Origin of the sequence: Pseudoalteromonas sp. MMG013 (genome assembly GCF_018100885.1) — a bacterium.
GTDB classification, from domain to species: Bacteria; Pseudomonadota; Gammaproteobacteria; order Enterobacterales; family Alteromonadaceae; genus Pseudoalteromonas; species Pseudoalteromonas aurantia.
Genome location: NZ_JAGJEE010000042.1, coordinates 1 through 43,334, shown reverse-complemented (window position 1 = coordinate 43,334; position 43,334 = coordinate 1). Strand labels below are relative to the sequence as shown.

39 protein-coding genes are annotated in these 43,334 nt (G+C 43.3%); 37 read left to right on the top strand and 2 right to left on the bottom strand.

Annotated features, from left to right (window positions below; all coding sequences use genetic code 11):
* Positions 1 to 211: 211 nt before the first annotated feature.
* Positions 212 to 574: a PilZ domain-containing protein gene (locus J8L98_RS22675; RefSeq protein WP_192507019.1), complete on the bottom strand. Its 363-nt coding sequence runs from the start codon at positions 572 to 574 to the stop codon at positions 212 to 214.
* A 96-nt stretch (positions 575 to 670) separates the two neighbouring features.
* Positions 671 to 2,335: an energy-dependent translational throttle protein EttA gene (ettA, locus tag J8L98_RS22670; protein ID WP_210998339.1), complete on the bottom strand. Its 1,665-nt coding sequence runs from the start codon at positions 2,333 to 2,335 to the stop codon at positions 671 to 673.
* 585 nt (positions 2,336 to 2,920) lie between these two features.
* Here ettA and J8L98_RS22665 point away from each other — a divergent pair.
* The 37 genes from J8L98_RS22665 (at position 2,921) to J8L98_RS22485 (ending at position 43,110) form a co-directional block, all read left to right on the top strand.
* Positions 2,921 to 3,178, top strand: coding sequence for a helix-turn-helix transcriptional regulator (locus tag J8L98_RS22665; RefSeq protein WP_192508520.1), 258 nt, complete (start codon positions 2,921 to 2,923; stop codon positions 3,176 to 3,178).
* A complete protein-coding gene (locus tag J8L98_RS22660) occupies positions 3,153 to 3,512 on the top strand; it encodes a hypothetical protein (RefSeq protein WP_225738302.1) in 360 nt (119 codons plus the stop codon). Before J8L98_RS22665 ends, J8L98_RS22660 begins: the two co-directional genes overlap by 26 nt.
* 22 nt (positions 3,513 to 3,534) lie before the next feature.
* On the top strand, positions 3,535 to 3,951 hold the full coding sequence (locus J8L98_RS22655; RefSeq protein ID WP_210998338.1) for a glycoside hydrolase family protein: 417 nt from the start codon (positions 3,535 to 3,537) through the stop codon (positions 3,949 to 3,951).
* Positions 3,951 to 4,349 (top strand): 3TM-type holin, encoded by a 399-nt coding sequence (locus J8L98_RS22650; RefSeq protein ID WP_210998337.1) that lies wholly within the window; start codon positions 3,951 to 3,953, stop codon positions 4,347 to 4,349. The genes J8L98_RS22655 and J8L98_RS22650 overlap by 1 nt, the downstream gene beginning before the upstream one ends.
* Positions 4,346 to 4,594: a hypothetical protein gene (locus tag J8L98_RS22645; protein ID WP_192507023.1), complete on the top strand. Its 249-nt coding sequence runs from the start codon at positions 4,346 to 4,348 to the stop codon at positions 4,592 to 4,594. Before J8L98_RS22650 ends, J8L98_RS22645 begins: the two co-directional genes overlap by 4 nt.
* Positions 4,595 to 4,678: 84 nt before the next feature.
* The gene (locus J8L98_RS22640; RefSeq protein ID WP_210998336.1) at positions 4,679 to 5,503 is read left to right on the top strand and encodes a baseplate J/gp47 family protein; all 825 of its coding nucleotides are present in this window, start codon (positions 4,679 to 4,681) and stop codon (positions 5,501 to 5,503) included.
* 9 nt (positions 5,504 to 5,512) lie between these two features.
* The gene (locus J8L98_RS22635; RefSeq protein WP_210998335.1) at positions 5,513 to 6,427 is read left to right on the top strand and encodes a phage tail protein I; all 915 of its coding nucleotides are present in this window, start codon (positions 5,513 to 5,515) and stop codon (positions 6,425 to 6,427) included.
* A gap of 221 nt (positions 6,428 to 6,648) precedes the next feature.
* Complete coding sequence (locus tag J8L98_RS22630) at positions 6,649 to 7,176, top strand: phage tail protein (protein WP_010367839.1); 528 nt, start codon at positions 6,649 to 6,651, stop codon at positions 7,174 to 7,176.
* A gap of 12 nt (positions 7,177 to 7,188) precedes the next feature.
* Positions 7,189 to 7,974 (top strand): phage tail protein, encoded by a 786-nt coding sequence (locus tag J8L98_RS22625; protein WP_210998334.1) that lies wholly within the window; start codon positions 7,189 to 7,191, stop codon positions 7,972 to 7,974.
* A gap of 63 nt (positions 7,975 to 8,037) precedes the next feature.
* The gene (locus J8L98_RS22620) at positions 8,038 to 8,349 is read left to right on the top strand and encodes a hypothetical protein (RefSeq protein ID WP_210998333.1); all 312 of its coding nucleotides are present in this window, start codon (positions 8,038 to 8,040) and stop codon (positions 8,347 to 8,349) included.
* 418 nt (positions 8,350 to 8,767) lie between these two features.
* Positions 8,768 to 9,649, top strand: coding sequence for a hypothetical protein (locus J8L98_RS22615; RefSeq protein ID WP_210998332.1), 882 nt, complete (start codon positions 8,768 to 8,770; stop codon positions 9,647 to 9,649).
* Positions 9,650 to 9,651: 2 nt separating this feature from the next.
* Entirely contained in the window at positions 9,652 to 9,951 is a 300-nt protein-coding gene (locus J8L98_RS22610; protein ID WP_210998331.1) for a hypothetical protein, read from the top strand.
* Positions 9,952 to 10,085: 134 nt separating this feature from the next.
* Positions 10,086 to 10,853 carry a hypothetical protein gene (locus J8L98_RS22605; RefSeq protein WP_192507031.1) on the top strand — a complete coding sequence of 256 codons (768 nt, stop codon included), beginning with the start codon at positions 10,086 to 10,088 and terminating at the stop codon, positions 10,851 to 10,853.
* Between the two features lie 12 nt (positions 10,854 to 10,865).
* Positions 10,866 to 11,324 (top strand): hypothetical protein, encoded by a 459-nt coding sequence (locus J8L98_RS22600; protein WP_210998330.1) that lies wholly within the window; start codon positions 10,866 to 10,868, stop codon positions 11,322 to 11,324.
* A gap of 164 nt (positions 11,325 to 11,488) precedes the next feature.
* Positions 11,489 to 12,508, top strand: coding sequence for a baseplate J/gp47 family protein (locus J8L98_RS22595; RefSeq protein WP_210998329.1), 1,020 nt, complete (start codon positions 11,489 to 11,491; stop codon positions 12,506 to 12,508).
* Positions 12,501 to 13,418, top strand: a complete 918-nt coding sequence (locus tag J8L98_RS22590; RefSeq protein WP_210998328.1) for a phage tail protein I — start codon at positions 12,501 to 12,503, stop codon at positions 13,416 to 13,418. Before J8L98_RS22595 ends, J8L98_RS22590 begins: the two co-directional genes overlap by 8 nt.
* The gene (locus J8L98_RS22585) at positions 13,415 to 13,954 is read left to right on the top strand and encodes a phage tail protein (protein ID WP_210998327.1); all 540 of its coding nucleotides are present in this window, start codon (positions 13,415 to 13,417) and stop codon (positions 13,952 to 13,954) included. The genes J8L98_RS22590 and J8L98_RS22585 overlap by 4 nt, the downstream gene beginning before the upstream one ends.
* Positions 13,954 to 16,947, top strand: coding sequence for a hypothetical protein (locus J8L98_RS22580; protein ID WP_210998326.1), 2,994 nt, complete (start codon positions 13,954 to 13,956; stop codon positions 16,945 to 16,947). The genes J8L98_RS22585 and J8L98_RS22580 overlap by 1 nt, the downstream gene beginning before the upstream one ends.
* Positions 16,948 to 16,956: 9 nt before the next feature.
* Positions 16,957 to 17,784, top strand: coding sequence for a hypothetical protein (locus J8L98_RS22575; RefSeq protein ID WP_210998325.1), 828 nt, complete (start codon positions 16,957 to 16,959; stop codon positions 17,782 to 17,784).
* Between the two features lie 543 nt (positions 17,785 to 18,327).
* On the top strand, positions 18,328 to 19,095 hold the full coding sequence (locus J8L98_RS22570; RefSeq protein ID WP_210998324.1) for a hypothetical protein: 768 nt from the start codon (positions 18,328 to 18,330) through the stop codon (positions 19,093 to 19,095).
* Positions 19,096 to 19,166: 71 nt separating this feature from the next.
* Positions 19,167 to 20,072, top strand: coding sequence for a baseplate J/gp47 family protein (locus tag J8L98_RS22565; RefSeq protein WP_210998323.1), 906 nt, complete (start codon positions 19,167 to 19,169; stop codon positions 20,070 to 20,072).
* Positions 20,069 to 20,683 carry a phage tail protein I gene (locus J8L98_RS22560; protein WP_210998322.1) on the top strand — a complete coding sequence of 205 codons (615 nt, stop codon included), beginning with the start codon at positions 20,069 to 20,071 and terminating at the stop codon, positions 20,681 to 20,683. Before J8L98_RS22565 ends, J8L98_RS22560 begins: the two co-directional genes overlap by 4 nt.
* Before the next feature lie 12 nt (positions 20,684 to 20,695).
* Complete coding sequence (locus J8L98_RS22555; RefSeq protein ID WP_210998321.1) at positions 20,696 to 24,352, top strand: phage tail protein; 3,657 nt, start codon at positions 20,696 to 20,698, stop codon at positions 24,350 to 24,352.
* Entirely contained in the window at positions 24,352 to 24,753 is a 402-nt protein-coding gene (locus tag J8L98_RS22550; protein WP_210998320.1) for a hypothetical protein, read from the top strand. Before J8L98_RS22555 ends, J8L98_RS22550 begins: the two co-directional genes overlap by 1 nt.
* On the top strand, positions 24,754 to 25,233 hold the full coding sequence (locus tag J8L98_RS22545) for a hypothetical protein (protein WP_210998319.1): 480 nt from the start codon (positions 24,754 to 24,756) through the stop codon (positions 25,231 to 25,233). It abuts the gene before it with no gap.
* A 347-nt stretch (positions 25,234 to 25,580) separates the two neighbouring features.
* A complete protein-coding gene (locus tag J8L98_RS22540; protein ID WP_210998318.1) occupies positions 25,581 to 26,417 on the top strand; it encodes a baseplate J/gp47 family protein in 837 nt (278 codons plus the stop codon).
* A 7-nt stretch (positions 26,418 to 26,424) separates the two neighbouring features.
* Complete coding sequence (locus tag J8L98_RS22535) at positions 26,425 to 27,438, top strand: phage tail protein (RefSeq protein ID WP_210998317.1); 1,014 nt, start codon at positions 26,425 to 26,427, stop codon at positions 27,436 to 27,438.
* Between the two features lie 291 nt (positions 27,439 to 27,729).
* On the top strand, positions 27,730 to 31,092 hold the full coding sequence (locus J8L98_RS22530) for a hypothetical protein (protein ID WP_210998316.1): 3,363 nt from the start codon (positions 27,730 to 27,732) through the stop codon (positions 31,090 to 31,092).
* Between the two features lie 690 nt (positions 31,093 to 31,782).
* Positions 31,783 to 32,331, top strand: a complete 549-nt coding sequence (locus J8L98_RS22525) for a phage tail protein (RefSeq protein WP_210998315.1) — start codon at positions 31,783 to 31,785, stop codon at positions 32,329 to 32,331.
* Positions 32,332 to 32,686: 355 nt separating this feature from the next.
* Positions 32,687 to 35,926, top strand: a complete 3,240-nt coding sequence (locus J8L98_RS22520; RefSeq protein WP_210998314.1) for a hypothetical protein — start codon at positions 32,687 to 32,689, stop codon at positions 35,924 to 35,926.
* Positions 35,927 to 35,989: 63 nt separating this feature from the next.
* Positions 35,990 to 36,895, top strand: coding sequence for a DUF4376 domain-containing protein (locus J8L98_RS22515; protein WP_210998313.1), 906 nt, complete (start codon positions 35,990 to 35,992; stop codon positions 36,893 to 36,895).
* 229 nt (positions 36,896 to 37,124) lie between these two features.
* On the top strand, positions 37,125 to 37,607 hold the full coding sequence (locus tag J8L98_RS22510) for a hypothetical protein (protein WP_210998312.1): 483 nt from the start codon (positions 37,125 to 37,127) through the stop codon (positions 37,605 to 37,607).
* A 9-nt stretch (positions 37,608 to 37,616) separates the two neighbouring features.
* Positions 37,617 to 39,665 (top strand): DUF4815 domain-containing protein, encoded by a 2,049-nt coding sequence (locus J8L98_RS22505; RefSeq protein ID WP_210998311.1) that lies wholly within the window; start codon positions 37,617 to 37,619, stop codon positions 39,663 to 39,665.
* Positions 39,662 to 40,855: a hypothetical protein gene (locus tag J8L98_RS22500; protein ID WP_210998310.1), complete on the top strand. Its 1,194-nt coding sequence runs from the start codon at positions 39,662 to 39,664 to the stop codon at positions 40,853 to 40,855. The genes J8L98_RS22505 and J8L98_RS22500 overlap by 4 nt, the downstream gene beginning before the upstream one ends.
* A gap of 8 nt (positions 40,856 to 40,863) precedes the next feature.
* On the top strand, positions 40,864 to 41,181 hold the full coding sequence (locus J8L98_RS22495) for a hypothetical protein (protein ID WP_210998309.1): 318 nt from the start codon (positions 40,864 to 40,866) through the stop codon (positions 41,179 to 41,181).
* Between the two features lie 9 nt (positions 41,182 to 41,190).
* Complete coding sequence (locus J8L98_RS22490; protein ID WP_210998308.1) at positions 41,191 to 42,672, top strand: hypothetical protein; 1,482 nt, start codon at positions 41,191 to 41,193, stop codon at positions 42,670 to 42,672.
* Positions 42,673 to 42,681: 9 nt separating this feature from the next.
* Positions 42,682 to 43,110, top strand: a complete 429-nt coding sequence (locus tag J8L98_RS22485) for a hypothetical protein (protein WP_210998307.1) — start codon at positions 42,682 to 42,684, stop codon at positions 43,108 to 43,110.
* Positions 43,111 to 43,334: the final 224 nt, after the last annotated feature.

Genomic DNA, 43,334 nt, shown 5'->3' with positions numbered 1-43,334 from the left:
TAAATTGTGTCAACGTGTGTGTCAACTCTCAAGGCTAACAACATGAATATACGTCAAAGACTACATTTGGCTTTAGGAAGAGGTAGGTGGTCAATTCGAATTAGGGGTAATAGCTAAAACCAAGTACTTTATATTTTTTATGATCTAGCAAATTAGCTTTAATTTATGGGTATCAAAGCTAATATTCAGCGTCGTTAAGCAATAAAGTTCGTTACTTTTCCCAAGCTAACTGCTCAAGCTCTCTGTGTAAAATATCGTCGTCTCCAACATTTAATTCAATAAGTCGTTTTAGATGCGTGACACTCTCAATGTCTATTTGACAACAATGCAGGCCTAAATGTGCTTCTTCAATATGACCAATTTCAACTTCCATTGAAATGGCAATATCGCTTTCTGGTAGGTTGAATTTAAGGCTTGCAGGTTCATTCTTTAAAGAAACATACCCAATAGGAAGGGTAATGAGCGCACCATTCAAAGAGAGATCTAGCACTTTACAGGTATAGTCGCCGCTTGCTGTCATTAACGTGGCGGTATTTGAAAATAATACCCGAGTAAATCGTCTACGCTCTTCCATTTGTTACTCTCTTATACAGTTTTAATAATCATAGTTGCTAAAGTGAGCCAATTCCAATTTAAAAGCCCCAATTCTAGGGGCTTTTATCTGACCGACTTAGCCAATTTTTTTATATTTAATACGTTTTGGTTCAGCAGCTGCTGCACCATAGGTTTTTTTCAACCATTCTTCATATTCAGTATAGTTACCATCAAAGAAGTTTACTTGACCTTCATCACGGTAATCTAAAATATGTGTTGCAATGCGGTCAAGGAACCAACGGTCGTGCGAAATACACATGACGCAGCCTGGGAACTCTAATATTGCATTTTCTAAGGCCCGCAGGGTTTCTACGTCTAGGTCATTGGTAGGTTCATCCAATAAGATGACGTTTGCACCTGCTTTTAATAGTTTAGCTAAATGTAAACGGTTACGCTCACCACCAGAGAGTTCTTTTACAAACTTTTGTTGGTCATTGCCTTTAAAGTTAAAGCGACCTACATAAGCTCGGCTTGGGAACTCAAAGTTACCAATTTTGAGTATGTCTTGCCCGTCAGAGATTTCTTGGAAAACAGTATTGTTGCCATCCATATCATCTCGGAACTGCTCAACGGTTGCCAGTTCAACGGTGTCGCCAAGGTCAATGTTACCAGCTGATGGTTGTTCTTGGCCGCTTAGCATTCTGAATAGGGTTGATTTACCTGCACCATTGGCACCAATGATCCCGACAATAGCACCTTTAGGTACACTAAAGCTTAAATCATCAATGAGCACGCGGTCGCCGAAGCTCTTTGTTAGGTTATTTACTTCGATGACTTTGTCACCAAGGCGTGGCCCAGGTGGGATGAACAGCTCATTCGTTTCATTACGTTTTTGATAATCGGATTGCTGCATTTCAGTAAATTGGGCCATACGAGCTTTTGATTTAGCTTGACGACCTTTCGGGTTTGAACGAACCCATTCAAGCTCTTTTTCGATCGATTTTTGGCGTGCTTGTTCCGATTTTTCTTCTTGCTTTAAACGTGCATCTTTTTGTTCTAGCCAAGATGAGTAATTACCTTCCCATGGAATACCATGGCCTCGGTCTAACTCTAAAATCCAACCCGCAACGTTATCTAAGAAATAACGGTCGTGCGTGATAGCCACAACGGTTCCTTCATAATCATGTAAGAAGCGTTCTAACCAAGCAACAGATTCTGCATCAAGGTGGTTAGTTGGTTCATCGAGTAACAGCATGTCAGGTTTTTCTAGCAGTAGGCGACAAATCGCGACTCGACGACGCTCTCCCCCTGATAGATGTTCTATTTTTGCATCCCACTCAGGTAAACGCAGTGCATCAGCCGCGCGTTCTAGCACATTATCAATATTATGACCGTCATGGGCCTGAATAATCGCTTCTAACTGACCTTGCTCTTTAGCAAGTGCATCGAAGTCAGCACCATCCATTGCATATTCAGCATACACTTCATCAAGACGCGACAGTGCACTTTTTACTTCGCTCACGGCTTCTTCAACCGTTTCACGCACTGTTTTACTCTCATCGAGTTGAGGCTCTTGTGGTAAGTAACCTATTTTTGTACCGGGTTGTGGGCGTGCTTCACCCTCAAAACTGGTGTCTAGACCAGCCATAATACGCAACAGTGTTGATTTACCTGCACCATTTAAACCAAGTACCCCGATTTTTGCGCCAGGGAAGAAGCATAACGAAATGTCTTTTAAGATTGTACGTTTAGGCGGCACTACTTTGCTCACCCGTGACATTGTATAAATATATTGAGCCATGAGAATCCAAACTTTGTATTGGTGCTCTTATTTTAGAGAAAGGAGGGCGTTGGAGCAATGATTTAGGAGGAACTTATACTTTTATATTAGAGTCTTAACAAGAATACATTATTTAACAAAAGTGCATATATTGTTTACTAAATCAACGGAGTAAACAAAGTGTATATTATCCTGTTGTTTTTACTTAAGTAATTAATATTAGGTCATAAATGACCTGTTTTAGAACCAGAATATCGGTAATATTAACGTATCTTGAAAAAACATGTTGTCAGGTTTTGTAAACAGTACTGGTTGTTTGGTGTGTATTTGAAGTTACGACTCAGTTCGAGCCCATATAGAAATTACTCATATTTTGTAGCATTTCATTATCCACATTGTAAATAACATACTTTAGTTACGATTACGTTGCACATTCGTCGTTATTTCTGCTTTAGCCAAATGGAATATGGTTACGTAATAGAAGTGCAGCATTCCTTTCAGCATGACTATAAAAATATAAGCAAGTGACTTCAGATTGAAGTAAGTGACCTTAGTTACAGGCTTGCTAGATGTGAAATTAAAAGGATAGTAATGAATCAATCAGCCATGAATAGAGAACGTTTATCAGTGAAGCGCACGCCCAAGGGAGGAGTGATATTACGCTATGCACGACGGTTGAGAGGCTATACACAGGCAGAGTCTGCTGCAACTTATGGTATTGAAGAACGAACATTAAGGCGTTGGGAAAATCGTGAGTTTGACCCAAAGTGGAATGATGTGATTAGTCTAGTAGAAGATGTATATCTGTTAAACATTTTAGAAGTAATTGGAAAAATCAATGATGACAACGAACATAACGATTAAGCAAGTTCGAGCTGCACTTAAAAAGTGGGCTAACTTTTGGGTTAAAAGGGAGATGGGGCGTGGTTTTAAGTCTCAGTCTATTTCTGATAGAACCGGTCAGCCCACAGGCGGGTTTTCTGCAAGTGAAGCAATGAGTGTACCAGATGAGATTGAGTTGATTACGTCATTAATCTCACAATTGCGACCTGAATGTATCAAGGCGATTAGAGCGCGTTACATGATGCCTGGGACAATGACTGAAACGTCTAAATTACTTGGCTTTGATTCGAAGCGTTCCGCAGAGTTTTGGTTAGTTAAAGCTGAGCGAAGTCTCATGCTTGAGTTGTCAAATTGAGTAAAAAAAGAGGGGGACGAATATGTCATTGATGATCACCGTGGAGCAAATAAAAAAACATGAGGGGTATAAACAATATCCTTATTACTGTACAGGGGGAAAGTTAACAATTGGTTATGGCCGTAATTTGGAGGACAACGGGATTGATGAGGAAGAAGCAGAGCAATTGCTAGCAAAAGATATACGTGAAGCAAAAGCAGGTGTAAAGCGCCGTATAGATGTCAGTCGTTGTAATGAAGCTCGCCAAGCTGTATTGGTTAATATGGCGTTTAACCTAGGCGTTACAGGGTTAATGGGCTTTAAGAAGATGATTGCCAACTTAGAGCAAGGTAATTATGAGCAAGCAGCGCTTGAAATGTTGCACAGCCGATGGGCAAATCAAGTACCTGGTCGTGCCAATGAGCTCGCGAAACAAATGCTAAGTGGAGAATGGCAGTAATGGGAATCTTATCAACCCTATTTAGCCCTGTAATTAAAGACCCAATTGAAACCGTAGGGACAATTTTAGATGAATTGTTTACGAGTGAAGAGGAGGTACTGAAGCAACATATTTTGAAAGCACGCTTGATTGAACAGTCTGCACAAGTACAGGCGAAAATAAGTGAGTTAAGTGCATCGCATCGAAGTGTATTTGTTGCAGGAGCTAGACCATTTTTACTTTGGGTGTGTGGGTTTGGTTTTTTATTCTCATTTGTAATTAATCCAATATTACAATGGCTTTGGCCTGAAATAGGGGCACCAGAATTACCTTTGGAAGTCATGCTTGAGCTAACATTAGGTATGTTAGGGTTGGCAGGGCTGAGAACAATTGAAAAAATTAACGGAGTTGCTAAGTGAGTCAACCGGAGCAGTGGCAAATGAAAAAGGAGCTCAATTTAGCCCATATAATTACAACGGTGACATTATTGGTTTCAGGGATTTTATATTTGAGTGATTTAGATAAGCGGATCACGACGAATACCCAAGAGCTGTCACATTTAAAACAAATCAGAAATGAAGATCAAAAGCGTATTGAAAAACGCTTAGATTCCATAGATAAAAAGCTTGATACTTTATTGAGTAGTAAAGCCAGAGTTAACTAAACGCCGTTTCGGGATCCCGTGACGCCCCCCTTCAGCCAATTATACACTATGGTGCACAGCCATGTGTTATGAGGAGCAGCACATTTGAATAATGCAATTGAATTATCACGTTTGGCAGTCCCAGACGTGATTGAACCCCTAAAATACGACGACATTTATCAACAAATGGAAAATGCGTTAACAGCGTCTTTTCCACATTACGCGGTACTTGCGTCAGACCCTGCGATTAAGTTGTTAGATATCGCTGCAAGTCGCGAGCTGTTGTTGAGACAGCGAATAAATGACGCGGCGCGCTCTGTTATGGTTGCGTATGCCAAAGGTGAAGACTTAAATCATTTGGGTGTGCTATTTGGTGTGAAACGGGGCGATGCAGAAAGCGACGAACGGTATCGGGCACGGATCCCATTGTCACTTGAAAGCCACAGTATGGCGGGCACGATGGGGGCGTATGAGTATCAAGCGTTAGCAGCATCGCATCATGTGAAAGATGTGTATGTTACCTCCAGTGCTCCAGGTATTGTGGATGTGTATGTATTGCCAGAAAAAAATGCCAACCCTGATTCTGTCTTGCATGTGGTCAGTGAGCATTTGAACGATGAAGATATTAGACCACTTACGGATCTGGTTAAAGTACATATGGTTACACCTAAAAAGTATGAGGTCAGCGCACAAATTTATTTTCATGATGGTGCAGATCGAAGTGCGGTGAGTGCAAAAATCGACACGGCAATAGCAGAGTTTACTTTACAACATTATAAATTAGGTCAAGAAGTGCCTCATTCAGGACTTATTGATGCATTGCATCAAGCCGGTGTGAGAAAGGTGAAGCTATTGTCTCCACAAGATGACATCAGTTGTGAAGTCAATCAGGCGGCTATTGCTAGCTTACCAAATCTTACATTTGCATAAGGTGACGCTATGAAAAATGACAATAACACAGATGAGGCCAATGACTTCCAATCTCTGCTACCAATGAATGGCAGTGCGCTTGAGCAGTCTATTGAACAAGCATCGAGCTTTTTACCGAATAAGCCTATACCGGAATATGTGGCAAAGCATTGGGATCCTAAAACGTGTCCTGAAACGTTACTACCTTGGTTGGCATGGAGCTTATCTGTTGATGAATGGGACGAACAATGGCCAACAGAAACCAAAAGGGCATTAATTCAAGAGTCTGTCACCATACATAAGCATAAAGGCACCGTTGGCTCGGTAAAACGGGCACTTGCTTCATTAGGTCTGAAAGTGGATTTCTTTGAATGGTTTGAGGACGTGGATGATGTCTTTTTAGCACCCCATCACAGTGGCAAACCTAATACATTTACTTTTATCGCTTGGGCCAATGAAACACCTTATACCAGTCAGCAAGTAGTATTAAGTCAGGCGCTTTACGACTCCATTTATCGGGTTACAAATCATACCAAACCACAAAGAGCACATTTTAACTTTTTGGTTGGAGCAAAACTTGACTTAGGTGTGACTGTTGCAACCACATCGAGTGGGTTACAAGTTGGACGTATAAACTATGACACGGTGCCGGTGAAAGCCGCCCCCACAGAAATGACAGCGGGCCTCACGGTCGTGAATAAACACCGCTATGGGCTTAAACGTCATTATGGCAAAACCCAAGCTGTATCGGGTGAATTATCCGCCGCATTGGGCGCAGGGTTGCATTTGCATAATCAACGCCACAGTGTTGGCCGATTTTATATGAGTAGCGACCAAAAATTACCAGCAGGCTGCTATTACTTACAGTCTTCTTTAGCCGCTGCATTTCATTTTAGTAACCGACGCTTCAGCGTAGGTCGCTTTTACCTTCATTCATCTCAATAGAGAGGGTGTGCGTTTACTTAGTTAAGTGACGTTACATGAAGTAATGCAGCAAATTGGCAACAATACAGGTAATCAAACACTAAGTAACCCTACATAACACTCTATTGTTTCTTATATCAGGCAGCCTTTGATAAGAGATGATAGCAAATGCACTACAGGCTAAAGCTGGCGTCGCTTATACAAGGCTGTTTGATATCAAATCAACCTAAGGAGTATGTGCAGTGAGCACAATCTTACGGCCAACAATCACAACTGCGGGTTTAGAGGCAGTTTTTAATTCTGAAAAGAATGGCTTTCAAGCCAAAATTAACAAAATAGGGCTCGGTACTGGTAATTATACGCCTCATCAAAGTCGCTCGGCATTAGGTGCAGAGGTACATCGTATTTCTGTGGCAAGTGGCGAAGACAAGGGCAATGCACAAATTCACATGAGTGTGATTGATGACACCAATCATAACTTTTGGGTCAACGAAGTGGGCTTTTATTTAGAAGACGGCACTTTGTTTGCTGTTTATTCAGATCCTGATAAACCTATTGCTTATAAGTCATCAGAAGTTGACTTGCTGCTAGCGTTTGATCTTGTACTAACGGGCGTGCCAGCAGATTCAATTACTGTGATTGATCAAGGTGTTAATTTAAATATTTTAATTGCACCGGAGCTGGCCAAGTTAGGTGCAGCACAAATTGGCAACATGTACCGTCATATCAAACAAAAGTTTGAGCTGATGGACGCAGGCGTTTTGAAATAATAGGAGCAAACAATGGCATTAGAACAAGATATCGCAAACTTGGTTGAATCAACTAATCAACTCACGTCAGTAATTGACAATAAAGCAAAAACCATCGATGCAAAAATGGCACAGCTTGACAGCCGCGTCGCAGCCAAAGAAGCGCAAGTTGAGCAATTTATTCAAGATGCAACGCCAGAACCAAGGTATGTTCAAACGATTAAAATTGGCGGGTCTAAAGATTATTTATATCCGGTTTGGTGGGCTTTTCCAGATAATAGTTTTGGCACTGGAAAGTTAACTATTCATCGTAACTATGCATGGAATGGTAGTGTAACAGAAAGGCCACTACATGCTAATCAACCACATCAAGCTGCGTTACTTTTAGAGCTTGAAGGTAATGCAACGAGTTGGAGTGGTGATGCTAATTACATGAACATAAAGCGCTTTAGTGAGCGTTATTCGAATGTAGCAAGTCATGTAAGTTATGCAATGTACTGTAATGCTGAGAAAGTAAATCCAGATAAACCAATATATAGTGGAAGCACTGATGGAGGTTTTGGTGCCTGGTATCGGTCGGGTTCTGGTTTGTATTTACGTGGTGGCGGCTTGACGTATCGGATCACGAAAAACTGGGCTGGGGATGTCAGTTATCATGACGGTAGCGATAATTTACGTCGAGTGCTGCGAGAAGTAGAACTTGACGCTTGGTCAGTGCGCTGGTTTGCTGAGCCATTACCTTTTAGTGAGTTGCAAGCCCCCATTGCCAATACCATTCCTTATGTGAATCACCCTTATACGCCTACAGCTGCTCAATAAGCATCTGACGTTACAGTCGGTGTTAATGCAGAAAGCACAAAGTAAGAAAATGAAGGATTAATAATGATTTTAGAGAAACTCACGGTAGCAGGAAACGATATGGTCAATGTCCCTGCTGAAGAAAAAACCTTGCTTGATTTAGGTGTTGCGCAAGCGGATGTTGCAGGGCTTATTGCACAGGCAAAGCAAGCGCAATTAGAGGCTCAGTGCCAACATGCACGCAGCTTTGCTTATCAGGCGCAATCAGACGGCCTAGCGTTTGACTACCTTGCCGCTCAAGCGGAGTTTGGCGAACAAAGTGCCCAAGCAGAAGCGGCTAAAGTAACATGGCTTACGGCGCGTAAATCAATAAAGGCGCATTATCCAAAACCTTAAAGTTTAAACTTTTTAACGAGTACTAGGGGCTGTTGAACTTGCGGTTCTATTTTTGTTCTCAATGAGCGCGTTTTTATCGCGGCGCTTAATGTGTGGTTTAGTAGTCTAAGCGAATATTAAGCAACAAAGAGAAAAGGGCACTCAAAAGAACCGGTAGGCAGCGCTTGATTGGTTTTTCTACTATGTTATCGGCTGACTCACATGGAATAACCATGCTACGCAGCCTCTGCCTTGTATAAAAGCCAATCAAACTGCTGCAAAATTGAATCTGAAAGACCAACAGCCCCTAACTAAACCCACTTTTTGGTGGGTTTTTTTATGCTCATTTACTCGAGCCATACGTAGTCGTATTACATACATTGTTTATTTAACAATAAGTGAATACAGGTTGGCTCATTATTATTATGGAGAAAATAGAATGGCATTAGAACAAGACATTGCTGATCTCATAAAATCAGCCAACCAACTCACAGACACCGTTGACGGTAAAGTGCAAGACATTACCGCGCATTTAAACCAAAAAAAGCAAGAGATTGACACCAAACTCACTGCTAAAGAGCAAGCTGTAGACGCAAAAATTGCCAGCTTTCAAAAAGCACTGCCGCTTGGCCCAAACATGTTGTCAGACACCAAGCATTTTGCACACATCAACGCAGGCCAACCAGAAGGTACGGCAGTTGACGTATTACAATCACATGCCGCCCCATGGAGCTGTTTTTATTATCAAGGCACAGAAGGGGTAAGTACGGTAACTAAACTCAACACAAGCATGTTGGCCCAGCATGGGCTTGTGCCAAATGATGATTTTAAGGCGCGGGCTTTAGGAGACTATCGCTCAGAATCAAATACGTATTATGGCACTGATTTCAAAGTGGTGGTATTTGATGTAGAAATCACCAAAGGCAGAGAAACCGATGCAAATAATGGTCTCTTATTCGTTATTAACCAAGGTTGCCCCACTTTTACTGGATGGGGACGTGGTGAGTTTTTAACCCAAGCCAGCTGTTGGGTAAATGTACTTGAAGTAAGTGGTAATATGAAGTTTTATCCTTCTTCAAATCGCTCGGCATCAATTAGAGTCGACAGTTCTGATCTGAACAAAGGCTGGCAGTATAAGCACGCAACAAGAGCTGGTTGGGGTGGATGCCATCAACCTATATTTTCAGGCCTTGGTAAAATGAAAGTGGCGATTGCATTGCCGTATATAGGGATGGGCGATCATGGCGATAACATGATCTGGGCTGATAGCGTTGGCCACCCGTATTCTCACGTTGGTCCAACTGTTGTTGAAGGAGCATAACCATGGCGCTATTAAAACAAATCTCTACGCAAACTAATTTTGCAGGTGGTATTAAAGACCTAGTCCATGGCGCGCACATTGCTGAAGAAGCCGGCGTTGCTGCTGATGATTTTGAAGTGATTTTCAATACCGATGAAGTACAAACGCTACGAAGAAAAAGCTACAGCGCACAAAGCGATTATTTGTTCTTTGATTACATGGCTGCCGTCGCTGAATTTGGCGACTCGTCGGCACAAGCAAGCACAGCAAAAACGGCTTGGTTAGCACAGCGCGAAGCGGTTAAAACACAATTTCCAAAATAACTGACTTATAAAACCAACCCGTTTTATAAGCGACTTTAACGGATCAAACACAATCAACTTTTTATTGCATACATAGCCCGCTTTTGCGGGCTTTTTTGTATGCGCTTTTTTTAAAATGTATGGAGAAAATACACATGGCGTTAGAACAAGATATTGCCAAACTTATAGAGGCCTCAAATGACCTCACCACCATTGTGGATAACAAAATTCAAGACATAGATAACAAAGTGCTGTCAGCTAAAAGCACCGTTGATGGCTATATTAATCAAGTGAATAACTATATTGATTCAACCCGAGGCAAGCAGTCTCATTTTCGTTTAACTAAAAACCAAGCTTTACTACCAAACAGTGATAGTACATTCCCGCTTAATTGGAGCGGGGGATTTGTTAAAAGTGCTAAAGTTGTTGAGACTGTCGTTACAGGCTCTTTGCCAGAACAACGATCCGCTCTTGCTCGTGAGTTTCTTCAAGCGATTAACTCAGATCGACAGCATTTCGCTGGGAGCTTTAAGATATGGGAGTTTGAGTACTACCCAAATCGCCGAGGTGAAAATCAAGGGCAAGCAGCATATTTAATGTATCAGTATAGTAGACGAACCACTGTATCTACGGCTGCTGCCATAGTTAAACATATTAAAGGAGTGGTGCCTAATGGTTACTGGTGTCAAGGTCTTGAGGCCAATCAACCAGCAAAATTATGTGGTCAACTGCTAAGTCATTCTGGGCGTAATAGTTACACCCATTGTCACCCATATGTAAATGGCATGGGAAAACCTGAAACAGAAACAGGCATTATTCAAGTTGCATTGCCAGCAGTGGTAACTGGAGATGTCGATTTAACCAATAAGGAATGGGGGCAGTTTGCATATTTAGGTGATGCTGACCAACCTGCGTATAATTAAGGAGAGAATATAATGGCTAAATTAAAAGTAAATAATCAGATAGTAGATCAATTTTATGACTTCGGTACACCGCCTGACGCAACCATGCAACTAGTGCATGAACAGTTCGGGGAAAGCGCAACCTATGTTGTTGAACTGACTGAACTTGAAGAAATAGCTCTATCAAAAGCAACTAAACGGGCAGACATCACAGCACACGTGGCTGATACAGACTCATTGCTTGGTACAACCTCAGACACCACGCACTTACTCCTTAACGAACTCAGTGGTTTTATTAATAAGCTTAACAAAGCCACCACATTGGCAGAAGTGCGCGCATCAGCCACGTCATTACAATCAGCAATTGGCCACATTGAGGCAGACGTGGCTGCTGGGTCATTAACGTTCCCGTATCAAAGCAAAGGTCAGCAAAGCGTAATGGATGAAATATCAGCGCGCGCCACTGCGGTTAACCAAGTGCTTAGTAAGTAAACCTCAGCAATACCATATTGGTGATAATGGCCGCGTTATCACGTTGCCCGTAAGGCCACCACAAGTAGGTGTTACGGGCAAGGTGTTTGGCCACTAACAATACGATATAGCGAGTGTTTAGTTTAACGAATTCTTAGTTTTACAAATTATGAGTTTTACAAATTATGAGTTTAACGAATTTTAGCGCCATCGAACTCAACCAACTCCCCACGCCAAGCCTTGTAGAGTCTCTTAGCTTTGACGCCATAAGCAGTGCGATCCTCGCAGATTACAAAACCCGCTTTCCAGATGCGCAGCTAAATTTTGCCAGCGATCCAGTAGTAAAACTCATTGAGTGTTTTGCTTATCGAGAGTTATTAGTAAGAGCACGCATCAATGAAGGGGCCGAAGCGGTTTTATTGGCAAAAGCCACCCGCACTGAGCTGGACTATTTAGGGCAACGATTTGGTGTAAAAAGGGCGGTAAGAGCAGGGGGTGATCAGGCAAATAACGTCAATAGTGTCGCGAGTGATGATCCAAATGCGTTTGAAAGCGATGAACGTTTTCGTACCCGTATTAAACTGGCATTAGAAGGGTTTAGCACCGCAGGACCGGTTGGGGCGTATGCGTTTCATAGTTATAAGGCGTCTTCACACATTAAAGATGTGTTTATTGAAGCGCCAGAGTTTGTGATGCAAGCGCCTCCTTCAACCATGGCTGAGCAATTACCCAGCGGGACTATGCTGCTAAAAAACACCTATAGTGCCGATTTAATTACGCCCATGCCCGGTGATGTTGCCATTACATTATTATCTGATGAAGGGAATGGCACGCCATCAAGTGCTGTTTTACAGGCAGTTGAGCAACATTTAAATCAAGATGATATTCGCCCACTCACAGACAGGGTAAATTTGCTAAAACCCCACATCTTCGATTTTGAAGTCAAAGCAAAACTGCATTTATACCCGGGTTTAAATGCCGATGAAATATGCGCTGAGTCACAAGCGGCATGCCAAGCGTGGCTCAATACTCATCACAAGCTTGGTCACGATATTTCACTCTCGGGGTTATATGCTGTGTTGCATAGCGCAGGGGTGCAGCGAGTGGAATTAGTTAGGCCCACAGCCGATATTGTGGTTGCACAAAATCAAGCGGCATATTGCACGCAACTAACGGTTTCTGTAGAGGCGCACCGCAATGTCTAATAGCGATGAACGTCCAGCCAAGTTAACGCTTGCTAATAGCTCATTGCTTGAGTCGTCATTGCTTGAAGCCAGCGCACGCCTTGAAGACATACCTGTTCAGTTAAAGCATCTTTGGGACCCCAATAATTGCCCTGCACATTTTTTACCTTGGCTTGCTCATGGTTTAAGTGTTGACGCATGGGACAGTGCGTGGCCTGAGCATATTCAGCGTCAAGTGATCGCAGCCAGCGTACCAAATCACCGTATTAAAGGAACGGTCGGGGCGCTAAAGCAATCCCTCAATGCACTCGATGCAGACTTAGAACTACAAGAATGGTGGCAAATCGGTGGCCCACCGCACAGCGCCCGAGTATTGGCTTTGGCTAAAAACAACTTAGATGAACAGGGCGCAAGCTTTATCACCCCTAAGTTGCAAGCACAACTGTGGCAGGCAATTGCTGCTAACAAACCTTGTAGAACGCAAATTGACTTTCATATTGGCAATATTCAGCAAAATAACGTGTACTTGGCGGCCGCAGGGCAAAGCACCACGCTAAAAACCAATCACCTCGCGCAAAGTGTTGATGGCGAGTTTGATACCAGTGATGTCACGTTACAAAGCGTTGCCAGCACTTATGAAATAGGCACTGGGCGGTTAGCGCAAAATGCCGATGACCAATTCGACTTAAGTCATATCACAGTACAAGGTGCAGCCAGTAACTATGAAATAGGCACTGAGCAGTTACAGCAAAATGCAGATGAACAATTCGATTTAAGTCATATTACAGTACAAAGTGCAGCCAGCAATTATGCAATAGGCATGGAGCAGTTGCAGCAACATGCTGATGGGGATTTTGCGCTTTGCCAAACTTATGTTGCTAACACCACACACACCACCACATTTCAAACTTCATACATGGAAATTCTATGAATACTTATCAACCTATAATTACGCAAGCTGGCTTAAATAAAGCGGTGAATGCGAAGGAAAAGGGCTTGAGCGTACACCTCAGCCATATCGCGATTGGCGATAGGGGGTACACGCCAAACAAAAACGACACGGCTTTGAGAAATGAAAAGGCCATAGTAGAGACGGGTGACGCCACCGACTACAAAAACGGTCAGTTTCGCGTGTCGGGTAAATTCACCAGCGACACCAACTATGCAGTACGAGAGGTCGGCTTTTTCTTATCAGACGGCACCTTATTTGCCCTTTGGTCACATCCTGAAAATGTCCTTTTTTACCTCACGCCCATGGCAACGGTTGTGCAGGGGTTTGACTTATTACTCAGTGCCGCGCCACACGACGCCATTACCGTCACCCACAATGGCGACTTAAAAATGTATTACGACGACGTGTTTATGCAAATGACCCAAGTACAAACTGAAATGCTGACTGCACAAACGCAAACCAACACCAATATCGTCAATCTTTATCAACAATTAGCCGAAAAAGGACTTTTATAATGAGCACCATCGAGTCACAAATTCAAAAACTCAATGACACAAATGCAGAATTAGCCCGAGTAAATAACGAGCTAACGAATACAGTGCGCACTCATACGAGTAAAATTAATAATGAGGTTGAGGCCGCAAAAAATACCATGTCAGCAGCCACAGCCAGCGCGATCAGCGAAGTAAAGGCCGATGCCAACGCAGTAAATGCTGAAATTAAAGCGCGCATGGACGACGCGGTAGTCCCTTGGCTGCCAGCAATGACTAAAGTACAGTTTGATGCATTACGCGCTGATCGAAAGCAAAAATATGCGGGGAGCGGGTTTGTTGAGTGGGGGAAACATCGCAATGGCTGGGAAAATATAAATGAAGGTATGTCCATTGAGGTTACGGGCTCAAATCGTATTAACTTAGGTTCGGGGCTTCATGCAAACACGAATGCTATTGGCCAGAGCAGCTTAAAAGCCCCTCGTGTTGTTATGGATGGTGTAAATATTGAATTAGATAGTGTCGGTGTTAATGCGAGTATTTCATATCAAGCTAACTTAGTTCTCTTACCGCCCGCCCCAGACGGCACTAAAACCTACGACTCGGCCACAGGCACAGTAACTCAACACACCAACGCCGAGGTTGCATTCACCTCTGAAACGGCCACGAATAAAGTCATTACCTCTCGCAAAGATTTAGTGTTTCTAGAGTCATGGCATGAAAGAATCTCAGATAAAGACATCGTTTACCCCTTGGGTAACGTGCAATACGGTGTAAGCAGCTATGAAGGTATAGCACTATCCAATAACTTGGTTGCACAGGGCTATTCAGCCTTTGGCGAGTGGGATGAGAACACCAAGGGTTATGGTGTTAGGTGGTCGTCATTAACTGACGTACAAAAAGCGATGTTTTTAAGTGAGCTAGAGAATAATATTTATTATGACCCGCAAGCTAAAGGGTATATTCAAGTGCGTTACAGAATACGGGTTGTTGAGGGGAAAAGTAATGACTGGGATGAAAGAACCATTAATGGCGCTTCGGCGTCGGGAGCGATTTTTGGTCTCAACTATGGATTAAACGTGAACCGGATTGCGGTTAGAGGGCAAAGCGTAAGTCGTATAGATTGGGCCGTAGACGGTAATAACTTTTTTCATAACCAAACTTGGATACATTCTACTACGAATTTGGAGGTTGGTTATGATCGAACACTTTGGCGCCAGCGTTCGGCTGGTGCCGGTGTTGCATTTAATAATAGCGCGCGAGCCGTACCCATTGCCCTTATTCAGCGCATGAACCAAGGTGCTTATCACCCAAGTTACAATCCTATGGGTTGTGCTTCTTTAGAAGAACGTGGATATGGATTTTTGAAATGGTATAGAAATGAAAGGCTGCCAGAAGGGTTCGTGGCTAGCACCTCCGATTGTTTTAATAAAGACGATGGAATGTTCAATACCATTGTCGGAATTACTGGTAGTATCTCTGGTGGTACCGGTAGATCTGGTCGTTCAGATCAATACGAATACTACGATGCCATCTACGCGGGTCAAGTTGAAGACCTGCGTTTAAACGCCAACAAGCTTGATGTAAATAAACTACGCGAAGACACCATGCGCAAAGCGGTGGCAGGCACTTTGCGTGGTGCAGGGAAAGTACCGTTTACTAAAATGGGAAAAGGTAACTGCTTTGATTCAGCTATCACAATATATATATATAAAGCAGCGCATTTATCAGAAGAAAATACGTTAATTGATGGAACATTCTTTGGCGCAAATAGTTATTTATCCAGCCTTAAAAATGGGCAAAAGTTTAAGGGGGCGCCTGTTGCCATTAAGTTTTTATCCGCAGGTAATACTAACCTGACCACATACGCAGGTGGAACAGCTTTAAACCAATGGTTATTCATTGATGATTTTTCAATCGAAAGTAACAATCAATTAATAGCGTTAACCAACCCTAAAACACAGAATGTAAACTGGTTTAGTGAAGGTAGAGGCGCGACTATTGAAGCCGAATTGCTTTACCCAACAGAGCAGCAGGGTGCTGAATTCGATTCACTCCCTTGGGTAGATATTATTGGTCACCCAGAACGTATTGCGACCACTTTTCCAAATGGAGTTGTTGGGCAGTGGGTACCAAAACTACCAGATAACTCATCCGGTTACCCGTTAAATAGAAAAATGACCAATGCCGTTCTAAATGCAAGTTATAGCAGAGATTTAGGTGCTACATGGACAAATACAAATGTTGGACATAATGCTTTGTTGAATACCAGTTCAGGCAGCTGGAACCCAGAAGTTGTGACTTTATTAACCTATGAGAGCCAAGCCAATTTTACTGAGTTGGCAACTAGCTCAAATATTGTGGATAGTTGTGTCGGTGATATATTTGTTTCTCTGAGTGCGAGTACAAATCAAGGGAATAGATTGCATCCAAGCTTAACCAATAAAATTGGTAAGTCAGGCGTATCAGACCCAACTTTTAAATCGTACTCTGTAGCATCTAGCCAAGTGATGAATGATAAGCTGTTATATGAGCCTAAACATCAATTAATGGATGTGGCAAAGCCAGCAAATAACTCACCTGCTGTGAAAGCACTCCCTACCATTACTGAAAAAAATGGCTTGTATTACCTACAATTACACGGCGCTGAATTAAAACACCATACACCCACGTTTACTGACGTAAACCCAAGTTCAAATACCACATATACTGAAGGGAACTTTTATCGTCTAACAAATTATGGTGCTAAAGGTTATTACGTGTGTGAAGTAACGAAGACATTTGTGCTTTATACCAATACAGACTACATCCAAATGGAGAACGGAGACATAACTCATGGGCCGACAAATCAAGTTGTATTGCGTAAATTAAATACCGCAGATGGCGGCAGTTGGGGCGACGACCAAACTATCCCCATCGTTAACGGTGAAGATGTAAAAACTGATCTCAACGGCAACACGGTTAAAGTATTCTGCCACCATACGCAAATCCCACTTGGCATCGCCCATAACGACTAAGGAAAGACCATGACTCAAGCACAAATAAATGAACAAACAAATCAACAAGCAGGCACTCAATCAAGTGCTCAGTCAAGCACTGAACTTGAAGCGCTGGTAGCTGGCACTCCAGAGCATATGACGGCAGTTCATGCCGTAGAAGTGGCTGTAGCAGAAACGGCTCATGAAGTGACAGTCCATGAAATAACGTATCAAGATGTGCAAACTAAAATGGCATTGCGTCATCCGCGATCGCAAATTAATGCGCTATTACAACAAGCCATTGCGCAAGAGCAGGCCAATTATGACGCTGCACACGCGCAGTGGCTGGTGGATGTAGCGCAAACACAAGCATCGATTGATGCGGCAGTGGCATATAATGCAACTAACCCGGATGAACCGCAGGTCGTGCCTGAGCTGCCAAGTGAGCCAACAATTGATTTGGCGCTGCGCCGAGCATGTTATAAGCAAAGTTTTGTTGACGTTGATTTAGCACTCACCACTGAAGCAGAGCCCGCCAAAGTAGTGTTTGATGATGAGGCATTGATTGCCTATCACCACCCCGCAACCGAGGCGCACAGCGCTGAACATATTGGACAAGTCAAACGCGCGCGTTTTAAAGCGCAGCGCGCCATTGACGTTGCGGCCATTACCGTTGAAGTTGAAGGGCTGGTATTTGATGGCGATGAAATAGCGCAAACCCGTATGGCCCGCGCTGCGGTTGTCATGGATGACACCGAAAGCGTTTCTTGGGTATTGGCTGACAATAGCCAAACCAGAGTCAAGAAAGCGCAACTGGTCGCTGCATGCAAAGCTGCTGGCCTTGAACAAACTAGGTTGTGGATCAATGATCTGTAATACTCAAGATTAGTTAACCTCAGGTTAATTACAATCACTCTAGCCACTTATATTGAGTAAGCGCTTTATAAGTGGCTAATATCGCTTTAATCTTTTTTGTTTTTAAGTACGTGCGCATATCGAACCCTTATTATGGTTATTTATTGTGAACACTTAATATTATTTAAGGTTGCCTTTACTATTATTGATATTAGGTCAATATTGACCGTTTCCATTCCCATATTCTTGCTATTATTCCCTTATATTTGAAATACCTGTCAATTATTAACTCTTCACATTCAGTGCATTCACATGGTCATTTCTTGCCTGTAGGGTCATTACTTTTAATGGCATTTATCAGCATTTTTTTATTTAAACTCAGGTTTGGGTAAGGGTTCTGGAATAGAAAATGTTTTGAAAACAACGCCGAGAGTGAGAAAAATAGCTTTATTGGGCAAATTCGCTTATTCAGAGCTGAGGTTATTTAATCTTACTACTTTATTTGCAAGCACTTACGTAAATGATGCTGCGTATTTCTATCTAACTCATACTAGAGGAGCCTTTATGGTTCATGCTTTAAAAACGCGACAGTCATCACTTATGAAACTGCCATTCACATTAATTAATACCGGGTTATGCCAAGCATCAAAAAGTAAAATTTATCTCGATAGTGTGGTATTACCTAAGCAGATAAACCCCTTAGCTGACAATAAATTATTTTATCAGCGTGATAAGTATCTCTCTCTTGGAGAGGGGGCACAATTTTCAAGTCAAACTATTTGGATTAAATTTTTAAATGTGGGTAAGAACCCAGAACAAAGTACAGTGAATATCGAGTCTTTTTCGGGTGGTCATGTGTTAAATACTTGGGTGCGTGTAACACATTGTGAAATCACTGATGGCGGGCAAAGTATTGTGCTTGTAAACCCCAATACCGGATCCCATGCGTGGTTTAGTACAGGTAATGCCAATAATGTAGAAGCTCAAATTGTTGTCGCAACCGAATTTGACACGGATGAATTCGACGCAATGCCTTATATAGACATTATCGGCGACATTCATGATGTAGTCAGGGTTTTTCCAAAAGGGGTGATGGGGCAGTGGAATCCGTATTATGTGCCAAAGAGTGTGCCAATGCGATTTAAACTGAACCAGCAAGCGGGTGAAGGTGGGCCAAACTTTTGTGCCTATTTGGCTAATGATGAATGGCAAACCGTGACAGGTGCGATGAACTTAGCAGTCTCAACGAGTACGATCAGTAATGAGTCAACGTCAGTACCTCTGAGTTCAGGCAGTATTGCTTTGTATTTTTATGACGCGCTATCTCAATAGTGAGGGTGTGTCGTGCGTGTTCATTTCATCAATATCTTTATTTATTTTCAAACCCTTATTAAGAATAGTTTATGCCAACATCTCAACTTCTGGATTTATCTAAGTTACCCGCCCCAGCAGTGCTTGAACAGCTTGATGCGGAGCAATTACTCAGTACGTTGAAAAACATGCTGATCACCAATAACCCTGAACTAGCCAGTACGTTAGCGTTAGAGTCAGATCCATTAACGCAATTATTAAATGCGTATGCCTATCAAAGTTCCTTATTACGAGCACGGGTCAATGATGCCGCTAAATCGACTTTGTTAGCCAGTGCAATGGGTTCTGATTTAGATCATATTGCCACGCGTTATAGCGTGACTCGCTTGGCAGGGGAGAGCGATGAGCGATTACGTCAGCGTATTTTAAAAGCCTTTCACAGTCTCAATACGGCCGGTACCCAAGAAAGTTATGAGTACCATACGCTCAGCGCAGATGCACGAGTCAAAGACGTGTTCGTGACCAGCCCCAGTCCGTCACACATTGTGATCACTATTTTAAGTAATGAAACCCCAAAAGGGTTGCCTTCAAACGATTTAATGAACAAGTTAGAAACCACGTTTGGCTTAAAAGCGGGAGATCAAAACTCAGTGTCGGATGTGCTCAGTGCTCAAAAGATTCGACCAATTGGTGACCGAGTACAATTATTAAGTGCCAAAACGCGCACATTTAACTTACAGGCAAAAATTAAACTAGAGCTGGGCCCAGGCCACGCGCAAGTTGAGCAACAAGTGCGCAATAAGGTGGCTGGATATTTAAGTGAACGCGCGGGGTTAGGTAAACATATTAAACGTTCTGCACTGTTTGCTGTGCTGCACCAAGCAGGCGTTGAGGAGGTTGAACTGCTGAGCCCTATTGATAATATTTTGGTGCAAAATGATGAAGTAGCGTTGTGCGACAACGTGCTAGCAGGGCTTGAGTTTGAGGTGCTTATATGAGCACTGAAATAAACCATATAGACAATGGTGAGTTAACCTCCTTAACATGCGCCCATACTCAAGAGGGGGAATTTAAACCGCTTCACCATGGTAGTGTGCTACAAGCTCAATTACAAAAGCTGATCGATACTGAGTTTAAAGCCCTTGCCAAAGGAGCGAATACGGTGTCAAGTCTGTGGTTACCCGACACTTGCCCACTAGAACACCTACCGTGGCTAGCATGGAGCCAAGGTGTAAAAGAGTGGGATGAAAGCTGGCCTGAAGCTATTAAACGTCAAGTGGTTGCCGATAGCTATCTGCAGCATCAGTATTTAGGGACGCGTTATGCTATCACTAACGCACTGGCGCACTTTGATATGGGGGCACAAATAAGTGAGTGGTTTGAGCACCACCCCATGTCTGAACCGGGTACTTTTCGGGTTGACGTGTATGTGTCGCACCGTGGCATAGACTTACCACTTATAAAAGAAACCCGTAAGCTCATTGACCGCGCCAAGCGTAAATCGGTTGACTATAACTTGCATATGAACTTGCAAGCTAAACCCGTGGTTGAACTTAACAGCATTCATTGTAGCTCCTCAATGACCACCATTTATCCTTATACTCATTAAAGAATACACCTTATGTCAAATTCTCAATATTGGACCATACTCACGCGCGCTGGCCGTGAGAAAGTATTGGCGGCCATTGCCAATAAACACACTGTAAAAATCAGTGAATTTGCGGTTGGGGACGGCCAGATAAGCCATACCTCAAATGACTTAATTAATCGTCAATATCGTAGTCATACCAGCGCTTTAAAACAATTAACGCACAACAATGCCTTAATAGAAGTGGTTGGGATAGTCCCTGCCACAGAGGGCGGGTTTTATGTACGTGAAGCGGCATTTTATACCGATGATGGTGAGGCATTCGCCATCATTAATTACCCTGAAACGTATAAACCGGCAGCAGCAGATAACGCCGCCGCAGAGCTCGGCATAAAAGCAGTGATTGATGTGATCAATGCCCAAGTGGTGAGTGAAAAAATAGATCCCTCGATGATTTATGCCACCAAAGAGTGGGTGAGTGACCAAGTTGACCACAGCGAACTCAGTGTATTGACTCAAGTCGGCAAAAATTGGACCTTTGATAATGGCACCAGTACCACGGTGAACATTAATGCGGATAGTACGGGTATGGCAACACTTAATGTGTGTTCGCTGGATGGGGTGGAAAATGAGCAGACAACAGGCCGTGTTTATGTGGGGCAATCACTGCGTCACGGTGGTGGTATTGAATACAATGGTGACAATAACCCCGTAACAACGGGAGCTGGTGCTGATCATATTAGTTTTTTTAGAAGCGATGGTAGCGGGTTGCACTGGACAGCAAGAAACTATGTTCACAGCAACGACTGGGAATTTCGCGGCGCGGTTAAATCGCCTAATTTTATTGAAGGTGGTACAAGCTTAAAAGATAAATACCACGGTAAAAGCGACAAGCTTGCACGATTTGAAAGTTCATTGATTGATGCAACTGTCCATGACTTTAAAATTCGCAGCAAACGTGCTTTGGTAGGGTTTGAAGACAGGTTAGTCATTAATTACGATTCAGACTGGTCACGCGTTGATGCAGGTGGCACGTGGCGTTTTAGTGGCAACATTGAGCGCAATTCTCACAATAGCGGCTACCTTGTTGGTTCGCACAACAATATTGGCCCAAATGAGCGTAAAACCAACCCCATCTACACCATTGGTAGTAACTATCAGCCCAGTGAAACGGAACTAAATAATATGTATGGCATTGGATATACTCATGCCAATGCGAGTTTTGTACCTTATGAAGGTGGCTGGGGCATGTATGTTGCTGCCAATGGTGTGGCAAATATATTTCTGGATGCATCTCATGGGCGAGTTCATACCAAAAGTGATGTACTTGAAGCTGGCACAAAACTCAGTGATAAATACCTTGGCAAGGCTGCTAAAGCAGTAGATTCAAGCAAACTCAATGGCGCGGTTGACGCTGCTGAGCCAACAGGCAATACCGTTGCGAAAAGAAATGCAACTGGGGATTTACAAGCACGCTTACTCAGAGCAACTTACCCAAACCAAACGACAATGAGCGGTGCCATTGCATTTAGGGTCAATAACCATGCTGATAATTACACCCGTTATTGCTCAAACCCTACTGCCATAGCAGACTGGTTAAAAAGCCCGCTGGATAGCCATTATCTTGGCAAAACCGCCAAAGCGGTAGATACAGCTAAACTCGAAGGCAAAACCAAAGCACAGGTCCTTAGCGAAGCGAGAAACGGACTTGCTCAAGTAAACACCTCACCATTGTTTAAAAATGCCACCTTTGACAATGGCACCAGTACTACGGTGACTATTAGTGCCGATAGCGCAGGCTTGGCAGCGCTTAATGTGTGTTCAGGAACGAATGACGGTGCTCAAGCCACAGGTCGTGTATATGTGGGGCAATCGTTAAATCATGGTGGTGGCATTGAATATAACGGTGACAATAACCCCGTAACAACGGGGGCAGGTGTTGACTATGTTACGTTATTTAGAAAAAGTGAAGGTCAATTACATTGGACGGCTAGAAATCTGCATTCAAACAACGATTGGGAGTTTCGGGGTGCGGTTAAATCGCCTAATTTTATTGAAGGTGGTACGAGCTTAAAAGATAAATACCACGGGAAAAGCGACAAGCTCGCGCGATTTGAAAGCTCTGTAATTGATACGAGCGGTCCGCATGATTTAACCATTCGAGGCAAACGTGCGCTGGTTGGCTTTGATGATAAGTTAGTTGTAAATTACGCAAACGACTGGCAAAGCGCAGAGGCCCACGGTAATTGGTTATTTACAGGTCATGTAGAAGTCAAAGGCGACTTGAAAATGTCGGGTTCAGACAGCTACATATGGACGCCGAATACTGAAAATGGCTACACAGGTATTTATGATGCGTTCAATAATAAAGTTGCACTCAAATACACCAACGGCCAACGCTTTGACTATGGCGCTGACATTACCATTACTAAAAACAACCCGTGGTTAACACTTGATAGCGCAAGCTCTGGTAGTGATACAAATGAGCAAGCAGCGGGTATTTCTGTCGGTGAAAGCGGGAGAGATACTAACGGCGCATCATTACACCTAAGCTACATTGGGAATGGTTACAGCTATATCGGCATGGGTAATTTAGGCCCAGACAACGTTGCTAATAACTGGGCCATGAAAATGCACTACCAAAACTCATGGGTGATGTTTCGCAGCGCAGTGTTAATAGGAGATGGCAATACCAACTTATCAAAAGGGGCTGGGAATTCACTAAAGATTAAAAACAATCACGGGTATGTTGATATTGGATCTGAAAATACAGGACATTGTCATTACTCAACAGATAGACCAAGTCATTATTTTAATCGAAAGTTACAGGTCAATGGTGAAATCTACGCGGGTTCAAACTACAACAAGCGCGTATATCACGAAGGGCACACACCCAGCGCCAGCGATGTAGGCGCGTTTCAGCGTCACTATGGCCGAACGCCCACAGTAGTTAAAGACAACTTTACAACAATCGCAAAAATTGAGGGGTACGGACTTTCTTCAAGTATTAACTTGCAGCTAAAAGGCACATCAGGCGGTACCGTTGTTAATGTCAATGCAACTATATTAGTGAATCATCATCAAGATATCGTCATTGACTCATTGAGCGGTGGGTACACTGCGATTCAGTTGAAATTGATCAGCAACGGCAACGAAAAATACTTAATACAAGCCAAGTTACTCAGCGGTAATCCACTGTATTTACATTGCGATATTTTATCGTACACCAACGATGGTGTGAGCATTGGTAATTATGACACCGCGGATTACACCGTTGAGCATACGCACACGGTTAAATTATTTGGCCGTAATTTAAGCTCTAGCGGCGCAACGGGCATGCAAATTAATGGTCATGATGTGGCACATGTGGGTAACATTGCTGAGCAATCAGAACGCAGAATAGTTAAATCTAGCGGCATACTTACAGTAAACAGCAAAAATCACTTAATCGCGACCGCCACTTTTGTATTGCCAGATGTGAGTAATTTAGAGGAGGGCACCACGGTTGTTGCATCAAAAGCCATGGCAGTGTCACCAACCATTCAAACCCACGGTGTACAAAACGGGAATACAGAGCATATCGCCATGATGCGCGGCACCATCATGCTCACAGATACCAGCGTGTTATTCGATAGACATTGCACGCTGACATTTATTTTAAATTCAGAAAAGAATTGGGAGATGCAATAGTGAGTACACAAGTAAGCTCGTTATCATCGTCGAGTGATTTTAGTCCGACTGAGCTATCGGGTAATAAATTCGGTGGTTTACCATTCACAATTACGCCGCCAGCGGGTAAGCGGGTAAAGCTCACTAAGCTATTACCTGATAGCAAAAATAGCAGTCTAAGTGATGTTGCAATCTTTATAGATGACAAACAAATATCGCCGTACGCCACTTTATCGGTGAATGGAGGGTTTGATGCATTTTATGTAGATATTGGCTATTACAAATTTATCAACAATCAATCTAATGGTGACCAATTAACTGTGTACACAAGTATCATCGGGAAAACTGATGAAAGTATCAGTATCAAACAAAAAATCGGCCATACATTATCATTGGAATTTGCGTGGGAAATAGGTGATTAAATGGAAGTTTATAGAGATAACAATTGGATAAAAGCAACACCAGCTCACAACGAGCGTGTTAGAGAGCGAGTAAGCTCGGGTGCGTTAGTTGAATATACTTACATCGACAGAAGCATTAGTAGCGAGCTAGTTATTCAACTATCAAACACCACCGTCACCAGCCCCAACGCCAAACTCATCGGCAATATTTGGTGGCTACCCAAAGACGAGTCGTTCACCATAACCGCGAACGCCACTGGCTTGCCAGATGGAGGCTTAATGGTGATGGTTGAGCGGGTGATAAATGCCACGCAACCTGTCGATGACATACGCTTTGTGGCGAATATCAAAGACGGCATTGTGACAATGCAAGGCAAGTTTGAGCAATCAGGCAATTACATCATCACCGCAAAGCGTTTAAACGCGGGGCTTGAGCGTATAGAAGCCCCGTTTAGATTGGCATTTGAACCGTTAGAGTTTGATGCGTACGTATCAGCGTAGTAATGAGTAGATAACACCGCTTATTTGATTTTTATCATTGGCGTTTAAATACGCTTATATTAGGGGCTGTTGATCTTTCAGGTTCATTTTTACAGTAGTTTGATTGGATTGTATACAAGGTAGAGGCTGCGTAGCATGGTTATTCCATGTGAGTCAGCCGATAACACAGTAGAAAAGCCAATCAAGTGCTGCCTACCGGTTCTTTTGAGCATCCCTTTCTCTTTGTTGCTTAATATTCGCTTAGATCACTAGGCCACATATTAAGCGCCGCGATAAAAGCATGCTCAAAGAGAACAAAAATAGAACAGCAAAGATCAACAGCCCCTAGTGTTTTACAAGGGGGTGGCATGACCACACATATTGATTTACAAACCCTGCCTGAACCAAACATCATTGAACCACTTTCTTATCAAGACATTTTAACCGAGCGTAAGCAACGTTTTATTGAATATGCACCGGCATACTCTGATGCCCTTGAACTTGAAAGTGATCCAATTAATGTGTGGTTACAGGTAGAAAGTTACCGTGAGGCGCTGCTACGCCAGCGCATAAACGACGCTGCAGCGTCGAACTTATTGGCCAAAGCAAGCCATGCGGATTTACAACATTTAGGGGCGTTTTATGGTGTATTGCGTCTTAACGAGGAGTCAGATGATGACTATCGATTGCGTATACGCGATAACACCATAGCATCAAGTACCGCAGGCAGTGACGTGCACTACCGTAAACATGCACTCAACGCTGCACCAACGGCCATTCTTGATGTGTCGGTTCAGAGCTTAAAAGATGGCTTAGTCACAATTACGGTGTTGGTTAAAAAAGAGCACGATGTTGATGAAGTGGTTGCCAAAGCTGCGAGTGCGGTGACCGCCAGTGATGTAAAAATGCTCACGGATACGGTAGATGTGAATAAAGCTGAGCTGATATACATTGATGTGGTGGCGGATGTTTATTTGCAAGAAAACACCTCTGAACGGGTATTTAATGAACTGCAAGCGTCACTTGCCAGTGCGTGGGAAGAAGAAGCGCGTTTGGGGTGGGATTTAACGCCCAGCTGGTTAAGCGCACAGCTGCACAAAAAAGGCGTGCGAGATGTGGTGCTGCGCCAACCTGAAAAATTACAAAGTATTGATAAAACCCAGTGTGCTGTGATGGGTACTGTCACATTAAAACTCTGTCAGTGAGGGGCCTATGCAAGTTACGAATGTTACGCATGTGAAGCAAACATCGCCGCCAGCTAATGAGAGTGAGTTACAACCGCAAGCATTGCTACCCCCGAATCACAGCCAATTACAACAACAAGCGTTATTAAGTCAGCAGCATGCGCCCTATAATGATGCTATTTCACAATTAACCAATTTAAAAGCTCAGCCAAATGATGCGTTGCTGATGTGGTTGGTGTGGGAATATGGCCTTGAAGCGATTTTGCCATATAGTACAAATTTACGGCAAACCTTAAAAGATGGCCTTGCGTGGCAACGCATTCGGGGCACACCGAAAAGTTTAGAATTGGCGCTCAGCTGGCTTAACTTACCAGCTGTGCACATTGAAAATACCGCACCAGGCAGGCATCATTACACCTATCAGCTTGATTTAGGTGAGCTGCCTAAGGGGCGCACCAGCAATGTGACTAAATTGGCACAATTATCAGCGCCAGTCAGTGCCAAGCTCACTCGGCTATACCATGGTTATGACATACGCAATCAAACCTTATCAGGAGAGCGATCGGGCTTTGGCCATATTCTATCAGACTATTCAGGTGTGCCTGTTTTTGAGCATGGTAAAATGCTGTGCAAAGCCAGTTTTGGCAACCGCAGTAGCCAACTGATCGACAGCTCAGTACAGCAGCTACATTTTGGCCATCATCGCACCCGCATTAAAACCAGTGAACAGCTCGATATTGTACAGCCATGGCGTTATTACCTAAGCGGTAATGTCCCATCGCGTTTACCAAATCAGCTGCTTCGTCACCGCACCACCAGCCAACAAAAAATACTGGCTCAACGTGGCTGGGTTGGCACATGGCAAGGCGGTTGGGGGGGCGATTTACATGGCACAGTAAATGGCAGCCAAGGCCAATTATGTAAAGCGGTGATTGCGCATAGCCAAATACGCACCGTACAACCCCTTTACTTTGCCGGTGCTAATACGGGCCGCATGAACTTTGGTACGCTGAATATGACGTCAAAAGTACCAAATTCCTAGTACTCATACCTAAAGTACTCATATCTATAACTCTTTTATCTCCAGTACTTTTATTTCTAGTATTTAATGCACTGAAATGCAGATGATTTGGGTTTAAGAGCATACCGAAACCTGAGCACCACCAATCAATTCGTGTTTTGTATTTAGCACAAAACACGCTTTCCATTTTGATACCAATTGCATTAAATAGTGGCGTTAATGGGTCAGTTGGCCCGCTAGCATAATCACTATTTTAATCAGATTGGTATAACACTCCCTTGCGGATAAGCATGACCTTCAAAGGACCTTCCCATGACAATCGAAAACGGATTAACCCAGTTACAAGTTGATGTCGCAGAGCTGACAGACGAAAGTGTGAAATTAGCCAACAGTGTAACACGCAGTTTAGCCACAATAGATGCCGTAAAAGGCGATATTCAAAACACCCATAATTTTGTTGATAGTAACTATCAAGCTTTGAACGATTGGCAGACCAAACACGGTACTGTCACGTTTAAAAACCTACAAGGCCAAAATAAACAGGTTAATACGCTGTCAAAATTGATTTTAGACAGTGAAAAAATCAACCCCAACCCTCATGTGATGAGCAAAGCCCAGTTTGACGCCTTGCGCGAGCTGCGTAAACAGCAATATGCAGGCAGTGGTTTTGTGGAGTGGGGGAAGCATTGGGCAGGTAGTGGAGCCGACGGTACAGTAAATGAAGGTCTTTGGCCGTATTTTAAAGAAATGCGCTGGGGTCGTCGTAATAATGTATCTGATGCAGGATCATCACATGCAGCATTCCCTATCGCTGTCATTGATGGTGTATCACATAATATTAAAGGTACAGCGCTCAACGCGACTGAAGCTGCTAATAATATACAAATACAATTCCCACCAGCCCCAAACGGCACTAAAACTTACGACTCAGCTACAGGTGTTGTAACCAAACATGCAAGTGCTGCTGAGGCTTTTGAAGGGGAAGTTGGAAATGGGGATTTCCGGCTTGGTGACGATGGTAAATGGCGAGGTACTGGACCTAACTGGACAATAGAAAATGGTGTAGCAACTAAAACCAGTACGTTAAATACTTCAATATTTCAAGAGAATAAAGTAACAGCAGGTGTGACATATCGCGTAGAAGTTGTTATTGATACGTTAGTTGGTACTTTACTCCTTTCATTGGGTGACGCAGGATTAACCAGTGTAGATGCTAAAATGGGCTTTAACTCCTTTGAGTTGACGGCAGGAAGTGACCATACAGATTTCTTTGTGTCTAACGGTGATAGTTCAGGTTTAGTTATTAGTTCAGTTTCTATTATGCCAGTAACAGAATCAGTCATCACCTCACGCAAAGACCTAGTGTTCCTTGAATCATGGCATGAGACAGTCTCTGAGAAAGACCTATTCGTGCCACTGGGTAATGTGCAATATGGCGCGGCGTCATTTGGTAATGGTATGGCGCTGAATAAACTTACCGATTATGATATTGCACAAGGCTATTGTGCATTTGGGGAGTGGGATACCGTCACGCAAGGGTATGGCCGTAGATGGTCAGAGATGTCTGAAGCACGTAAAAAAGAGATGATAGACAACCCAGAGAATAACATTTATTTTGATTCAGAAGTCGGTGAGCTGATCCAGGTTAGATATCGAATAAGGGTTGTTGAAGGTTTGGGTGATGATTGGGGAGATGTATCTCTAATTGGAAGTTCGGCAATTAACTATAGCAATCGAAGATTTGTAGCTCCTCAAGGGAAGTCTACATTGAGCGATGATTTTAGGGGGTTAGTAAATCCACTCTTTTACCAGAATCTGAATACTAATATAGCTTCCGCCTCTCAGATCGGACAGTTGCAGACAAACAGTGATAGATCCTTATCTGAAACTGGGTTTACCACTGCAATCCCAATCGCTCTAGTCCAACGCTTAAATCAAGGCGCTTATCACCCAACTTATAATCCTATGGGTTGTAAAACTTGGGCTGCAGTTGGGGTAAGTCTTAATCTTAAATGGCACTCTAACGGTGCTGTCGGTTTAATTAACTCTACAGCTCATTGTTTTGAAACAGAAAACCTAGGAACGAGACCAACACCTACAGCACGTTCAGGCTATATTGGTGCAGAAGATGCTGACTCAGGTCGTTCAGACCAATATAAATATTACGATGCTATCTACGCAGGACAGGTTGAAGATTTGCGTTTGAACGCCAATAAGCACGATGTGAATCAGTTACGTGAAGAGACCATGCGTAAAGCTGTAGCTGGGACTTTACGAGGTAAAGGAAAAGTGCCTTTTACGGTTGTTACAGACATGGGGGCCCATGCATCTGTCGAGTATTATGCGAATAATGCAACTCGGATACAATTTACCGAAAATACAGTAAAATATACGGCTAAATCTAATAGAATTACGAGAAATCAAACCACAGATACCCCTTATTTTGGCTACTTAGTAGGTAAAACCTCAGGGTTAATATACCCAGTAAGTGAGGCACAGAAAAATGAATCGGGTCTTGATAGAATTTATATTCCTAATTATGATTATCGAACGGAGGCTGCGACTGAAAGTTCGGGGTGGTATCTCGTACAAGGGGCCTACCATAACTACGATACGAAGGATTTTCATGGTTTACATGATTTGCCTACGTTACCTGCTGAATTTGATTCACTCCCTTGGGTAGATATTATCGGAGACCCTGAAAGAATCGCTGCTACATTCCCTGATGGGGTTGTTGGGCAATGGATCCCTCAGATTCCTGATGGTTCCCAATTAGAGTTAAATCTCAATAGAAAGTCAGAAGGCTCTATTACTTCAACCCTATATACTGATAATGATGCTTTAAGCTGGACATCAATTTCTACCTCAGTTAACGGAATTACAAATACTATTACAGGTACTAAACCGTCAACACGGGTTGAACTTCATACATACGAATCACCTTCAAATTTCACTGTATCCTCAAGTAGCACAGCTGTAGTTGGCGATGTGGGCGATGTATATGCTAGCCAAGCACATCAAGTAAAGTACGGGAATAGGTTACAACTATCTCTAATGGGTAAAGTAGGTAAGCGTAGTGGTGGTGCTTATTTACAAGAATTTGTATCTATAACTAAGTATTCTAAATACGCTCCTGATGGTGATTTAGGGTGGACTTCTGTCATTGGAGATGATCCGCTACATGCACCATTAAGTTTAGATACACCAAACGACAACTCACCTGCAGTTAAAGCACTCTCAACCGTCACTGAGAAAGACGGACTACTGTATTTGCAGCTACATGGTGCTGAATTGAAACATACACCTCGCACCATAGCTGACATGACTGTAATTAATGCGGGTTCTCCTACAGGATCTATTACAAAAGGTCATGTTTACTTGTTTCAGGGGTTTGATAATGCACTAGTAAACAGGCCGATGGTAGCATTAGTTGATCACGCAGGAACCACTTGGAACTCCAGCTCTTACAATGGTTATACCTTGAATGATGTAGGTGAAGTTATGACTAATACCGGCACTAAGTTCACTTTAATTCGTTCATTTGATAGCCATTGGGGCGACGACCAAGTCATTCCTATCGTTAATGGTGAAAATGTTAAAACCGACCTGAACGGCAATACGGTGAAGGTGTTTTGTCACCATACGCAAATACCACAGGGAATTGCCAGTAACTAAGCAAGTTAGCCTGATTGGAGTCAGGCAGTTGTATTAAATAATGCTACTGATATGACTCACTTACATGAAAAGCAAAACCAGCGATATTACGCTTTGAGTGATTGCAGGTCATTTATTGTTAGCTTATACGAGGTTATTTATTGGGCGGCACAGCTGGCCCGTTTTTCCAAGTATTTGAGAGTTAACGTGTATTACTGCCACCTCTCACATGTGAGATGTAAAATGGCGAGGGCAAAGTTGTCCGTTATTCTTTTTAAGAAGGGGGTATAGTAGCGGTATTGTGAACACAGTTTCAGCACTGAGGTGTATTTAAGTGAATACAAAAACGTGCGTTCATTGTGATTTTGCAACATCGCTACTTAACCTCAGGTTTGGATAAGGGTTTTGGAATCGGAAATATTTTGAAAACAAACTTACGTACATTCCAATGATGATATTTTGTTCAATATCAAGGCGCTTTTATGCAGTAATAGCGCCCTATTACAAATGAAAGCAACGCCGAGAGTGAGAAAAATAGCTTTATTGGGCAAATTCGCTTATCCAGAGCTGAGGTTACTTACTATCATTTTATTGTGTATTTTATATCAACTAAGCTGCAACAGGCGCTCAGTACGCTATCGCGCGCTTGGAAAAACCGAGTGTGGTTGGCGCGATAAAATACATTTCATCCCCTTTTTTATGGAGAAAACCATGACTACATCGACAACGTATTCGGCGGTAGTTTGGACTAAACAAGGGCTCGCTAAACTGATGTCGGCGTCACAGCAAGGATTGAATTTAACAATCACGCATGTGTCGGCGGGCAGCGAAGCGTATACGCCCAGTGATACCCAAACTACATTACGTCAACAACAACAAATCGTGCCTATTGGAGGCGCAGAAAAGCTCGATAACAACCAACTACGGTTTAGCGCCTTATTTGACGGCGAGAAAACGTATGATGTAAAAGAAATCGGCATTTGGTCAGAAGGGACCTTAGCAGCCGTGTACAGTATTGCTAATCAGCAACTCAATCATAAAGCAGCCAATGCAGCCTGGGTAGAAATGTTTACCCTCGATGTGTCGACGCTGCCATCAAACAACATCAGTTTTGAAGTAGGTGTGAATAACGCCAATATTTTTATGGCAAAAGAACTCGCCAGTTTGACTCACGCACAGTTATTGCAAGGTAAAAACCTCATACAGCAAGCACATAGCAATATGCTATTAGAAGAGCGCTTGCGTAAAGCAGGTTTATAGGGCTTTCATAGGGCTAGTAATAGAACCTATCGCTAAGTAGCGATCAGCAGGGTGTTATTTACATGATGTCGGTAAATCAGCATTAACATTTAATACCGAACATCTAATACTTAGCACTTAATACCTAGTATTGACTACCGACACAATAACACGGTAATGGCATCGACTTATGTGCCGCGCAGCAATGAACCGCGCAGCAAGTAAGTCGCATAATAAACAGCGCACAATGCCATTTGCGAGAGACAAACCCCTTAGCATCATAGGTAGCCTATAGGCTATTTAGACTAAGTGGGGCCTGTTATGAAGCACCCTTTAAATGGTTTGTACATAACAGGTTTTGAACGAGGAACTTTTTATGACTTTAGAACAAACACTCACAGATGTTGCTTTAGAAGCAGCAAAACATGCCGACTCAGCCAACAAGCTGATTGATGATGTGAAAAACGGCATCGACACCATTAATGTGGTATCACAAAATCACAGTGTGATGGACGACTGGCGAACCAAAACCGGCAAAGTCGCCTTTAAAGATATCGCGGGTAACAGCCATGAGGTTGACACGCTCGCAAGCATCATCGCCGATGCCGAAAAAATAAACCCCAACCCCCATGTGATGACCAAAGCGCAATTTGATGCGTTGCGTGAACTACGCAAAAAGCAGTATGCAGGCAGCGGCTTTGTAGAGTGGGGGAAACAGTATAATTCAACATCATTTCCACCTATAAATGAGGGTTTATGGCAGTTCGCAACTATACCAAATCGTTTGTTTATGGGAGAAGGGGAGTTTACGAATCACAATAAAGGCGTATCAAAAGCTGATAACCCAATAGCGATAGCTGATGGTACTAGTTACTTAATAGAATATGTAAATACGAGTGAAAAGCGAAATGCGATAGGGTTTCCTACCGCCCCAGACGGGACTAAGACTTATGACTCTGCTACCGGCGTTGTGACTGAGCATACAAGTGCTGCTGAGGCATTTAATGAAAGAAAAAATAACCTGAGCGCAGTGGCCGATGGCACATATAGTGTAACGAATAGCACTTTTAAATTTGAAAGTACCAAACCAAGTGGTTTTTCGTTATCGACAGGAAAGCCAGCAGGTTCTGCTAAAATTGTTGTGCGAGTGGAATCATCTATCACAAAAACGCTTGAACTGAGAGATAGTAACTCTCCAGAAGGAGATGCTCCTCTGATGAAGAGTATTATCCTAGAAGCCGGTAAGACTGTAGACTTAACGTTTAATTATACTATCACGTCAGGAGGCGTTTATTTTAGAGTCCCAGATCCTGCCGTTGATCAGGCTCTTAAGGTTCATACGTTTCAAGTGCTACCAACAACAGAATCAGTCATTACTTCTCGTAAAGATCTCGTATTTCTTGAGTCATGGCATGAAAAAATTGCTGATAAAGATGTGGTTTATCCGTTGGGTAATGTGCAATACGGTGCCACCGCTTACCAAGGTATCGGGTTATTAAATAACTTGGTGGCACAAGGTTACAGCGCATTTGGCGAGTGGGATGGTAATACCACAGGTCATGGTGCTAAATGGTCTGGCTTGTCAGAAGCAAATCGCGCTAAGTTGTTGGCGAACCCTGCGCACAATATTTATTATGATCCAGTGGCCAAAGCCTACATTCAAGTACGCTATAGAGTACGGGTTGTTGAAGGGCTTGGGGATGATTGGCAAGCAGTCAATGCACATATGAGCGACACTGGTAATCCGACCAATTGGCTTGCGTATCGTGATGCTGATAATCAGCGGATTAAGCAGCGCGGTAAAGAAATTACATTCACCGATTTTCAAGCTGGCAATTCTGGTAGCGTATTGTTTAGAGGCAAGGCCTATGAGAAGTCTGGGGGGTGGGAATCAAATCGTGCTGGGGAGTTTCAAAGTGCAACCTATAATGTAGGTATAGCGCATGAAGGCAAATGTAATGCAATACCTATCGCGTTAGTGCAGCGAATGAACCAAGGTGCGTATCATCCTAGTTATAATCCGATGGGGACGAGTAAAAGGCGTATACGGGGAGGTTATTATTATTACTGGTACGAGAATCACGGATCACTTACGGATATAAATTCTGAATCAGATTGTTTTGACATTAATGCCAATAACGGTGGAGGAAATGGTGCAAATGGTTCACTAGGTTTCGGGTATACAGGCCGCTCAGACCAATACAAACACTACGACGCAATCTACGCAGGGCAGATAGAAGATTTACGTTTAAACGCCAACAAGCTTGATGTGAACCAGTTGCGGGAAGAGACGATGCGCAAAGCGGTTGCAGGCACTTTGCGCGGGAAGAGTAAGGTGCCATTCACCACCGTGTATGATTCTGGAGCAAATCCAATACCGTATGATACGACAGTGGACTATGTGCATGTTGTGGATAATACACAATATAGCATAGGAGACTATGTGGTTATTTATGATCCAGTCGATAAAGTTATTGTGAGTGAATTTGCAATTAGCACAATAAGTGCAGATGGAAATGGTCCTTTTATTGGCAGGGCTGATGAATTATTTACCTATAAAGCGGGCAGAAGTTATTGGGTTATTCACAGAGTAGAGTTAACCTCTGAATTCAACTCACTTCCTTGGGGTGGTATTATCGGAGACCCTTCACGGGTCGCGGCTACGTTCCCCAAAGGCGTTATTGGGCAGTGGATCCCTGAGCTACCTCGTGAGGGGGTTGGCTCTGTTCCTTTAAATAGAAAGTGTACTAACGCGTCGAGTTCACTCTCTCAAGTATTCTATACTGTTGATAATGGCGAAACTTGGTTGCGACGGTCTCAGTCGTTTAGCAAGCAACTAAATACACTGGTTTTGGATACCACAATTGATAATCCACACAGTGTTATATTAGTTCACTATGAAGCGTCTTCAGACTTCACTCAAGCAAGTAATAATTCTGTGGTAATTGGTGATGTAGGTGATGTTTTTTACACGACTCATTCTAGTGTGGGGGAAGGCAATAATCTACAGGGCTCTCTTACAGGTAACGCAGGTAAAGCTACAGTGGACCCTGCTCAAGGTTTTGTCCCGCACCTTGGAGCATATAGAATAATAGGCAATGCATTAAGCACATATGGAAAATATGCACCAAGACATGCGGCATTGCCCTTAGCCTCTCAGGGAGGTCAGTCTCCAGCAGTTAAAGCGATGTCTACTATCACTGAAAAGGATGGTTTATTATATTTGCAACTTCATGGTGCTGAGTTGAAGTACGATACCCCTGAATACACGGTGATTGATAACGCAATGTTAGACACCAATTTAGAACCGAATAAGCATTACTTATTTAAGCTTGGAACGGGAACCTTAATGGATGGAGGTTTATGGTATTGCAATCGTTCAATGTCGTCGGTATTAAATAGCCCCGCTTGGTACAAAAAAGACGACGGGACAATTGGTGCGATTAATGTTAATGGTGATCCGACGTTTTTAACCCCAGTTCAAATTGAAAATTGGGGCGACGACCAAACCATTTCAATCGTCAACGGGGAAGATGTAAAAACTGACCTCAATGGTAATACGGTCAAAGTATTTTGCCATCACACCCAAATGCCCATTGGCATTGCTCATAACTAACTTTCAACATTGAAATAGAGTTACTGGCGTACATAAATGTATGTCAGTGGCATAAGGAAAACCATGGAACTTAATGATCAAAGCCCAGCGAATGCAGCCGACATTGCAGCATCGACATCTGAACAGGCGGTGCAAATAGAAACAACAGAGATAATGGCTCAGCATTTATCCTCACTAGATAGTGCCAATAGTAGGGATGAATCAGAGAATGAAGAAGCACCACTAGCGCAGGTTACGTACGAGAATGTATTGACTAAAATGGCATTGCGCCATTCGCAATCAGAGATTGACGCAGCACTAACGCAAGCGATTGCATTTGAACAAGCCAAGCACGTCGAAGCATACCAGCAATGGGAGCTAGAAGTTGTTATTGCGCAAGCCAAGCGCGATGACGCACTTGCACATAATGCGACGGTAATCGCGGCTGAGAGTATGGCTGAGAGTATGGCTGAGAGTATGGCTGAGAGTACAGCTGAAAGCTCGGCTGAAAATAATGGCGTAGAAGCCGCTTTGGTCGACGTGCCTGAGTTACCACAGCAACCAAAAATAGACATGACACTGCGCCGCAGCTGTTACCGCACTGAATACGTTGAGGTGGATTTAGAACTCACAACACAAACGCAAGTACAGCGCAAAGAATATGACGATGAAGCACATGTGTTGCGTATTTATCCTGCAACGCAGGCACACAGTGCAGAGTATATTGCACAAGTACAGCGGGCACGCTTTAAAGCCAGTCGAGCGCGTAAAGTGGCACAGCAAACAGTTATTGTAGAAGGCATGGAATTTGATGCCGACGAGCTAAGCCAACAGCGTATGGCGCGCGCGTTATTGCTGATGGATGACGCACAAACAACCATGTGGGTATTAGCCAATAATGATGTGGTACAAGTGAGTAAAAAGCAGTTGTTTGAGGTCTGTAAATTCGCAGGTGAGCAGCAGTCAGCATTATGGGTGCCAGCATCTTAAAAGCGCGCTTTTTTGTACCGGCATGATGCGTAGCGAGTTACCTTAGACAGCACGGCTACGTCAAATAGTACGGTTACTTCAGGTAACACGAGTTAATTTAAACAACATACGTACTTTTATGTAAAACCGCTTCCCCCGTGACGCGGTTTTTTGGGTTTTAGGTTTTCATGCAACATATCTCATGTGAGTAGATCCTAAAACAAATTGATCAAAATAATAGGAGGTCATAGTGGCCATATTAACGCGAGTGGGCCGAATTGAACTGGCTAAAGCCGTTAAAGCACAAAGTATCTATTTAGCATGGGGGGCGGGAGAGCCACAATGGGACACCACCCCTGTAACAGAGCAGAGCACAAGCACACAGTTAACCCAAGTTTTAGGATATCGCAAAGCGCGCCGGGTGTTATATTGTGAACCTGACGTCAATGGTGAAATTCAAGTGCCAGAAGGTGGCTTTACTGCCAGTTCGCAAGCAACGCCACATATATATTGTGAGTTCAATTACGACTTTACCGATGCCCTTGATAAAACCATACGTGAATTGGGCTTGATGGTGGGGACTCAGCCAAGTAGCGGCGAGCCCGCGGGTAAGTTTTATCACGCACCGAGCGACATTGTTGACCCAGGTGTGTTGATGTTGGTTGAGCATCGGCCTGCGATGTATCGAGATCAAGGGGTGCGTGAAACCTTTGAATTTGTCCTCAGCTTCTAGGTGACGACTATGACAGAGTTTATTAAAGATGTTTTAAAGGACGAATATTACCAAGGATTTGATGCATCTAAGCAATATCAGCAGTTGCTATTTAGAGCGGGGAAAGGCTTACAAAGCCGCGAGTTGAACGACTTACAGTTACAAGTTAACCAGCAGGTAAAAGGGCTGGGTGATGTCATGATGAAAAATGGCAGTATTGTATCGGGTGGGACTGTGGTGGTAGATCCACAAGCTAAAATCGCTAAAATGAGTGAGGCTGATGTGTATTTAAATGGGGCGGTACATCACATCGGCGCAACAGCGCTTGCAATATCATTGACCGGCACTGTGGTGGTGGGTGTGTGGTTGACGAGCTCAGTGGTGACGGAACTGCTAGACCCAGCCCTATTAGACCCTGCAGGAGAAGACTCTCCCATGCGTGCTCAAAACTACAATGAGCCCGGTGCAGCACGATTACAAGTGATGGGCCAGTGGGGATTAAGTGATACGCCGCAGGACTCAAAAATGGGTGAAAATAGTGAGTTTTACCCTGTCCATCAAATAAACAATGGGGTGGTTTTACTCAATCATTCACCAGCAAAATTTGATTCAGTGACGCGGGCATTAGCGCGCTATGACAGGGAGTCAAATGGTGGTAGCTATGTTATTTCCGGCATGGCCTTGAACTATTTAAACACACAGCAACAAGCACAGGTTACGACTCAGCACTATAGCGTGCAAGAAGGTAAGGCGCATATTGATGGCTTTGAAGTGGCGCTTAATACTGCGTTGCCAGCAGCATTTTCGGTTACACCGGATGAGCAGGCAATAAAAAATGAGCCGACGAGTTTCACGCCAGACAACACAGGTAAACAGACAGTCGCATTTGATTTTTTCCCAATAAAGCAAGTGGATAAAGTAGGCACTACGGCGAGAAAAACGGTGCAAATGCGAAGAAGCACAGAAGTAGGGGGCCTGGATTTAATCGCTGATTTTAGTGTTACTCGGATTATTTCTGTGACCCAGCAAAAAGGCGATGCCACCATTGAATATGATATTGGCAATGATTGTGTGTTGACGGGGAATCATATTGCTTGGAAACATTCAGGCAATGCGCCTGCGCCGAACGACGTGTATGTGGCAGAGTATGAGTACAATGTTGATATTCTTGTGGGGAGTGCGCTGCAATACAACGAAACGCATTATACCATCAATCAGCAACTGCCAGATGGGGGCCAGCTTGTTGAAAATGCCCAATTACGTGTTGATTATGTCTATTTAAAACCGCGTATTGACTTGATCGTGCTCACAGCACTAGGAGAGGTTAAGCGTATTGAAGGTGCATCTGCGATACAAAATCCGGTAAAACCTCAAGTTCCAGAGCAGCATTTACCCTTGGCATTTGTGCATCAAAGTTGGGGAAGCACGATTCCACGTATAGAGCTTGCCGCAATTCAAGTGGTCAACATGGCTGATATGCATTTTATGCAATCACAGATCAGCGATTTGTATCAGCTACTTGCAATCGAACGGCTACGCAACGACACCAACGCACAAGATTCGGCGAGTAAATATGGGGTATTTGTAGATCCATTTTTAGATGATGATTTACGAGATGAGCATATTGCACAAACTGCAGCCATCATTGATGGGGAATTATTGCTACCAATTGATGTGACAGTTAACGCACTGGATAATGCCAATGCTGCACAGCTTTTGCCATATGAATTAGAAGATGTGTTAGTGCAAACGAGTCAAACGGGCACTATGAAAGTGAATCCTTATCAGGCTTTTGAACCGGTACCGGCACGTGTGACATTAACACCGAGTGTCGATCATTGGACGCAAACACAGCAGGTATGGTCAAGCCCAGTTACGCGTCGTTTTACACGTGGTGGGGGGCGAGTTCGGCGTATAACGACGCGTGTCACAACAGAGCGTGTTGGTACACAAGTCCAGCAATTAGAATTCCTACGACCAAGAACGGTTCAATTCACAATCAGTGGGTTTGGACCTAATGAAGTACTAGCGTCAGTGACATTCGATGGGGTGGTTGTAACGGCGGAGGAAACATCATGATAAAAGCAAATGAAGCGGGTGAAGTCGTAGGGCAGTTTACGATTCCGAGTAACATCCCTGCGGGTAGAAAGCGAGTGCAATTTGCAGGTGCGGGTAAGTCAAATGGCAGTGCCGTTTATACCGGTAGTGGTACGATTCGTGTTGATACCATGCGCCAAGTGAATACCATCATTACTCAGCGCTATGATCCATTAGCACAAACATTTACTTTGGAACAAAGCCGCTTTATCGCGGCGGTTGAGTTGTGGTTTAAAGTAAAAGGCAAAGAAGCTGTACAGGTACAAATTAGAGAGGTAGTACAAGGGATACCAACCCAAAATGTGCTCGCGCAAACGAGCCTCGATAGTGTAGATATAAGCTTAGGTGATGCGTCGACTCTGTTTCACTTTATGCCAGTGTATTTATTGGCAGGCCAAGAGTATGCGATTGTGGTGTTAACAGATGGAGCTGAACATGAAGTGGCCATATCGGAGCTAGGTCAGTTCGACCAAAAAACGGGTTGGGTTACCAGTCAGCCTTATCAAGTGGGTGTATTGTTATCATCAAGTAATGCCAGTACCTGGACGCCGCATCAAGAGCGAGATCTTACCTTCAGGTTAAAAGCTGCCAAGTTCACACACACCACGCATAGCATTGACTTAGGAAATGTGACTGCACAAGGCATGACGGATGTGATGGCATTAGGTGTGGTTCAACGGCCTAATGCAGATACAGATGTTGAGTTTGAAATAAGCGCACAGGATACATCATTCAGTACACACAGGTTACAAGAGTGGCAGCCATCGCAATTGCCAGCACCCTTTACAGGGCAGGTGAATGTCACTGCACATTTAAGTGGTAGCAGTACAGTAAGCCCAATCGTGTTTGCTGATAGCCAATGCGCACAAGGGGTTGTTAGTCCATCGGCGGATTATATATCTCGCATTATTACATGTCGCAATGGGGGGAAATTTACGGTGAGCTTTGAAGTTAATTCACCCGCCACGGCGTCTGTACAAGTGATGGTTGAACAAGGCCAGCAATGGCAAGAGTTAACCCTGAGTGGCGCACAAGAACTCGCACAAAGTTGGCAGCAACGAGACTATCAACTACCGCAAATTAACCAAGACAGTACACGAGTGAAACTGGTACTCAATGGCACCGCGTCAAGCCGGCCTAGAGTGCGTAATTTGAGGGCATTTTCAACCTAGGAGGGTCAATGACTGTTGACAATAAAACCCTACATCAAACGTATCCATTACCACACCCAACCAATCAGCTAGACCAAGATGTTTTAAGGCTGGTTGAAGCATTAAAAGCCATTGACAGCAATGTTTACACGTTACAACAAGCTGACAATCAAGCAGAGAATGCACGAGAGACACTGCGACAAGCGTTGGAGGAGCAAGGTACTCGTATGCAGACGCAGCAAGATAGCTTATCCGACAAACATGATGCTTTGACAGACAAACACATCAAGCAAGCACGTAAACACAAGCTCAACCAAATACTGGGCGAATCAATTTTTCCACTTTAAGAGGATATTATGGCAACAATACAAAATGCCGTACAGGCCATGGTCGATAAACTGGTAGCTGATATGCAAGGCAGCACACCACTATCGGCAGAAGACCAAGCGTTAGTCAGTAATGCGATAACCAAGTTAGCAGATAATGACAGATTAGAAAAAGCCCTCGTTGCGGTTGCAGAGGAGCATTTAGATGTTGCGACACAGGAGTTAAAACAAGCGACGAGCAATAATACATCAACGATGGCGAATGCAACGCAATCGGTGAATAATGCAACGAATACATTGGTTGCGCGCAGTGCGCAGCTCAGTCAATTGGATAATATGACGCCAGCGATTGAAAATATCACCAAGGTACAACAGCATGCCTCGGCAAGTTATGTAAAACCCTTGTTTGGTTTGACCAAATTAGAAACGCCAAGCACCAGCAGTCATAATGGACGTACGACAGCGGCATTTGCGATTTATGATAGTTCAGGTGAAACGCACCTGGTGCGACCAAGCTACACGGCAAACAATACTCACGAGCAAAGTCGAATTGAGTTTTTGACCTTGAGTGATGATGCCAGTCATAAAACAGCACATTTTACGAGCTTTGTTTATAATAATGCCTTTGAACAAAACCCGACGAGTAAAATATTTCAGTATGGTTCATCAGCATTTTTACCATTAGCATTAAAAGAGCAGCCGAATGATGTTAAATATGAAGTGGTATTTAGCTCGCAAGACTCAGTCAGTGGATCAGTAAGCGATTACGGGGGTATTTTTTGTAAAACAGCTGGTTTTAATTCTATTACTAAGCCTAAAAAGAACCTGAATGCCGTGGATCAATGGGGTATAACTACCGTCACGAGTCACGAATATCACACGGTCGGCGTTTTATATGATAACAATAAGCATTGTTTGGTGGTTGTTGATGAAGGAACGTCGTTATTGATTGAAAAGTATCGTGACGGGAATAACATTACCGCAATCTCTATTCCGGATGAAGCAGCGCTGCAAAACTATGTTAATTCTGGAGATTTTACTTGTGTTAACTTTATTTACAATACCTTGATACACCCTTACGGAACTAGTCGGTATAACCATGCTGAAGGTACGATGAGTTCATACGCTCAAAACTATCACGGCTATTTTGGAATTGTCAATGGAGTAACTAAAATGGGCCAGAGTAAATATAGTGCACATTACCGTTTTACCGAAGAAAAGAAATTAGAGCCAATCAATTTCTTTTTTACTAGCAATTCAGAACCTTATAAAACAAGTAATGCAAATGGCACGCAAAATAGTGAAGGTGAAGTGACAGTTGCATTGCAAAGTATGGCAGGCGAGTTGTTAGGCATGTATCAGTATAGATCTAAGCCAGATAGCCTCGGTTATCAAGGGGGTATAATGGCTGTTGCTATAAATTGTATTAATCCGTATTCAAATGTGGGTATTTTGAACGAGCACTATTTGTATAATCAGTATGGTTTAGGCCGAACTTGCAGAGCGTTTTAGGAGTAAAATATGAATTGTTGTTATAATGAAGTTCAAGGCATGTGTATTGAAGGAAATTTTTGGCAAGTGAACCCTGATACGGGAGCAAATTGGACTGCTGAATCAGCCGCCGAATATATAGCGAGTTACGAGCCGAAAGAGATTGACCAACTCCAAGTGCATAAAGGCGAGGCAGTTGAAAGAATTAAAGCCGCGGTAGCTAAGCGCTTAACAAGCACATTTTGGCGGATTGAAAGAGCCCAAGAGCGATTAGAATTGGCTAAGCTAGGAGCTGATGAAACTGTAATTATGGATGCTACAGAGCATTTAAAGCTTGAATTATTAGCTAGAGAAAAATTGAGAGAAGCAAGTAACCTAGCTGAGCAAGATGTTGTTGATATAACAAACATCGATGCATTGAACTTATTCAACTTCATCCCTGATGAGTATCTAACATAACGGTCAGCATTGACCTGTTTTAAACACTAAAAATCAGTAAGATACACCTATGCTAGACAACAAGCTCAAAAGAGTTTGCTTTAGCATAGTGAGCTGATTTTAGGTTTGCTAACACATCTAACTTGTCCAGATTAAAAGCCGGCTTAGTGTACTTTCGAGTATGGCTAAATTGGCTTTTTGTTCTGTGCTGCGAATTTAAGCGCTGCGGTAAAGCGGTAAATGGA

What these genes read in the sequence shown, in the direction of transcription:
- J8L98_RS22620 (WP_210998333.1), top strand. Translation starts at nt 8,038, where the DNA reads ATGATTTTAGAGAAACTCACGGTAGCAGGAAACGATATGGTCAATGTC.
- J8L98_RS22600 (WP_210998330.1), top strand. Translation starts at nt 10,866, where the DNA reads ATGGCTAAATTAAAAGTAAATAATCAGATAGTAGATCAATTTTATGAC.
- J8L98_RS22595 (WP_210998329.1), top strand. Translation starts at nt 11,489, where the DNA reads ATGAGTTTAACGAATTTTAGCGCCATCGAACTCAACCAACTCCCCACG.
- J8L98_RS22590 (WP_210998328.1), top strand. Translation starts at nt 12,501, where the DNA reads ATGTCTAATAGCGATGAACGTCCAGCCAAGTTAACGCTTGCTAATAGC.
- J8L98_RS22525 (WP_210998315.1), top strand. Translation starts at nt 31,783, where the DNA reads ATGACTACATCGACAACGTATTCGGCGGTAGTTTGGACTAAACAAGGG.
- J8L98_RS22605 (WP_192507031.1), top strand. Translation starts at nt 10,086, where the DNA reads ATGGCGTTAGAACAAGATATTGCCAAACTTATAGAGGCCTCAAATGAC.
- J8L98_RS22570 (WP_210998324.1), top strand. Translation starts at nt 18,328, where the DNA reads ATGGTTCATGCTTTAAAAACGCGACAGTCATCACTTATGAAACTGCCA.
- J8L98_RS22665 (WP_192508520.1), top strand. Translation starts at nt 2,921, where the DNA reads ATGAATAGAGAACGTTTATCAGTGAAGCGCACGCCCAAGGGAGGAGTG.
- J8L98_RS22515 (WP_210998313.1), top strand. Translation starts at nt 35,990, where the DNA reads ATGGAACTTAATGATCAAAGCCCAGCGAATGCAGCCGACATTGCAGCA.
- J8L98_RS22610 (WP_210998331.1), top strand. Translation starts at nt 9,652, where the DNA reads ATGGCGCTATTAAAACAAATCTCTACGCAAACTAATTTTGCAGGTGGT.
- J8L98_RS22485 (WP_210998307.1), top strand. Translation starts at nt 42,682, where the DNA reads ATGAATTGTTGTTATAATGAAGTTCAAGGCATGTGTATTGAAGGAAAT.
- J8L98_RS22585 (WP_210998327.1), top strand. Translation starts at nt 13,415, where the DNA reads ATGAATACTTATCAACCTATAATTACGCAAGCTGGCTTAAATAAAGCG.
- J8L98_RS22580 (WP_210998326.1), top strand. Translation starts at nt 13,954, where the DNA reads ATGAGCACCATCGAGTCACAAATTCAAAAACTCAATGACACAAATGCA.
- J8L98_RS22565 (WP_210998323.1), top strand. Translation starts at nt 19,167, where the DNA reads ATGCCAACATCTCAACTTCTGGATTTATCTAAGTTACCCGCCCCAGCA.
- J8L98_RS22675 (WP_192507019.1), bottom strand. Translation starts at nt 574, where the DNA reads ATGGAAGAGCGTAGACGATTTACTCGGGTATTATTTTCAAATACCGCC.
- J8L98_RS22660 (WP_225738302.1), top strand. Translation starts at nt 3,153, where the DNA reads ATGATGACAACGAACATAACGATTAAGCAAGTTCGAGCTGCACTTAAA.
- ettA (WP_210998339.1), bottom strand. Translation starts at nt 2,335, where the DNA reads ATGGCTCAATATATTTATACAATGTCACGGGTGAGCAAAGTAGTGCCG.
- J8L98_RS22535 (WP_210998317.1), top strand. Translation starts at nt 26,425, where the DNA reads ATGCAAGTTACGAATGTTACGCATGTGAAGCAAACATCGCCGCCAGCT.
- J8L98_RS22540 (WP_210998318.1), top strand. Translation starts at nt 25,581, where the DNA reads ATGACCACACATATTGATTTACAAACCCTGCCTGAACCAAACATCATT.
- J8L98_RS22625 (WP_210998334.1), top strand. Translation starts at nt 7,189, where the DNA reads ATGGCATTAGAACAAGATATCGCAAACTTGGTTGAATCAACTAATCAA.
- J8L98_RS22655 (WP_210998338.1), top strand. Translation starts at nt 3,535, where the DNA reads ATGTCATTGATGATCACCGTGGAGCAAATAAAAAAACATGAGGGGTAT.
- J8L98_RS22575 (WP_210998325.1), top strand. Translation starts at nt 16,957, where the DNA reads ATGACTCAAGCACAAATAAATGAACAAACAAATCAACAAGCAGGCACT.
- J8L98_RS22555 (WP_210998321.1), top strand. Translation starts at nt 20,696, where the DNA reads ATGTCAAATTCTCAATATTGGACCATACTCACGCGCGCTGGCCGTGAG.
- J8L98_RS22650 (WP_210998337.1), top strand. Translation starts at nt 3,951, where the DNA reads ATGGGAATCTTATCAACCCTATTTAGCCCTGTAATTAAAGACCCAATT.
- J8L98_RS22490 (WP_210998308.1), top strand. Translation starts at nt 41,191, where the DNA reads ATGGCAACAATACAAAATGCCGTACAGGCCATGGTCGATAAACTGGTA.
- J8L98_RS22545 (WP_210998319.1), top strand. Translation starts at nt 24,754, where the DNA reads ATGGAAGTTTATAGAGATAACAATTGGATAAAAGCAACACCAGCTCAC.
- J8L98_RS22500 (WP_210998310.1), top strand. Translation starts at nt 39,662, where the DNA reads ATGATAAAAGCAAATGAAGCGGGTGAAGTCGTAGGGCAGTTTACGATT.
- J8L98_RS22495 (WP_210998309.1), top strand. Translation starts at nt 40,864, where the DNA reads ATGACTGTTGACAATAAAACCCTACATCAAACGTATCCATTACCACAC.
- J8L98_RS22560 (WP_210998322.1), top strand. Translation starts at nt 20,069, where the DNA reads ATGAGCACTGAAATAAACCATATAGACAATGGTGAGTTAACCTCCTTA.
- J8L98_RS22615 (WP_210998332.1), top strand. Translation starts at nt 8,768, where the DNA reads ATGGCATTAGAACAAGACATTGCTGATCTCATAAAATCAGCCAACCAA.
- J8L98_RS22530 (WP_210998316.1), top strand. Translation starts at nt 27,730, where the DNA reads ATGACAATCGAAAACGGATTAACCCAGTTACAAGTTGATGTCGCAGAG.
- J8L98_RS22520 (WP_210998314.1), top strand. Translation starts at nt 32,687, where the DNA reads ATGACTTTAGAACAAACACTCACAGATGTTGCTTTAGAAGCAGCAAAA.
- J8L98_RS22635 (WP_210998335.1), top strand. Translation starts at nt 5,513, where the DNA reads ATGAAAAATGACAATAACACAGATGAGGCCAATGACTTCCAATCTCTG.
- J8L98_RS22505 (WP_210998311.1), top strand. Translation starts at nt 37,617, where the DNA reads ATGACAGAGTTTATTAAAGATGTTTTAAAGGACGAATATTACCAAGGA.